At 64.1% G+C, this 57,671-nt stretch carries 49 protein-coding genes and 1 tRNA gene (2 of these 50 cut by a window edge); 23 read left to right on the top strand and 27 right to left on the bottom strand.

Annotation, left to right across the window (positions count from 1 at the left end; genetic code table 11):
- Together ACLGL5_RS09335 and ACLGL5_RS09330 are read left to right on the top strand one after the other, a co-directional pair.
- Window positions 1–230 carry the final stretch of a sugar transferase gene (locus ACLGL5_RS09335; protein WP_027047680.1) on the top strand. The gene continues 448 nt to the left of window position 1, outside the view, so only the last 230 of its 678 coding nucleotides appear in the window; its start codon lies beyond the left edge, outside the window; the stop codon is at window positions 228–230.
- Window positions 231–314: 84 nt separating this feature from the next.
- On the top strand, window positions 315–1,574 hold the full coding sequence (locus tag ACLGL5_RS09330; RefSeq protein WP_069090849.1) for a polysaccharide biosynthesis/export family protein: 1,260 nt from the start codon (window positions 315–317) through the stop codon (window positions 1,572–1,574).
- Between the two features lie 185 nt (window positions 1,575–1,759).
- On the opposite strand, the gene ACLGL5_RS09325 is transcribed toward ACLGL5_RS09330, so the two are convergent.
- Together ACLGL5_RS09325 and ACLGL5_RS09320 are read right to left on the bottom strand one after the other, a co-directional pair.
- On the bottom strand, window positions 1,760–2,359 hold the full coding sequence (locus tag ACLGL5_RS09325) for an NADPH-dependent F420 reductase (protein ID WP_069090848.1): 600 nt from the start codon (window positions 2,357–2,359) through the stop codon (window positions 1,760–1,762).
- A 155-nt stretch (window positions 2,360–2,514) separates the two neighbouring features.
- A complete protein-coding gene (locus ACLGL5_RS09320) occupies window positions 2,515–3,249 on the bottom strand; it encodes an SDR family NAD(P)-dependent oxidoreductase (RefSeq protein ID WP_069090847.1) in 735 nt (244 codons plus the stop codon).
- 282 nt (window positions 3,250–3,531) lie between these two features.
- Here ACLGL5_RS09320 and ACLGL5_RS09315 point away from each other — a divergent pair, with 282 nt between their 5' ends.
- Window positions 3,532–4,428 (top strand): LysR family transcriptional regulator, encoded by an 897-nt coding sequence (locus ACLGL5_RS09315; protein WP_069090846.1) that lies wholly within the window; start codon window positions 3,532–3,534, stop codon window positions 4,426–4,428.
- A 100-nt stretch (window positions 4,429–4,528) separates the two neighbouring features.
- On the opposite strand, the gene ACLGL5_RS09310 is transcribed toward ACLGL5_RS09315, so the two are convergent.
- The 5 genes from ACLGL5_RS09310 to ACLGL5_RS09290 form a co-directional block, all read right to left on the bottom strand.
- The gene (locus ACLGL5_RS09310) at window positions 4,529–5,842 is read right to left on the bottom strand and encodes an O-antigen ligase family protein (RefSeq protein WP_069090845.1); all 1,314 of its coding nucleotides are present in this window, start codon (window positions 5,840–5,842) and stop codon (window positions 4,529–4,531) included.
- 335 nt (window positions 5,843–6,177) lie between these two features.
- The gene (locus ACLGL5_RS09305) at window positions 6,178–7,005 is read right to left on the bottom strand and encodes an SDR family NAD(P)-dependent oxidoreductase (RefSeq protein ID WP_069090844.1); all 828 of its coding nucleotides are present in this window, start codon (window positions 7,003–7,005) and stop codon (window positions 6,178–6,180) included.
- 70 nt (window positions 7,006–7,075) lie between these two features.
- Complete coding sequence (locus ACLGL5_RS09300) at window positions 7,076–7,561, bottom strand: acetone carboxylase subunit gamma (protein WP_069090843.1); 486 nt, start codon at window positions 7,559–7,561, stop codon at window positions 7,076–7,078.
- Window positions 7,558–9,762 (bottom strand): hydantoinase B/oxoprolinase family protein, encoded by a 2,205-nt coding sequence (locus tag ACLGL5_RS09295; RefSeq protein ID WP_069090842.1) that lies wholly within the window; start codon window positions 9,760–9,762, stop codon window positions 7,558–7,560. Before ACLGL5_RS09295 ends, ACLGL5_RS09300 begins: the two co-directional genes overlap by 4 nt.
- A 14-nt stretch (window positions 9,763–9,776) precedes the next feature.
- Window positions 9,777–11,918 carry a hydantoinase/oxoprolinase family protein gene (locus ACLGL5_RS09290; protein ID WP_069090841.1) on the bottom strand — a complete coding sequence of 714 codons (2,142 nt, stop codon included), beginning with the start codon at window positions 11,916–11,918 and terminating at the stop codon, window positions 9,777–9,779.
- Between the two features lie 110 nt (window positions 11,919–12,028).
- Here ACLGL5_RS09290 and ACLGL5_RS09285 point away from each other — a divergent pair, with 110 nt between their 5' ends.
- From ACLGL5_RS09285 to ACLGL5_RS09260, 6 genes are all read left to right on the top strand, one after another.
- Entirely contained in the window at window positions 12,029–12,799 is a 771-nt protein-coding gene (locus tag ACLGL5_RS09285) for a helix-turn-helix transcriptional regulator (protein ID WP_069090840.1), read from the top strand.
- A 102-nt stretch (window positions 12,800–12,901) separates the two neighbouring features.
- On the top strand, window positions 12,902–13,651 hold the full coding sequence (locus tag ACLGL5_RS09280; RefSeq protein WP_038653761.1) for an SDR family NAD(P)-dependent oxidoreductase: 750 nt from the start codon (window positions 12,902–12,904) through the stop codon (window positions 13,649–13,651).
- A gap of 224 nt (window positions 13,652–13,875) precedes the next feature.
- Entirely contained in the window at window positions 13,876–15,225 is a 1,350-nt protein-coding gene (locus ACLGL5_RS09275; RefSeq protein ID WP_069090839.1) for a glucoamylase family protein, read from the top strand.
- Window positions 15,215–16,744, top strand: a complete 1,530-nt coding sequence (locus ACLGL5_RS09270; RefSeq protein ID WP_494372895.1) for a mercuric reductase — start codon at window positions 15,215–15,217, stop codon at window positions 16,742–16,744. Before ACLGL5_RS09275 ends, ACLGL5_RS09270 begins: the two co-directional genes overlap by 11 nt.
- A gap of 170 nt (window positions 16,745–16,914) precedes the next feature.
- Window positions 16,915–18,138 (top strand): glycosyltransferase family 4 protein, encoded by a 1,224-nt coding sequence (locus tag ACLGL5_RS09265; RefSeq protein ID WP_069090837.1) that lies wholly within the window; start codon window positions 16,915–16,917, stop codon window positions 18,136–18,138.
- Entirely contained in the window at window positions 18,135–19,709 is a 1,575-nt protein-coding gene (locus ACLGL5_RS09260) for a glycosyltransferase (RefSeq protein ID WP_069090836.1), read from the top strand. Before ACLGL5_RS09265 ends, ACLGL5_RS09260 begins: the two co-directional genes overlap by 4 nt.
- Here the strand turns inward: ACLGL5_RS09260 and ACLGL5_RS09255 are convergent.
- From ACLGL5_RS09255 to ACLGL5_RS09245, 3 genes are all read right to left on the bottom strand, one after another.
- Window positions 19,692–20,684, bottom strand: a complete 993-nt coding sequence (locus tag ACLGL5_RS09255) for a hypothetical protein (protein WP_083246916.1) — start codon at window positions 20,682–20,684, stop codon at window positions 19,692–19,694. The two genes, ACLGL5_RS09260 and ACLGL5_RS09255, sit on opposite strands and share 18 nt — an antisense overlap.
- 63 nt (window positions 20,685–20,747) lie before the next feature.
- Window positions 20,748–21,323: a DUF1349 domain-containing protein gene (locus ACLGL5_RS09250; protein ID WP_069090834.1), complete on the bottom strand. Its 576-nt coding sequence runs from the start codon at window positions 21,321–21,323 to the stop codon at window positions 20,748–20,750.
- Window positions 21,324–21,377: 54 nt separating this feature from the next.
- Window positions 21,378–22,817, bottom strand: a complete 1,440-nt coding sequence (locus ACLGL5_RS09245) for an aldehyde dehydrogenase family protein (RefSeq protein WP_019862814.1) — start codon at window positions 22,815–22,817, stop codon at window positions 21,378–21,380.
- A 239-nt stretch (window positions 22,818–23,056) separates the two neighbouring features.
- Here ACLGL5_RS09245 and ACLGL5_RS09240 point away from each other — a divergent pair, with 239 nt between their 5' ends.
- From ACLGL5_RS09240 to ACLGL5_RS09215, 6 genes are all read left to right on the top strand, one after another.
- Window positions 23,057–23,716: a TetR/AcrR family transcriptional regulator gene (locus ACLGL5_RS09240; RefSeq protein ID WP_064984434.1), complete on the top strand. Its 660-nt coding sequence runs from the start codon at window positions 23,057–23,059 to the stop codon at window positions 23,714–23,716.
- A gap of 167 nt (window positions 23,717–23,883) precedes the next feature.
- The gene (locus ACLGL5_RS09235) at window positions 23,884–26,295 is read left to right on the top strand and encodes a GcvT family protein (protein WP_069090833.1); all 2,412 of its coding nucleotides are present in this window, start codon (window positions 23,884–23,886) and stop codon (window positions 26,293–26,295) included.
- Between the two features lie 37 nt (window positions 26,296–26,332).
- Window positions 26,333–27,586: a sarcosine oxidase subunit beta family protein gene (locus ACLGL5_RS09230; RefSeq protein WP_069090832.1), complete on the top strand. Its 1,254-nt coding sequence runs from the start codon at window positions 26,333–26,335 to the stop codon at window positions 27,584–27,586.
- A gap of 10 nt (window positions 27,587–27,596) precedes the next feature.
- Window positions 27,597–27,863, top strand: a complete 267-nt coding sequence (locus ACLGL5_RS09225) for a sarcosine oxidase subunit delta (protein WP_069090831.1) — start codon at window positions 27,597–27,599, stop codon at window positions 27,861–27,863.
- The gene (locus ACLGL5_RS09220; protein WP_069090830.1) at window positions 27,860–30,745 is read left to right on the top strand and encodes a sarcosine oxidase subunit alpha family protein; all 2,886 of its coding nucleotides are present in this window, start codon (window positions 27,860–27,862) and stop codon (window positions 30,743–30,745) included. The genes ACLGL5_RS09225 and ACLGL5_RS09220 overlap by 4 nt, the downstream gene beginning before the upstream one ends.
- Window positions 30,738–31,280, top strand: a complete 543-nt coding sequence (locus tag ACLGL5_RS09215; RefSeq protein ID WP_069090829.1) for an aminomethyltransferase family protein — start codon at window positions 30,738–30,740, stop codon at window positions 31,278–31,280. The genes ACLGL5_RS09220 and ACLGL5_RS09215 overlap by 8 nt, the downstream gene beginning before the upstream one ends.
- Before the next feature lie 222 nt (window positions 31,281–31,502).
- Here ACLGL5_RS09215 and ACLGL5_RS09210 read toward each other — a convergent pair whose 3' ends face one another.
- The 11 genes from ACLGL5_RS09210 to ssuD all read right to left on the bottom strand — a co-directional run bounded on the left by ACLGL5_RS09210 (window position 31,503) and on the right by ssuD (window position 43,195).
- Window positions 31,503–31,988, bottom strand: a complete 486-nt coding sequence (locus ACLGL5_RS09210; RefSeq protein WP_038651664.1) for a hypothetical protein — start codon at window positions 31,986–31,988, stop codon at window positions 31,503–31,505.
- A 115-nt stretch (window positions 31,989–32,103) separates the two neighbouring features.
- Window positions 32,104–32,664, bottom strand: a complete 561-nt coding sequence (msuE, locus tag ACLGL5_RS09205) for an FMN reductase (protein ID WP_010913050.1) — start codon at window positions 32,662–32,664, stop codon at window positions 32,104–32,106.
- Between the two features lie 63 nt (window positions 32,665–32,727).
- Window positions 32,728–33,975, bottom strand: coding sequence for an SfnB family sulfur acquisition oxidoreductase (locus tag ACLGL5_RS09200; RefSeq protein ID WP_069090828.1), 1,248 nt, complete (start codon window positions 33,973–33,975; stop codon window positions 32,728–32,730).
- A gap of 23 nt (window positions 33,976–33,998) precedes the next feature.
- On the bottom strand, window positions 33,999–34,805 hold the full coding sequence (locus ACLGL5_RS09195) for an ABC transporter ATP-binding protein (RefSeq protein ID WP_069090827.1): 807 nt from the start codon (window positions 34,803–34,805) through the stop codon (window positions 33,999–34,001).
- A 79-nt stretch (window positions 34,806–34,884) separates the two neighbouring features.
- Window positions 34,885–36,222, bottom strand: coding sequence for an ABC transporter substrate-binding protein (locus ACLGL5_RS09190; RefSeq protein ID WP_064984421.1), 1,338 nt, complete (start codon window positions 36,220–36,222; stop codon window positions 34,885–34,887).
- 85 nt (window positions 36,223–36,307) lie between these two features.
- Window positions 36,308–37,348 carry a branched-chain amino acid ABC transporter permease gene (locus ACLGL5_RS09185; RefSeq protein WP_069090826.1) on the bottom strand — a complete coding sequence of 347 codons (1,041 nt, stop codon included), beginning with the start codon at window positions 37,346–37,348 and terminating at the stop codon, window positions 36,308–36,310.
- Between the two features lie 2 nt (window positions 37,349–37,350).
- Window positions 37,351–38,250: a branched-chain amino acid ABC transporter permease gene (locus ACLGL5_RS09180; protein WP_064984417.1), complete on the bottom strand. Its 900-nt coding sequence runs from the start codon at window positions 38,248–38,250 to the stop codon at window positions 37,351–37,353.
- Window positions 38,247–39,173 (bottom strand): ABC transporter ATP-binding protein, encoded by a 927-nt coding sequence (locus ACLGL5_RS09175; RefSeq protein ID WP_069090825.1) that lies wholly within the window; start codon window positions 39,171–39,173, stop codon window positions 38,247–38,249. The genes ACLGL5_RS09180 and ACLGL5_RS09175 overlap by 4 nt, the downstream gene beginning before the upstream one ends.
- Before the next feature lie 123 nt (window positions 39,174–39,296).
- Window positions 39,297–40,400 carry a dimethylsulfone monooxygenase SfnG gene (gene sfnG / locus ACLGL5_RS09170; RefSeq protein WP_019862796.1) on the bottom strand — a complete coding sequence of 368 codons (1,104 nt, stop codon included), beginning with the start codon at window positions 40,398–40,400 and terminating at the stop codon, window positions 39,297–39,299.
- Window positions 40,401–40,565: 165 nt separating this feature from the next.
- On the bottom strand, window positions 40,566–42,026 hold the full coding sequence (locus ACLGL5_RS09165; protein ID WP_069090824.1) for an FAD/NAD(P)-binding protein: 1,461 nt from the start codon (window positions 42,024–42,026) through the stop codon (window positions 40,566–40,568).
- Window positions 42,023–43,195, bottom strand: a complete 1,173-nt coding sequence (gene ssuD, locus ACLGL5_RS09160; RefSeq protein ID WP_069090823.1) for an FMNH2-dependent alkanesulfonate monooxygenase — start codon at window positions 43,193–43,195, stop codon at window positions 42,023–42,025. The genes ACLGL5_RS09165 and ssuD overlap by 4 nt, the downstream gene beginning before the upstream one ends.
- Before the next feature lie 724 nt (window positions 43,196–43,919).
- Here ssuD and ACLGL5_RS09155 point away from each other — a divergent pair.
- On the top strand, window positions 43,920–44,171 hold the full coding sequence (locus ACLGL5_RS09155) for an exopolysaccharide production repressor protein (protein ID WP_027047672.1): 252 nt from the start codon (window positions 43,920–43,922) through the stop codon (window positions 44,169–44,171).
- Window positions 44,172–44,564: 393 nt separating this feature from the next.
- Here ACLGL5_RS09155 and ACLGL5_RS09150 read toward each other — a convergent pair.
- Window positions 44,565–44,640: transfer RNA gene (locus ACLGL5_RS09150), tRNA-Ala, on the bottom strand.
- A 172-nt stretch (window positions 44,641–44,812) separates the two neighbouring features.
- The gene (locus ACLGL5_RS09145) at window positions 44,813–45,199 is read right to left on the bottom strand and encodes a TIGR02300 family protein (RefSeq protein ID WP_027047671.1); all 387 of its coding nucleotides are present in this window, start codon (window positions 45,197–45,199) and stop codon (window positions 44,813–44,815) included.
- 206 nt (window positions 45,200–45,405) lie between these two features.
- On the opposite strand from ACLGL5_RS09145, the gene aroA reads away from it, so the two are divergent.
- The 4 genes from aroA (at window position 45,406) to ACLGL5_RS09125 (ending at window position 51,401) form a co-directional block, all read left to right on the top strand.
- Window positions 45,406–46,764: a 3-phosphoshikimate 1-carboxyvinyltransferase gene (gene aroA / locus ACLGL5_RS09140; protein WP_069090822.1), complete on the top strand. Its 1,359-nt coding sequence runs from the start codon at window positions 45,406–45,408 to the stop codon at window positions 46,762–46,764.
- A gap of 79 nt (window positions 46,765–46,843) precedes the next feature.
- The gene (gene cmk / locus ACLGL5_RS09135) at window positions 46,844–47,494 is read left to right on the top strand and encodes a (d)CMP kinase (RefSeq protein WP_019862791.1); all 651 of its coding nucleotides are present in this window, start codon (window positions 46,844–46,846) and stop codon (window positions 47,492–47,494) included.
- A gap of 209 nt (window positions 47,495–47,703) precedes the next feature.
- Window positions 47,704–49,401: a 30S ribosomal protein S1 gene (gene rpsA, locus ACLGL5_RS09130; protein WP_010913037.1), complete on the top strand. Its 1,698-nt coding sequence runs from the start codon at window positions 47,704–47,706 to the stop codon at window positions 49,399–49,401.
- Window positions 49,402–49,535: 134 nt separating this feature from the next.
- Window positions 49,536–51,401, top strand: a complete 1,866-nt coding sequence (locus ACLGL5_RS09125; protein WP_069090821.1) for a hypothetical protein — start codon at window positions 49,536–49,538, stop codon at window positions 51,399–51,401.
- On the opposite strand, the gene ACLGL5_RS09120 is transcribed toward ACLGL5_RS09125, so the two are convergent.
- From ACLGL5_RS09120 to ACLGL5_RS09105, 4 genes are all read right to left on the bottom strand, one after another.
- On the bottom strand, window positions 51,386–52,093 hold the full coding sequence (locus ACLGL5_RS09120) for an SDR family NAD(P)-dependent oxidoreductase (RefSeq protein WP_069090820.1): 708 nt from the start codon (window positions 52,091–52,093) through the stop codon (window positions 51,386–51,388). The two genes, ACLGL5_RS09125 and ACLGL5_RS09120, sit on opposite strands and share 16 nt — an antisense overlap.
- A 238-nt stretch (window positions 52,094–52,331) precedes the next feature.
- Window positions 52,332–53,912 (bottom strand): 5-guanidino-2-oxopentanoate decarboxylase, encoded by a 1,581-nt coding sequence (locus ACLGL5_RS09115; RefSeq protein WP_069090819.1) that lies wholly within the window; start codon window positions 53,910–53,912, stop codon window positions 52,332–52,334.
- 92 nt (window positions 53,913–54,004) lie between these two features.
- A complete protein-coding gene (locus ACLGL5_RS09110; protein ID WP_064984407.1) occupies window positions 54,005–54,655 on the bottom strand; it encodes a TetR family transcriptional regulator C-terminal domain-containing protein in 651 nt (216 codons plus the stop codon).
- Window positions 54,652–55,524, bottom strand: coding sequence for a dimethylarginine dimethylaminohydrolase family protein (locus tag ACLGL5_RS09105; RefSeq protein WP_019862785.1), 873 nt, complete (start codon window positions 55,522–55,524; stop codon window positions 54,652–54,654). Before ACLGL5_RS09105 ends, ACLGL5_RS09110 begins: the two co-directional genes overlap by 4 nt.
- Window positions 55,525–55,738: 214 nt before the next feature.
- On the opposite strand from ACLGL5_RS09105, the gene ACLGL5_RS09100 reads away from it, so the two are divergent.
- From ACLGL5_RS09100 to ACLGL5_RS09090, 3 genes are all read left to right on the top strand, one after another.
- Window positions 55,739–56,554, top strand: coding sequence for an ABC transporter ATP-binding protein (locus ACLGL5_RS09100; protein ID WP_019862784.1), 816 nt, complete (start codon window positions 55,739–55,741; stop codon window positions 56,552–56,554).
- Window positions 56,555–56,607: 53 nt separating this feature from the next.
- A complete protein-coding gene (locus ACLGL5_RS09095) occupies window positions 56,608–57,405 on the top strand; it encodes a transporter substrate-binding domain-containing protein (protein ID WP_010913030.1) in 798 nt (265 codons plus the stop codon).
- Window positions 57,406–57,611: 206 nt separating this feature from the next.
- Window positions 57,612–57,671 carry the 5' portion of an ABC transporter permease gene (locus ACLGL5_RS09090; protein WP_019862781.1) on the top strand. 606 nt of this gene lie beyond the right edge of the window, so 60 of the gene's 666 nt are visible here — the first part of the coding sequence; the start codon lies at window positions 57,612–57,614; its stop codon lies beyond the right edge, outside the window.

The following is a 57,671-nucleotide window of genomic DNA, read 5'->3' as shown; positions in this document are numbered from 1 at the left end:
GCCCGGTGGTGCGCGACGAGTTGGAAATCTACGGCAGCGCCGCCGTCTACTATCTGAAGTCGCGGCCCGGCCTGACCGGCTTGTGGCAGGTCAGCGGCCGCAACGACGTCTCCTACGACAGCCGCGTCGCCTTTGACCGCCACTATGTCGAGAACTGGTCGCTGTTCGGCGACGTGCGCATCATCATCAAGACCGTGCCGGCCGTCTGGATGTCACGCGGCTCTTACTGACCGGTCGCCGGCACCAGGCATCCGGCGGCAAGCTCATCGGGCGATGGGGCTAAAACGGATCGGAACGTTCAGTTGAAAAAAGATATGTTCGAAGCCTTTGGCAGCGGCCGCTTTTCCGGCCGCTCTCGGCTTATGGCCACCTGCCTTGCGATGTCGCTGGCTTCTCTTCCCCAGGTCGCCATCTCAGGTGAATACCAGCTCGGCTCGCAGGACAAGCTCAACATCCGCATCGCTGAATGGCAGACCGTCGAAGGCACGTTCCGCGACTGGACGGCGGTGAACGGCGAATACACGGTCGGCCCGGCTGGCACGCTGTCGGTGCCTTTCGTCGGCGAATTGCCGGCGGCCGGCAAGACTACGGCGGAAGTCGCGGCGGCAATCGCCGAGGCGCTGCAGCACAAGCTCGCTCTGTCGGACAAGCCCGAGGCCTCGGTCGAGATGGCGCAGTTCCGGCCCTTCTATATTTCGGGCGAAGTGCAGAATCCCGGCCAGTTTCCCTTTGTACCCGAACTGACGGTGCTGAAAGCGATCAGTGTCGCCGGCGGCATCAGGCGCAGCGCCGATTACGGCCCCCAGTTCGGCAAGGACCTGGTCACCGCCAAGGGCAATTTCGATATCTCCGACGACCAGCGCGTCCGGCTGCTCGTCAGGCGCGCCCGCATCGATGCCGATCTGGCCGGCAAGGCAAGTTTCGAAGCGCCGAAAGAGGTCGAGGGCGATCCGCGGCTGCCGACCATCGTCGCCGACGAAATGACGATTCTCACGGCGGACCAGAAGGCGCTGAAGTTGAAGCTCGAGGCGCTCGATGATCTCAAGAGTGTCCTTCAGGCCGAAATCGAATCGCTGCAAAAGAAGATCGTCAACCAGCAGAAGCAGGTCGACTTGGCGCAGCAGCAGCTCACCAGCATCGGTCCGTTGGCGCAGAAGGGCCTGGTCGCCAATGCCAGGCTCCTGGACTCGCAGCAGTCCGTCACCGACCTGCAGGGCAAGATCCTCGACTACGAGACGGCCATCCTCACCGCCAAGCAGTCGATCAGCAAGGCGACGCAGGACGCCATCGACGCCCAGAACACGTTGAGCTCGAGCCTCGCCGCCGACCGGCAGCAGACCGAAGCCGACCTGAACGAGGCCGCGCTAAAGGTGAACATGCAGAAAGGCCTGATCGCCCAGGCCAGCGACCCCGCAACGACTGCCGCCATCACCACCGACCAGCAGCCTACGCTGCTCTATTCGCTGGTGCGCAATGTCGACGGCAAGACCAGCGAAATCGCGGCGAAGGAAGAGACACCGGTGCTGCCCGGCGACGTGATCAAGGTCAAGCTGGCGCCACTCGCCAGCCAGTAGGTCACGCGTCCCTCTGAGCGGTTCATCGTTTCACGGAACGCAGAGCCGCTCCGCGATTTGTTGCGTGGCGATGCCAAGCGGAAACCGGAAGCCCTCGCTTCCGGACCTCGGATTATGACTTGGCCCGCGTTGACTGTCATGGACGGTCCGGGCAGCAGCGCCTCTGACAGTGGTCAGTAAATCCGTTACTGCTCCTTCTTGAACAGGTCCTGGAAGATGAGCTGGCCCCAAGTGCGGCCGCGTGCGTGCACCAGCGCGCCACCCTCGTTGAGTTTTCCCAGCTTGACGGCTGCGAATCCGAGTTGTTTGGCCAAATCCGCCACGAGAGCGGTCGCGTCCTCGTCGTCGCTCGACAGAAAAACCACCCGGTGGCCGCCCTCGACGACCGGATCGGCAGCCAGGGTGGCCGCAGCCAGGTGATTGAAGCCTTTCACGAACCTGGCGCCGGCAAACGCCTTCGCGACGAAGGCGGAGGACGGGAGGCCGTCCAGCTCTTCCGGGACGGGAAACGCGTTCATCGCGTCGATGACCGTCTTGCCTTCCCAGCTCGGCAGGGTCTTGGCGACGTCGCGGTGCTCCGCAAACGGGACCGCCAGGATGATCGTGTCGGCCTCGAGCGCATCCCGCAGCGATTTGGCGACGACCGTGGGGCCAATCGCCCTTGCCTGCGGCGCCAACGCCTCGGGCGGCCGGCGGCTCGCGACGGTCACCTCGATGTTCTTACGGGCGAAGGCGTGGGCGAGAGCCTGGCCTATCTTACCGAATCCTATAATTGCGTAGCTCATAGTGCTTCTCCGATCCGTGTTGATATTGATTGCCCGGCCTTCAACGGCGCCGGGTTATCCACTTCGCTGCGTGGCGACTGCTCGCGTAGACGTCCCGCCGTGAACGACTTCGACGCTTCCGGACGGTCAGCCACGTCCGACGATCCGGCGCGAATTCAGATGGCCGAGAAGCCGCCGTCGACAGACAACTCCACCCCATTCACGAAGCTCGAATCGTCTGAAGCAAGAAACACCGCGACAGCCGCGATTTCCTCAGGACGCCCCATCTTTCCCCGCGGAATCAGGGATTCGAACATCTGCTTCGCCTCCTCGGTGAGAACCTGGTCCTGCATCGGTGTGGCGATCGGCCCCGGGCTCAGCACGTTCACGCGGATATTCCTGTCCTTCAGTTCGTTGAGCCAAGTGCGTGCGAATGAACGCAACGCCGCCTTGCTCGCCGCATACACGCCGTAACCAGGAAAACCTTTCACCGAAGCAACTGACCCGGTCATGAGGATCGATCCGCCATCGTTGAACAGCGGCAACGCTTTCTGGACCGTAAACAGCGTGCCGCGCGCATTCAGGTTGAAGGCCGCATCGAAATGCTGCTCGGTAATCTCGCCCAGTGGGACGGCTTCGCCCGTGCCGGCGCTCGCGTACAGGACGTCGATCTTGCCCTTTTCCCGCCTGACCGCGTCGAACAGACGGTCGAGGTCGTCGAGATTGGCCGCGTCGCCGCGCACGCCGGTCACGTTCCGTCCGACCAGCTTGATGGCCTCGTCCAGCGCCTCCTGACTCCGGCCGGTGATGAAAACATAGGCGCCTTCTTCAACGAACCGCTTGGCGCTCGCCAGCGCCATGCCGCTCGATCCTCCCGTGACGACCGCAACCTTCCCGTCTAGCTTTCCCATGACTTTTCCTTTCGTGGTGTCGGGACAGCATCTGCCTCCGAGAACCTCGAAATGGGGCCGCCCTCGTCAGTTGTTGAGTACGGAAGCGCGCACATCGGTGGTGCGAAATCGATCCGGCTGGACAACCGACGCCAGCCGCGACGATCGGTGTCCGCCGTTCGGAACCGGCCTGCTTGTAGGCATGGGCTGTGATGGCCGCCCCGCGCCACCCACATACGAGTTGCCGTACGATGTGTTAGACACCGGCTTTGAAAGGCGCACCTAGCGGTGCCGGATTGCACCATGATCGACTGGGATGACGTTCGCTACTTTCTTGCCGTCGCGCGCGGAGGCTCGGTGCGGGCTGCCGCCGGGCGCCTCGGGGTGAATCACTCGACCGTGCTGCGACGCATCGCCCAGCTCGAGGAACGCCTCGGGGCGCACATGTTCGAAAAGCTGCCCTCGGGCTACCGCCTGACGGCTGCGGGCGAGGAGGTCCTCGAGCTCGCAAACCAGATGGAAGCGTCGTCGCACCAGCTGGAGACGCGCGTCTTCGGGCGCGACCAGAGCGTGCGCGGGCTTCTGCGGGTAACGCTGGCACCGCCCCTCGCGACACACCTGCTCATGCCGGACTTCGCCGATTTCGCGCGTCTGCATCGCGACATCGAGATGGAAGTCTTGTCATCCGGCGAGCTGGCAAATCTGACCAACCGAGAGGCCGACGTCGCGATCCGCGTCGTCTACGACCGCAAAACCCTGCCGCTCAATCTTCACGGCCTGAAGGGACCGGAGCTGTTTGGAGGCGTTTATATGTCCCGCGATCGACTGGCCGCGTGGCGTGCGGGCGGGCCTGATCCCATCCGGTGGATCGTCATAAGCAGCCATGGAATCCCGGATTGGGCCAGCGAGGGTGAGGTTCACACCACAGGGGTTCCGTTCAGGATCACGGACGGCGAGGCGCAGATCGTCGCTGTACGGCAAGGGCTTGGGATGACGACACTGCCGTGCTTCGTCGGAGATGCCGACCCCCTGCTGGCGAGGGTGCCGGGCACCGACCTGCATATGTATGGAACGGTTTGGCTTCTCACACAGGGCGAGACGCGCAAGACGAAGCGCGTGCGGCTCTTCACCGAGTTCGTATCCCGCAGGCTCGCCGCGCATGCGCCGCTTCTGGCGGGACTGTCCGTATCGCGCGACTGACGCGCGGCAGGTCGACGGCGACGCTTGCAGTGGACAAGTGCCTGCAAGCGAACATCCCTAGCGTCCGACATGAGGTCGAACCCGGTCGCGGGACCGTAGTTCACATCTGATCGGCGGCGGCCGGACGGCCGACATGCCGGGGCCAGGCCGGCTCGCCCCTTGCCGCATCCGCCGGCTCGAAGGCCGGCGACCAGCGGGTGCGGGTGACCGGCAGCCGCGCCAGCTTGAAGTAGCTGAAATACATCAGGAAGGAGCCCATAATGTAGGGGTTGAGGACCTCGACCTCGACGAAGGAGCGGATGAGCAGCAACACCATCACGCCGAACAGCACCACCGATTCGGCCTGCCATGCCTTGAAAATCACCGTCGAGACATGGCCGTAGAGCGTGCGCAGCATGATCAGCGAGATCATCACCGCTCCGGTGAAGCCGAGTTCGACAAGCGCCTCGACATAGGTGTTGTGGAAATGGAAGCCGGTGCGGGTGGTGATGTAGAATTCGTTCCACAGCCGCTCGGCCTCGGCAAAGCCCTGCACCCAATAGGCGGCATAGCCGACGCCGAGGATCGGCGAGCGCTGCGCGGCGTTCCAGCCCTGCTCCCACAGATAGGTCCGCCCGGTGAGCGTCGAATCCTTGCCGAAGAGGCCAAGCACGAAGTCCATGAGCCCGAGATTGAGGGCGACAAAGGCCACCACGACGATCAGGCCAGCGCCGACCACGAAGATCACCCGGCGATAGCGCCGTGACAAAAGCTTGGTCATGGCAAGAAGCGCGATCAGCGCCAGAACCGCCGGTATCGAGGCCATCGACGTGGCGGAATGCGAAATGACCAGCAGGTAGGCCGACAGCAGCACGACAGGCACGGTCAGCATGAAACTCAGCCGGCCACGCCGCAGGAAAGCAAGGAACACCACGGAGAAATAGATGCCGAGCGAGCCGACGAAGCCGATCTGGTTCTTGGACGCAAATGCGCCAACGAAATTGTAGGTGCCGTCAAGGACGTCCTCGGAATAGGCCCCGACCTTGAGCGAATAGAGCATGACGAAGAAGATCCCGATCAGGGCGCCGAGCGTCAGGGTCCGCACGCTGACGGTGCGCGCCGCGACATAGGCACAGGCGATGTGGGACAGGTACTGGACCGCCGTTCTGGCGGTGACGCCGGGCGCCTGCGACCAGAAGATGGAAAAACATATATAGGCCGCGAACAGCAGCGGCAGCCAGGCGCTGGAGAACTGCCGCAGGAAGCGCCGATAGTCGACCAGGATGAGCGGAAGCCAGACGGCATAGTAGGCCAGGATCAGCACCTGGCCGAAAATGACGGAATAGGAGAACGCCCAGATCGAGACGGCAACGGCAAGAGCGCCATAGACCGAGTTCTTCTCGGGATCGACCAGCAGGGACTTTGGAATTTTCATCTCAGAGTCCCGTCGGCGCGGCCCAAGACCAGCAAACCCGGCAGGCCGCAAGCCGGCCGGCATATCCGCAAAGAGGGGCGTGCAATAAACGGCATCTCCATTGTGCAGTGCAATATAACCTATCGCACCGCATGCTCAATGGCAAATCCGGTCACCTTGTCTTACATCAGAGCCGTTCACCGTTTCGCGGAAACGGCGAACCACTCTAACTCTTTGTTTTGACGCAATTCCTGTGGGAAGACCGTTCACACTTTTCCTGGAATTGCTCCAGCGAACGCAGAGAGAGCAGCCGGTGGCCCGCCCCGCGACAGCCGCCTGGATCAGCGACGAGGACGCTACCAGAGTGCTCCACCGGTGACCTGGATGTTTTCCATGGTGATGCCCTTGGCCAAGTCCGAGCACAGGAACACGGCCAGTGCGGCGATTTCCTGCGGCTGCAGCATGCGCTGCTGCGGGTTGCCCCTGGCGATCTCGGCCATCGCTTCTTCCGCCGTGCGCCCCTTGCCCTCGCGCTCGACGACCTGGGCCACGTTGCGGCGCATCAGTTCGGTCTCGACCCAGGTCGGGCTGATCATGACGCAGGTGACGCCATGCGCCGCCCCCTCCAGCGCCACGCAACGGGTCAAGCCAAGCAGGCCGGCCTTGGAGGCGCAGTAGGCGGGATTGTCCTTCCAGCCGACGGAAGCCGCGGTCGAGCCGATGTTGACGATGCGGCCCCAGCCGCGCTCGATCATGCCGGGAAGCACGGCACGGGTGGCGCGGAAGGCGCCGGTCAGGTTGGTGTCGACGATCTTGTCCCACAGCGCGTCGGAATGTCCGCAGACCGGTTGCTCGGCGGTCGTGCCGGCCGCGTTGACCAGGATGTCGGCAGGACCGATGGCGGCCTCGGCTTGCGCCACGAAACGGTTGGTGACCTCGCTGTCGCGGACATCGAGGTGAGCAGCATGCACCCTGGTGCCATGGGCCGACAGGGCCGAGCGCACGCGCTCGATTTCGTCGACGCCGGGATAGTAGGCGGCGTCGGATCTGTCGGCGCCCGCAGACGCGATGTAGGAGCCGACGGCGACATTGGCACCGGCTTCAACCAAGGCCGTGGCAATGGCGAAGCCCATCCCGGAAAAGCCGCCGGTGACGATTGCACCGCGCCCAGCAAGGTTTGTCATCGCGTGCTTCTCCAATGGTTGCGGCAGGCAATCAGGTTCCGGAGTATTTGTCGACGCGGTCCGCCTTTCTCTAGAGCGGCTTGCCCAGCCATTCGCGATAGAAGCCTTCGAGATCGGGCTGAAAATCGTGCACGATGGGATAGCCGGGGGCAGCCGCTTCCACCTCGTGCATGGTGCCGCATTCCGGGCAGATGAATTCGCGGATCTCCATCCATTGCGGATCGGGGATATCGCTGTTGGGATAGATTTCGCGCAGCGTCTCCTCGGTGTTGCGCACGATGATCGAAGCCTTGAGCTTCCAGTTCTTGCGATAGTCGCCGAAGGAGTGACCGCATTCGCAGCGTGTCACACGCTCGTCGCCGCTCTGGCAGATGAAGAGGTGATCCGAGACCGGCAGCAGGATCGGCTCCTTCCAGCCGACACGGTCCTGCAGCACCGCGACGTATTTGAAGAAGCGGTCGTCATCCTTGTAGGCGCTCATGACGCGGCGCGTCTGCGGCCAGGGCAGCGTGCCCGCGACCAGATCGGCGATGACTTCCTTGCTGTACGAGGTCATGGCTTTGCTCCCGGCATGAAGATCGATTTGGCGTCGACGTTCCAGAAATCGCTGAATTCCCTGGTGAAGCGCGACGATAGCTTGATCGCGCTGGCGTACATCTTCTTCACCTCGGGCGCGAAGTCGGCCTTCTCGACACGGCAGCGTTCGGTAGCGATCCACTCCGAGACCGGCTTTGCCTGCGCAAGCCGCCTGGCGCGCATTTCGGCGCGGTGGCGCTTGGTGGCCTCGAGGTTGGCGACGGGATAGCCGTCCTCGTCCTCGTCGAGCATGATGCCGAAGATGCCTGTAGCCGCTTCCTTGGTGAGATAGCCGTTCTCGACATCCGTCGCCGTCTTGAGCGGGTCGCGCTCCAGCACGTCGCCATAACCACCGCCGCCATTATAGGAATGGGTGAAGACGTCGCCGGTCTTGTGCGGGGCGGTGATGTAAGGGCCTTCCATCGTCACGTGCTTGCCCTGCAGCCGCAGTTCGAGTTCCGAGCGATGCGGGTTGGTGCCGGTGTGATGCGCCAGCGGCGCCCGCTTTTCGGCGAGTTCGAAGATGTTGCTATCGCGCACCGCGCGGTGCTTCTGGCAGGTTGGCGCCGGGTAGCCGCCGCACATGCCGCCATTGTCGAACACGCGGGAGGAATGTTCAGATGTAACCAGCCTGAGATGGTCGGTCTTGCTGACCAGCCAGGTAGAGATGAAGGAGCAGCCGCCGCGATATTTGCCGGCGCCGCCGGAATTGGGAACGATCGAGCGGCCGATATAGACCATCGGCATGTTCTGTTCCCAGATCTCGATATTGCCCATGTCGGATTCGGGGTTCCAGCCGACATAGGCGGTGTCCAGCCCATCCTTGATGGCCAGCGCGCCGGAACCGGCGGCGGCGCATTCGAAATGCGCCATGCCGAACAGCTTGCCGTACTGGCTGGTGCCGCCCATCTCGATCATCGGGCTGTTGACCTGGCCGACGAAAGCTTCCTCGACAAAGCCGCGCCCGATGAAGGAGCGCGACAACAGTCGCTGGAACACGCCGTAGGCCGGTAGCAGCAAGGCCCATGAGGTGGCGGTCGCCACCATCTCATTGTCCGGGTTGGTCCAGGTGCCGTGCGGCAGCTTCAGCTCGGTCGCCATCCAGGCGCCGTCATTGACCAGGCCCTCGAAATTCATGTGCTGGGTGAGCGTCACGAACATGCCGCCATCCATGCCGGCCGGCGTGCAGTTCATCGAATGGTAGCCCCAGGGCTGCGTGCCCTCGAAGTCCATGATGATCTTGCCGTCGGTGGTGATCTCCATTTCGATCGGCATGTTGTAGAGCCAGTCGGGATCGCCGAGCGGCTGATAGCCAGGCTTGCCCGCGGTGACATGGCCGTAGAATGTATGACCGCGATAGATGCCGGGAACCGTGAGCTGGCGCGTGCGGGCGAGCTGGGCACGGCGGCCTTCCTCGATGAATTCCTTCGACACCTGCATCCAATAATCCAGGCCGATCTCGTCGATCAGCGCCTTGACGCTTTCGCGCATGTCGATGCAGGAGGCGACCTTGGCCTTCTCGTCGAGCACCCAATAGATCGGCATGCGCAAATTGCGCTCGCAGCGGATGACATAGTCGCGACGGATCTCGTCGTTCTCGCCGACCTTTTCGGCGCAGACGAAAAGGCCCTCGGTGAAGCGTTCCTGCGCCAGCGCCACATCGCCGCCGGGGGTGATGCCGCCGGCCTCGAGTTCGTGGCAGACCGCGCCCGCCCAGCCGACCAGCTTGCCGGAGTGGAAGATCGGCACCACGTCCATCACATCGGGCACCTGAACGGTGCCGATGAAGGCGTCGTTGTTGGCGAAGATGTCGCCGTCGCGGATGCAAGGGTTTTCCTCGTAGCCGTTGCGGATCATCCATTTGATGAAGCGGCTCATCGTGTGCACATGCACCATGATTCCGTTGGAGAGCGCGATCGCATCGCCTTCCGGCGTGTAGATGGCGACGACCATCTCGCCGACTTCGCGCACGCCCGGCGAAGCCGAGATGCGGCGGGCCATTTCGCGTGCCGAGACGCAATAGGCGCGCAGCTTGGTGTGCAGCGTCTCGAATTTCAGCGGATCCTGGTTGCGCAGCTGCAATTCGGTGATGCCGTCATAGCAGCCGGTCTCTTCCATGAGCCGTTCGGATTCGATCAGCCGTTCGCGGATGCGCAGGGCGGAGGCGGGTTTGTCCAGCATGGCGTTCGCCCTTCTCAAGCGTGGGTGTAGTGCAGCAGCGTCCACTCATCGACATGGACACGGTCCTGCGGATGAACGACGAGCGTGGTGGCGGGATGTTCGATGATGGCCGGGCCGATCAGCTCATGACCGGGCTGCAGAAAGTCCATCTCGTAGAGATTGGCCTTGTGCCAGCGGCCGCCAATATAGGCCTCGCGCACGCCCTTACGGGCGGACGACGGATCAGACTTGCCAAGCGGACGCTTGAGCAGCACCGGCTTGACCTTGTCGGCGGTGGCTATCAGCCCAAGTTCGGTGATGGAGAAGCCGGCTTCGCCATAGCGCGAGACGCGATGGTTGACCTTGGCGTAGACCGCCTCGAACTCGTCGATGACCCTGCGCATGTCGTCGGCCGATTGGAGGGCCGGCAGCGGCGCCATCACCTCCACGTCCTCGAGCTGGCCGGTGTAGCGCATCATCAGGAACGGCACGGTCTTGATCTTTTCGCGCGCATGGCCGTCCACGATCATCTCATCGACCGCCGCCTTGGTCAGGTCGTCCCAGACGGCGGTGACCTTCTTGCCGAAGGCGAGCAGTTCGTCGTCGCTGGCCCGTGCACCGATGTCATGCTGCGTCGACACGGAGTGGCGGCGCATGAAATCGGCGGTGGTGCAGCCGAAGGCCGAGAAGGCGGCGGCGAACTGGAAGGTGATGATGTCCTTGAAGCCGATGCCCCTGGAGCAGCCGGCGAGATGCAGCGGACCCGAGCCGCCATAAGAGAGCAGCGTGAACTCGGAGGGGTGGATGCCCTGGCCGGAGATGACGCGGCGCAGCGCGTTGTTGGCGTCGGCCTCCAGCATGTCGATCATGCCTTCGGCGGCTTCCTCGACACCGACGCCAAGCAGGCGCGAGCATTTTTCCTCGAAGGCTATCCTCGCCTTCTCGACCTGCAGCACGACCTTGCCGCCAAGGAAATAGTGCGGATTGAGACGGCCGAGGATGGCGTCGCAATCGGCGATGGTCGGTTCGGTACCGCCCTTGTCGAAGCAGATGGGACCGGGATCGGAGCCGGCACTTTCCGGCCCGAGCGAGACTTTCTTGGTCAGCGGATCGACTTTTAGGATCATGCCGGCGCCGGCGCCGATCGTGTCGAGATGCAGCGTCGGCACGTTGAGCTTGAAGCGGTCCATCAATGGCTCGTTCTCGATCCGCGTCTGGCCGCGGGTGATGACGCCCATGTCGAAGGAGGTGCCGCCCATGTCCGAGCAGATCAGCGAGTCGTTGCCGATCAGCTTGCCGACATAGGCCGCGCCCAGAATCCCGCCGATCGGGCCGGAGATCATCGTCTCATGCAGGCGCGGATGGTTGATCGATGTCAGGCCGCCGAAGGAGAGCAGCGTCTGCACGCCATATTTGAAGCCGTATTTCTTGGAGACGTCCTCGATGCCCTTGAGCTGCTTGCGGCCGCGCGAGGTGGCATAGGCCTCGATCAGCACCGAGTTCAGCCGCGACTGCTCACGGATGACCGGGCGCACCTCGTGGCTGGTGTAGACGAGGATGTCGGCCCCGGCCTTGGCGATCTCCTGGCGGCAGATCTCGGCAATGCGCTTCTCGTGCACGGGATTGACATGCGAGAAGATGGTCATGATGCAGATCGCCTCGACCTTGTCGGCGATCAGCTTCCTGGCGGCGGTCGTGACCTCATGTTCGTAGAGCGGCAGGATGATGTCACCGAACTGGTCGATGCGCTCGGTGACGCCATGGGTGCGGCGGCGCGGCACCAGCGGATCGGGATGCTGGTGTGTCACCGCATGCAGCCGGTCGGCATAGGAATAGTCCGCCCAGGCCTGCAGGCCGCGGCCCATCAGGATCATGTCCTCCAGGCCTTTGGTGGTGATGAGGCCCAGCCGGCGCCCCGTGCGCGACAACAGCGTGTTGAGCATGCCGGTGCCGGAATAGAGCACGACGTTGACGCCGGAGAACAGCTGCTCCAGCGAGATGCCCCAGGCATCGGCCGCGTCCTCGGCCGAGGCGAGGAAACCCTCGGCCTCGTTCTTCGGCGTGGTCGCCGACTTGCCGATCTTGAAGTGGCCGTCCTGATCGACAAGGATCGTGTCGGTCATGGTGCCGCCGGCGTCGATGCCGATGACGATGGGGTTGGTGGTGATCTGGTCCACGGGTCGCCTTCCCTCTTCGAGAATGACCGCAGGCTAGATTCGATCGTGCGGATCGCGCCATATGCCTAAAGACACAATGACTGCGCGGCGCGGTTCGCCGAGAAAAGGGCATGCGCATGGGCAACATCTGGGCGCCGCTGGCCAAGGCGATCGCCGCCACCGGCACCGACCGGCATGTCGACTGCCTGATCGACCTGATCGGCGCCGACATTGCGCACGACCTGGTGACGGTCACCCGTTACTCGGCGACAAGGACACCCGAATTCGTCAAGCACCGGCGCTTCTCGGACGAGATGGTGCGGCGCTATCTCGACAATTACTACGTCTTCGACCCGTTCTATGCCTCGTGGCGACGCGAGCGTCGTCTCGGCATCCTGCCACTCAAGGGATTGGCCGACGAAGAAGCCAGGCGCGGCCAGTACATAGCCGGCTTCCTGGCGCAGTCAGAAATCTGCGACGAGGTCGGCATCATGCTGGCCGATGGCGGCGACTGGTGCCTGGGCATCTTCCTCGACCGCTCGACCAGTTCGTTCAAGGATAGCGAGATCGCCCTCTTGGACGAGCGGCTGCCGGTGTTCGAGGCGCTGCATGCGCTCGACATCAAGGCGCGGGGCAGCAACTTTTCGCGCACCTCGGCCCCGACCGGCCCCGGCGCTTCGCCGCAACAGAAGCCGACCATCCCGACAAGCCTGTGGCCGGAACTGTCGCTGCGCGAGCGGGAGCTGGTGCAACTGGTCCTCGCCGGCCATCCGACAGCCAACATCGCCGAGCGTCTCGGCATCACCGTCGGCACCGTCAAGAACCATCGCCGGCGCATCTACGAGAAGCTCGACATCACCACTGAGCGGGAGCTGTTTTTGCAGTTCTTTCAGCACCGATAGCGCTCCTGCTGGCCCACCAATATCCCGTCCGGCAAGCCCGATCCCGCCTTGAACTTGGTTGCGGTTGACTTCACATTCGCCATCGATTGGGAGGAAGACCATATGCCGAACTTCGCGGGACGCTTCGCTGGCCGGTCAGCCGTCATCACCGGCGGAGCCTCGGGCATCGGCCTGGCAGTCGCGCAAAGGATCGTCGAGGAAGGTGGACGCGTCTGCGTCTGGGACCGTGATCCGGCCCAGATCGAACAGGCGAAAACTCTCATCCCTGGCCTGCATGGTGTTGCCATTGACGTCGCCGATGCCGCCGGCGTCGAAGGCGCCGCCGCACGGACGATCGAAGCGCTTGGCGGCGTCGACATCCTGGTGACCAGCGCGGCCATCACCGGACCGAACATGACGACCTGGGCCTATTCGACCGAGGACTGGCAGAAGGTCATCGACATCAACATCAACGGCGTCTTCTACTGCAACAGGGCGCTGGTGCCGCATATGCTCGAGCGCAATTATGGCCGCATCGTCAACATCGCCTCGATCGCCGGCAAGGAAGGCAATCCCAACGCTTCCGCCTACAGCACGTCCAAAGCCGCCGTGATCGGACTGACCAAGTCGCTCGGCAAGGAACTGGCCAAGACCAAGGTAACGGTGAATTGCGTGACGCCGGCGGCCGTTCGAACAGCGATCTTCAAGCAGATGAGCCAGGAGCACATCGACTTCATGCTGTCCAAGATTCCGATGAGGCGCTTTGGCGAGGTCGAGGAAGTGGCGGCGCTGATCTGCTGGATCGCCTCGGAAGAATGCTCGTTCACGACCGCCGCCGTCTTCGACGTCTCCGGCGGCCGCGCCACTTATTGACCCGGGCCGTAACATCCCAACATTGGCCGGTGCGACTACAATTCCGCGTGACGAGGCAACGATCGGAACTGGACAGGCGTATATAGTCGGCGACGGGCGGCGACAGAACAGGGTTTGCGGGGAGGCCATGACACGACGAGACAGTTTGGCGATGACCCACGGCCGCCGTGCCGGCGCCGTGCTATCGACAGGGGTCGCGGCCATAAGGCTGGAGATTGCATCGCTTGCCTGAAGCAGATCCTGCAGCACTGTCCGATGACGACCTCCTGGACCGCTATCAGCGCGCGGCCTTCGGCTATTTCCTGGAGAATGTGAACCCCGACAACGGGCTGGTCGCCGATACATCGCGGCCGAACTCGCCGGCCAGCATCGCCGTCGTCGGTTTCGCCCTCTCCTGCTATCCGATCGGTGTCGAGCGCGGCTGGATGACACGTGCGGCGGCGGTGGAGCTGACGCTTGCGGCGCTGCGTTTCTTCTCGGCCAGTCCCCAAAACGGTGGTGACAACGTCACCGGCCATAAGGGTTTCTACTACCACTTCCTCGACATGCGCACAGGCTTGCGCGTCTGGCGCTGCGAGCTGTCGATGGTGGACACCGCCTTGCTGATGGCCGGCATATTGGTGGCCGGCGCATATTTCTCCGGCGGGGACGCGAAGGAGGCCGAAATCCGGCGGCTTGCCGAAGCGCTCTACCGGCGCGTCGACTGGCGCTGGGCGCAAGGCAGCAGCCCGACCTTGCGGCAAGGCTGGAAGCCGAAGAGCGGTTTTCTCCACTATGGCTGGGAAGGCTATAACGAGGCGACCATCCTCTATGTGCTGTCGATGGCCTCGCCGAACAGCCCGACTTCCGACGACAGTTACGAAGCCTGGACGGCGACCTACCAATGGGAAAACATCTACGGCCATGACGTGCTCTATGGCGGCCCGCTGTTCATGCACCAATTCTCGCATGCCTGGATCGATTTCGCCGGCATCCGCGACGCCTTCATGCGCGAGAAGAATTCGGACTATTTCGAAAACAGCCGCCGCTCGACCTATCTCCACCGCGATTATGCCCGTCACAACCCCTATGGCTTCGACGGCTATGGCGAGAACCTTTGGGGCCTCTCGGCGGGAGACGGGCCGGGCGGCTTCCGCGCCAGCGTGGAGCGACGGAGGCACCGGTTTTCGGGCTATGCCGCGCGCGGCGCACCGTTCGGGCCGGATGACGGGACGATCGCGCCATGGTCCTATCCGGCGTCGCTGCCTTTCGCGCCTGACATCTGCCTGGCAGCCATGCGTCATCTCGGCGAGCGCTATCCGCAAGTGATCGACAATTTCCGCCTGCCGAGCGGCTTCAATCCGACCTTGGCCAACCGGCGAAAATTCGGCCGCGACGGCTGGGTGTCGGAAGGCCATTACGGGCTGGACCAGGGCATCGTGGTGATGATGATCGAGAACCACCGCTCGCGCCTGATCTGGGAGCTGATGCGCTCCAATCCGCACATCCGCCGCGGCCTGGACAAAGCAGGTTTCACCGGCGGCTGGCTGACACAGCCGGCAGGCTCCGCATCGGGAGCCTACGATGGCGCGTGAGCAGACAAAGGCGGCCACCTTCCCGGTCGACCGCAACGACGTCGAACTGGTCCGAGACGCGCATCCGCCGCACTGGAAGAACCCTACGCCCGACGGCCCCTACAATCTCGTCGTCATCGGCGCCGGACCAGCCGGGCTGACCGCCGCGCGTGACGCCGCAAGCCTTGGCGCAAAGGTCGCGCTGATTGAGCGCGGGCTGATCGGCGGCGCCTGCGTCAATGTCGGCGGCATCCCGTCGAAGTCGATCATCCGCACGGCCAGGCTCTATGCCGACATGCGCGACGCCGAGAATTTCGGCGGTGACACGCCTGCGCGTCTTCCCGTCGACTTCGAGCGGGTCATGATGCGGATGCGGCAGATCCGGCAGCGGCTCAGCCGCGCCGATTTAGCCGCGGCCATCACAGCCGAAGGCATCGAGCTCTATTTCGGCGAAGCGCAGTTTGGCGGACCGGACACGGTTGAAGTCGCCGGCAAGACGCTGCATTTCAAGAAGGCCCTGGTCGCGACGGGCGCGCATCCGAGCGGGCCGGCGATCCCCGGACTTGCCGAGGCCGGCTATCTCGACAATGAGAGCATGTTCAACCTCACGCAACGTCCTGAGCGGCTCCTGGTCATCGGCGGCGGTCCGCTTGGCTGCGAGACGGCGCAGGCCTTCTGTCTGCTCGGTGCGAAAGTCATCCTGGCGCAGAACGATCCGATGTTCCTGCCCGGCGAGGAACGCGACGCCGCGCAGATCCTTTCGGACGCGCTGGCACGGGAGGGGGTGGAGGTGCGCCTGAACACCGAGGTGGTGGCGGTGCGCAAGGAAGGCGGCAAGAAGCTCGCCGACCTTTTGCGGGACGGCGACACGACAACGATCTCCGTTGACGAGATCATCACCGGCGTCGGCCGTTCGCCCAATGTCAGGGGTCTCGGCCTGGAAGAGGCCGGCGTCGTGTATGACGCCAACGGCATCAAGGTGGACGATCACCTGAGGACCACCAATCCGCACATCTACGCGGCAGGCGACGTTTGCCTGGAATACAAGTTCACCCATACCGCAGAGGCAACGGCACGCATTGTCGTGCGCAATGCCCTGTTTCGCGGGCGCGAAAGGCTCAGTGACCTCGTCGTTCCCTGGTGCACCTATACCGATCCGGAGATCGCCCATGTCGGGCTCTATCCGATCGAGGCGCGGCAGAAAGGCATTCCGGTCAAGACCTATACGGTGCTGATGCATGACGTCGCCCGCGCCGTGATGGACGGCGAGGAAGAAGGGTTCGTCAAGATCCATGTCAGGGAGGGATCCGACCGCATCCTGGGGGCGACGGTCGTCGCCGCCCATGCCGGCGAGATGATCAATGCGGTGACGCTTGCCATAAGGTCGGGCATGGGATTGCACGCCCTGGCCGACGTCATCCATCCGTTCCCGACGCAGGCACAAGGCATCAAGATGGCGGGCGATGCCTACAGGCGAACCCGGTTCACCTCCTTGCGCAGGCGTCTGGCGGCGCGCTGGCTGGCCTGGTCGAGGCGATGAACCCGGCCCCGCGCAGAGGACTCGGGGCGCGGCAGTATTCAAAATATACAGTGCTTGACGAAAGCCTTGTTCAGCTAAACAAGGTGGCGCTGATGCCTGTAATCACGGAATTGTTCTGAATGCCATCCGAATTGGACCCCTTGCCTGGCACAAAGCCCCAGGCGTCAGCATTGAACGGCACAGGCGCGCAACCAGCTGTCGGCCAGCCCGAGCGGGCGACCCAGAAACGTACGGTGGTCGTGTCGCACGACCCGGGCTTTCCGCCAGCTTCAGGTGCGGATCTGAGAAACTATCGCAACGCCGAAGCGGCCGCCAGGTTCGGACCGGTCTGCCTGGTTTCAGTGAAGCCGAACAAGGTAAGGAATGCACCTGATCCATTGATCCGGGTCGAGGCCCTGTCGATCGAAGGCGAACCTCGTACAGCCTCGATCGGTTGGTGGCGCTCAAGGGCGGAGAATCGCATATCGCGTTCCGCGCTGACGCGGCTTGAGGCACTCGTCCGTGAATTCCGCCCTGACACCATCATTGTCGAGGGCGTTGGCCTGTTCAAGCTGCTGCGGCCCCTGCGGCCGCTGGCGGAGCAACTCATTCTCGACATGCACAATGTCGAGTCCGACCTGGCCGGACAGATCAGGCGTCTCAGTGCCAAGCGAAGCGCGGCAGCATTCAACGTCCGGCTCCTCGAGAGAAAAGCACTGTCCCTTGTCGACAGGGTATGGGTCTGCTCGAACCTCGATCGCCAGAAGCTGATGACGCTTTCCCGGCACAGGATCCCGATCGACGTTGTTCCGAACGGAATTCCGCAGGCCGGGGATGGTCTCGCGCGCCTGCCCGCCGAGCCGTCGACCGACAACGGCTTTCCGGTGATCGTGTTCATCGGCCATCTCGCCTACCCGCCAAACATCGATGCCGCCCAGCGGTTGGCCAGTGTCATATTGCCCCGTATGCGACACGCCCTGCCGGATGCCAAGCTCGTCCTGGCGGGACGCACCCCGCGACCGGAAGTGCAGGCATTGGCTGGATTGCCTGGTGTGGAGCTCATCGAAGATCCCGCGGATGTCGCGCCGCTGTTGTCCAGCGCGCATCTCACCATCGTCCCACTGACGGCGGGCGGCGGCACACGCATCAAGATCCTGGAGGCAATGGCCGCGGGCGTGCCGGTGATCGCCACGCCGATCGCGGCCGAAGGCCTGGACCTGGTCGAAAATGACGAGGTGCTGCTGTCTCAATCCGACGAAACGCTTGCCGAGATGGCCATCGGACTCTGTCTCGACCCCGAACGCAGGGCGCGGCAACGCCTTCGGGCGCATCAGGCGGTATGGGCAAGGTTCGGCCCGCAAGCGATCCGCGATGCCGTTCGTGACGGGCTTGGATCAAACGGCGCCACCGGATGATTCCGGCAATCCTGCACCAGACCTGGAAGAGCGACGCCATTCCAGCGCGCTTCCAGGCCTATGCAGACAGCTGGAAGCGGCACAATCCGCACTGGACGGTGATGTTCTGGAGCGACCGGATGCTGCTCGAATTCGTGGCCGAGCACTACCCTGATTTCCTGTCGACGTTCTGCGGCTACACGAGGGGCGTGCAGCGCTCGGATGCGGCCCGCTACATGCTGCTGCATCATTTTGGCGGGGTCTATGCCGACATCGACTGCGAATGCGTCGCAGCCTTCGATCCGATCATGGGCGAGACCCGTGTCGTGCTGTGCAAGGAGCCGGCGTCGCATGCGGCCGTCCAGGCGGACTTCCGGGGCCTGCCCTATCTTCTGTTCAACGGAACAATCGCTAGCCCGCGCCGGCATCCGTTCTGGATGCATGTCCTGTCCATGATGCCCGGGCTCGCAGACGCCGAGGACGTGCTCGACGCGACCGGTCCTTGCCTTTTGACCTCCGCCCAGCGCGGTTACAGCGATCAGGAAGCCTTTGCCATTCACCCTTCCGGCCTGTTCTCGCCGGTGACGTCTGCCGGGAGCATGGAGCGTGAGGCCGGCGACGATACTGCAGCACTTTCGATCCATCACTGGGCCGGCACATGGTGGATCCCGGAGCCGCCACCGAAATGGACGACCAGGCTGCGCAACCAAGCCTATCGGCTTCGGTACCAGCTGACGCGCGGAGCGTATCTGGATGAGGCCGAGGCCAAAGCCGGCGTCGACAAGGCGGTTCTGGCGGCGCCGCCGCCTTCGGGCCAGAACATCGCTGTTCTGGTGCCGCTTCGCGACGCCGCCGACCTCATCCAACCCTTTCTCGATGCGCTGGACGGGCTCGACTACCCCAAGGACAGGATCAAGCTGGTCTTCTGCGAAGGCGACAGCCTGGATGGCAGCTGGGAACGGCTGCAGGCCGCGACGACGGGACTGGCCGGCAAATATCGTGATATTGTGCTGCTGCAGCGACAGGTCGGCACCAGGCTCGACAGGGCAAAACGGGCCAGGCCGAGCATGCAACGCGTGCGGCGCGGCGCGATTGCCAAGGTGCGAAATTACCTCATCGATCACGGGCTGAAGGAAGACGACGACTGGGCGCTGTGGATCGATATCGACATCTGGCGCTTTCCCGGCGATGTGCTGGGCCGGCTGATCGCCACGCGGCATCGCATCGCTGTGCCCAACTGCGTGAAGATCGCCGGCGGCGACAGCTTCGACCTCAAAAGTTTCGTTATCCGACGGCGGACCAGGGATTATCGCTACTACCGCGAGATCCGCGGCGGTCTGCACCAGCCTCCCAAGCAGACCCCATATCGCTATCATCTGAGCGATGTCAGGCATCTCGACATCATCGGCCTCGATGCGGTCGGCGGAACCATGCTTCTGGTCGATGCCGCTCTGCATCGCGGCGGCCTTCGCTTCCCCGAAATTCCCTACCGCGACCTGATCGAGACCGAAGCCTTTGGGGTGCTCGCCAACGATCTCGGCATCCGGCCGGTCGGCCTGCCGAAGCTGGAGATCCTACACGTCCCCTGGTGAGGCGGCAGCCTGCCGAAGTTCCTGCCTGAGGGGCTCCAGATAGGCCTGCGGCCGCAGGCGTCGCCACAAATATTCCCGGTCCGTCAGATGCGCGACTTTGCCGATCCAGCGCTGTGGCGCTTCCGGATCCCTGACCTCGTGCCACTCCTCGACAATGATGACCGGCAAGCCTTCGTAGAGAGGGTCGAGCGGCGAGGTCTTGGTCACGACGATGCAGCCGAGATAAAGCAGCTCCCATGTGCGGTGACAGTCGAGGCCGTTTCCCGTGGTCGAAAGCACGAGCGGATACTGCGAATACAGCTGCCAGATGCCGCGCTGCGAAACGCGTCTTTTCAGGAAGTCGATATGCGGGCATCCGTCCAGCACATCAAGCAATTCCCGACGCTCGCTCGAGCCGCTGCTGACGCTGAAATCACAGAATATCCTGGGCTGGCGACGATCCGCACTGCCTTGCCGGCCGCGCAAGGTTTGCAGTTGCCGCACCAGTCCGGCAGGCGTCGCAAGGGAGCGTGGCGTGTGGAGGTCCAGTCCGATCGGGAACGGCTTGATCCGGGGGTGAACGCCATCGCAGTTCTGGCTGTACCAGCACACCAGATGGGGGTTGGCGAGAAGCCGCTCGACGGTGTCCTTCGCCAGGTCCGACGGCACCGAGGCATCGCCGTCGGTTGTCAGCAGGATGAAGGGAGCCTTGACGGTCGGCAAGACGACCCGGGTGAACGTATCGAGGTCGCAGTTTCGCCGCTCCCTGGCCAATGTGCTCAGCCGCACCCAGACGATGCCGTGCGCGCCAGTGTAGTGATCGCGGAAAAAGGCCTCGTCCTGCGTCGATTCGGTCGGCGCGTTGCGATACCAATCGGGTCCGGCGAAGTCGCAGAAGTAAGCGATGCCTTGCGACCACAGCACGGAAGGAACGCCGAGAAATCTCAGCGCCCAGGAACGCAGCGCCTTTTTGAGTTTTGCCCGCCAACGTGACATGCCCATCGGCAAGGCTTAGCCCAGACACCGTCGCGGCTGCAATGTCCCGGTCCCGGCCGGACGTCAGCCGTGGAGTTCCCGTGAAATCGGCGGGCCGACCGAAAATCCCGAGAATGTGACCTCGAAACCCTCGCGCTGCGGCGAACAGCACATCATGCCGACATCGACCGTTTTCGAGATCGGAAAATAGGCGAGCCGCACCGGCTTCCAGTGACCGTCCGAAGCGTCGAGATACTGGACGCGGATCGCCTCGCCGTGGCGGGTCAGGCGGATGCTGACGCCGTTCGGGCCTGCGTGAATGGCAACCAGCGACCAGTCCGATGTGTCGTTGGTGACGACGACGGAGAAATAGGCAAGGCCGTCGGTGTATTCGATGCCGGCCTTGATCCAATGCGTTTCGCTGAGCCGGACCATCAGTCCGGCCTGGTCATAGAGCACCTTGTAGTCGCCCTTGACGGTGACTTCGGCGGTGAAATCGCCCTCGACCGGCCGATGCAGGAAATGGCCGTTGTCACGCCAGAAACCGTAGAAGGTCTCGCGCCAGAAATCGGTCTTCTTGCCGGTGTGCACGCGCACCGCATCGCCGTCGACGGCGTGATGCGGCGGCGGGTTGAGCCAGGTCAGGTCCTGCAACGTCATTGCCTCATGCCGATTCCCCGGTGAAGGTCGCCGGCCCGACAGGCCGGCGCCCGATCAGCCTGCGAATGTATAGGCGGTCTTCACCGTGGTGTAGAACTCCATGGCATAGCGGCCCTGTTCGCGCGGGCCGTAGCTCGAGCCCTTGCGGCCACCGAAGGGAACATGGAAATCGACGCCCGCCGTCGGCAGGTTGACCATCACCATGCCGGCCTCCGAATTGCGCTTGAAGTGCGTGGCATGCTTCAGGCTCGTGGTGCAGATGCCCGAGGTGAGCCCGAAAGGCGTGTCGTTGGCGACGGAAAGCGCCTCGTCATAATCCTTGACGCGGATGACGCTGGCGACTGGGCCAAAAATCTCCTCGCGCGAAGAGCGCATGGCATTGGTGGCTTCGGTCAGCAGGGCCGGGCTGAGATAGAAGCCGGGTGTCTTGCGGTCGAGCCGTTCGCCGCCGAAGGCGAGCGTAGCGCCTTCCCTGACTCCGATGGCGATATAATCCTCGTCCTGTTTCAGCTGGGTCGCGTCGACGACCGGGCCGATCTGGGTCTGCGCATCGAGCGCATCGCCGATCACCAGTCTGCCCATCCGCTCCTTCAGCGCATCGACGAAACGGTCATGGATCCCTTCGGTCACGATCAGCCTGGACGAGGCGGTGCAGCGCTGGCCGGTCGAGAAGAAGGCGCCGTTGAGCGCGCAATCGACCGCGACCGCAAGATCGGCGTCGTCAAGCACGACCAGCGGGTTCTTACCGCCCATTTCGAGCTGGAACTTGCGCATATGCTCGACACTTGCCGCGGCGACGCGTTTTCCCGTGCCAACCGAACCGGTGAAGGTGATGGCGTTGACATCGGGGCTGTCGAGCATCGCCTGGCCGACCACCGAGCCCTTGCCCATCACGAGGTTGAGCACGCCCTTGGGCAGGCCGGCGCGATGCAGGATATCGACGATGGACCAGGCGCTCTCCGGAACCAGCTCGGCCGGCTTGAAGACGATGGTGTTGCCATGCGCCAGCGCCGGCGCGATCTTCCAGGCCGGGATGGCGATGGGGAAATTCCACGGCGTGATGATGCCGACCACGCCGACAGCCTCGCGGGTGATCTCGACGCCCACGCCCGGCCGCACGCTCGGCACCATCTCGCCGGTCAGGCGCAATGTTTCGCCGGCAAAGAAATCGAATATCTGGGCGGCGCGGATGGTCTCGCCAATGCCTTCGGCCAGCGTCTTGCCTTCCTCACGCGCCAGATTGCGGCCGATCTCGTCCTTGCGCGCCATGATCTCGTCGGACGCCTTTTTCAGCACCGCATGGCGTGCCAATGGACCGGAGCGGGACCATGAAGGAAACGCCGCCTTGGCCGCCGCGATGGCCTGCTTGGCCTGTTCGACCCCAGCCGAGGCATATTCGCCGACGACATCTCCGGTGTCCGAAGGGTTGATGTTGCGGGAGCCGGCATCGCCGACCCATTCGCCATCGATGAGGTTCTTTCGAAACTGTGCCATATCTGGTCTTTCCTGCTGGTTGGCCGCACGGCGGCATCTGGTGAATTGGTATTTGCCAGACAAATGCCTTGCGGGAAAGCACGCACTGGTCGAACAGCCGCGACAAAAATCCCCGGGCCAGCCGTCGCAGCCAGCCCGGCTGGTATCCGCGGAGCGTTATTCCCGACCAGGCGAATTGCCCTGTACACCTATGTCCATAGCCTTGATTTGGCTGATGCGGCGTGTCATGCGTCGTAGAGATGGCAGCACTCGAAACGACGATCCAGCGCGCCGGCGCCACCGGCAACATCAAGGCCACGCGCGAAGACTGGCTGAAACTGGCGCTTGAAACGCTGATCTCGGACGGCGTCGAACGCGTCCGCGTGCTGACGCTTGGCCAGCAGCTCGATGTCTCGCGCTCCAGCTTCTACTGGTATTTCAAGAGCCGGCAGGATCTGCTCGACCAGTTGCTGGACTATTGGCGGCAGACCAACACAAGGTTCATCGTCGAACGCGCCTCGCGGCCTTCCGCGACCGTCATCCGCGGCGTGATGAGCATTTTCGAATGCTGGGTGGATGAGAGGCTGTTCGATCCCCGGCTGGACTTCGCGATCAGGGCCTGGGCCCGGCGTTCACCCGCCATCAGGCGCGCCCTCGACGAGGCCGACGAGGAACGCGTCAATGCCATACGCGACATGTTCAAACGTCACGGCTATGAGGAAGAGGACGCATTCGTGCGCGCTCGCGTCCTCTATTTCATGCAGATCGGCTATTACTCGCTTGAGCTCAACGAACCGATGAGCACCCGTCTCACGCACGTCGCCTCCTATCTGCGCAGCTTCACCGGCCAGGAGCCTCCGGCAGAAGATGTCGAGGATTTTGCGCGCTACGTCGAAAAGACGCTTTCCGGCAAACGATAGACACATTCGCCGGCCGCCCTGACCCGACAGTTTTCTAGACGCGGTCCGTAGGCCACCCCCATAGCCAGCCAGCACGCTTGCCTGCTGCGAGCCAACTTGGCAACGTACTAGACACATGTGTACAATGCCGGTAGGCTGCGCCGCCATAACCGGTGGAGTGCGGCAAGATGAAATCCCAATACAGGGCGATCGTAGTCGGCGGCGGCGTGGTTGGGGCTTCGGTGCTCTACCATCTGGCGAAGTTCGGCTGGAGCGATGTCGCGCTAATCGAACGCGAGGTGCTGACCGCCGGGTCCAGCTGGCACGCGGCCGGCGGCTTCCACGCGCTGAACGCCGACCCCAACATCGCCGCGCTGCAGGCCTATACGATCGACCTGTTGTCGGAGGTCGAGACGGAATCGGGCCAGAACATCGGCATGCACATGACCGGCGGCATCTCGGTCGCGTCGGCGCCGGAACGTTGGGAATGGCTGAAGGCCTCCTACCGCATCTTCCAGACCATGGGCATTGACGATGTCCATCTGGTCGGCGTCGACGAGATCAGGCAGCGCTGCCCGATCCTCAACACCGACGGCATGCTGGGCGGCCTTTACGCGGCGCGCGAGGGCCATATCGACCCCTCGGGCGTCGTCCATGCCTATGCCAAGGCGGCAAGGAAGCGCGGCGCCGAGATCATCGAGCACAACCGCGTGCTGGCGCTGAACCGCCGCGCCGACGGCAGCTGGGATGTGGTCACCGAGAAAGGCACTGTCATTGCCGAGCACGTCGTCAATGCCGGCGGATTGTGGGCCAAGCAGGTCGGTCGGATGGCCGGCATCGACCTGCCGGTGTCGCCGATGGAGCATCACTACTTCGTCACCGAGGCGCTGCCTGAGATCCAGGCGCTCGACCGGGAATTGCCGCTGATCGTCGACCTCGAAGGCTTCACCTATATGCGCCAGGAGCAGAAGGGCCTGCTGCTCGGCATCTACGAAATCAAGCACAAGCACTGGAACATGGACGGCGCGCCGTGGGACTACGGCATCGAGCTGATCCAGGAGGACACCGATCGCATCGCCAACGAGCTGGCGCTCGGCTTCAGCCGCTACCCCTGCCTTGAGACCGCCGGCATCAAGCGCTGGGTGAACGGCGCCTTCACCTTCTCGCCGGACGGCAATCCGTTGGTCGGCCCGGTGCGCGGCGTCCCCAACTACTGGGTGGCCTGCGGCGTCATGGCCGGGTTCCTGCAAGGCGGCGGCGTCGGCAAGTCGCTCGCCGAATGGATGATCCATGGCGAGCCGGAAGCCGACGTCTACGGCATGGACATCGCCCGCTACGGCGATTTCGCCTCCAACCGCTCATACATCAAGCAGACGACCGGGCAGTTCTATTCACGCCGCTTCGTCATGAGCTATCCCAACGAGCAATTGCCGGCGGGACGGCCGTTGAAGACGGCGGGTGCGCATGACGCCATGGACGCCGCGGGTGCGCGCTGGGGCAATTCCTGGGGCATGGAAGTGCCGCTGTATTTTGCCCCGCAAGGCTTCGTCGAGGCACCGACGCTGAGGCGCTCCAACGCTTTCGACATCGTCGGCCAGGAATGCCGCAAGGTGCGCGAAGGCGTCGGCCTGCTCGATATCACCGCCTTCTCGCGCTACGAAGTCTCCGGACCGCAAGCGGAGGTGTGGCTCGACCGGCTGCTTGCCTGCGCGCTGCCCAAGCCCGGCCGCGCGAAGCTCGCGCCGATGCTGGGCGAAAACGGCAAGCTCAAGGGCGATCTCACGGCCTTCAACTGGGGCGACGGCTCCTGGTGGATCATGGGGTCCTATTATCTTCGCCAATGGCACATGCGCTGGTTCGAACAGCATCTCGCTGACGGCGTCACCGTGCGCGACATTTCGGACGCGGTCGTCGGCTTCTCATTGGCCGGCCCCAATGCGCGGCGTCTGCTCGAGCGGCTGACGCACCAGGATGTCTCGCATGAAGCCTTCGGCTTCCTCGCCTGCAAGACGCTCGATGTTGGCCTGGTGCGGGCCAAGGTCGGGCGGCTCTCGGTCATCGGCGAGCTCGGCTACGAGATCCATTGCCAGGCCAACGAGCACGCCGGGCTGCGCCGCGCGCTGCTGGCGGCAGGCAGCGACCTTGGCGTCACGGAATACGGCTTCGGCGCCGTCAACTCGCTGCGGCTCGAAAAGAGTTTTGGCATCTGGTCGCGCGAGTTCACCCAGGATTATACGCCTGATGAAACCGGCATGGACCGCTGGATCGCCTTCGACAAGGGTGACTTCATCGGCCGTGAAGCAGCGCTGAAAGAGCGGAAGACCGGATCCAGGCGCACGCTGGTGACGCTCGAAATCGACGCTGCGGATGCCGACGCCAGCGGCTACGAACCGGTCTGGAGCAGAGGCAAGCTTGCCGGTTTCGTTACATCGGGCGGCTATGGCCATACGGTCGGCAAGAGCCTTGCCATGGCGCTTGTCGATCACGATGCGGCCGGTATCGATACGGAGTTGACAACCCATATCGTCGGCGTCGAAACAGGTGCGCGCGTCATCGCTTCGTCGCCCTACGATCCACAGGGCAAAGCGATGCGGGCATGACCGGACGAACCGCTGCCATCCCTGCGGAAGACATGCCATGACCAGACGCTATTCCGCTTTGTCGCTGTTCAAGGAGGGCCTTGCCGGCCAGACCGGCTGGAAGCAGGCCTGGCGCTCGCCCGAGCCGAAGCCGACCTATGACGCGATCATCATCGGCGGCGGCGGCCACGGGCTGGCGACAGCCTACTACCTGGCCAAGAATCACGGCATCACCCAGGTCGCAGTGCTGGAAAAGGGCTGGATCGGCGGCGGCAATACCGGCCGCAACACCACCGTGGTGCGCTCCAACTACTATTATCCCGAAAGCGTCGAACTCTACGGGCTGGCGCACCGGCTCTATGAAGGCCTGTCGAAGGATTTGAACTACAACGTCATGCTGTCGCAGCGCGGCATGGTCAATCTCTGCCACTCGACGGCCGAGATGGAGATCGGCGCACGCACCGTCAACGCCATGCAGCTCAACGGCATCGATGCGGAGCTGTTTTCATCAGAAGATGTGCGGCGCGTGGCGCCGATCTACAATTTCTCCCCGGATGCGCGTTTCCCCGTGTTCGGCGGTATCTGGCAAGGCAGGGCCGGCACCGCGCGCCACGACGCGGTCGCCTGGGGCTATGCGCGGGCGGCGAGCCGGCTCGGCGTCGACATCATCCAGAATTGCGAGATCACCGATTTCATCGTCGAAGGCGGCCGATGCCGCGGCGTCCAGACGACGCGCGGCGCGATCCGCGCCGAGCGCATCGGCATGGCGGTGGCCGGCCATTCCTCGGTGCTGGCGACCAAGGCCGGCTTCAGGCTGCCGATCAATTCCTATGCGCTGCAGGCCTGCGTCTCCGAGCCGGTGAAGCCGATCCTCGACACGGTGGTGCTGTCGCCCGGCTGCGGCGTCTATGTCAGCCAGTCGGACAAGGGCGAGATCGTCATCGGCGGCGGGCTCGACCGCGTCCCCTCCTATGCGCAGCGCGGCAATCTGCCGACGCTGGAAACCGTCATCGCCGGCCTGCTGGAGATGTTCCCGATCTTCGGCCAGTTGAAGCTGATGCGGCAGTGGGCCGGCATCGTCGACGTGGTGCCGGACTCCTCGCCGATCATCGGTGAATCACCATTACCCAACCTGTTCCTCAATTGCGGCTGGGGAACGGGTGGCTTCAAGGCCATTCCCGCCGGCGGGACGCTGCTGGCGAACCTGCTGGCGATCGGCAAGCACAACGACATCAGCCGTCCCTTTGATCTCGATCGCTTCGCCAGCGGACGGCTGATCGACGAAGCGGCCGGCTCCGGCATCGCGCATTAGAGGTTTCTTGATGCAGCTCTTTCCTTGCCCGTTCTGCGGCCCGCGCGACGAGACCGAATTCCACTATGGCGGCGATGCCGGCAACGCCAGGCCGGATGGCGCCGAGGTGCCCATCGAGCGCTGGGCCGGATATCTCTATCTGCGCAGCAACCCGAAGGGCACGGCGCGCGAAATCTGGGTTCACATGAGCTGCGGCGAGTTCTTCGTCATGGAGCGTGACACCGTCACGCACAAGGTGCTGTCGTCGACCGCGCTTGGCGGGGAGCACGCGGCGTGAGCGCCTCGCGTCTCGCCACCGGCGGCAGCGCCATCGACCGCTCGCGGCCGATCCGCTTCAGCTTCGACGGCGCAAGCGTGGACGGTTTTGCCGGCGACACCATCGCTTCGGCACTGCTCGCCAATGATATCGCGGTCGTCGGCCGTAGCTTCAAATACCACCGGCCGCGCGGCATCTGGGGCGCCGGCGTCGAGGAGCCGAACGCGCTGGTCGATATTGGCGGCCCACAGGCGTCGCCGAACACGCGGGCCACGACCGAGCCGGCACGCGACGGGCTGGTGGCGAAAAGCGTCAACGCGACGCCCAATGCGCTGGCCGACCGCAACGCCTTCCTCGATCGCTTCTCGCGCTTCATTCCGGCGGCGTTCTACTACAAGACCTTCATGTGGCCGGACTGGCACATGTTCGAGCCGCGCATCCGCGCCATGGCCGGACTGGGCAAGGTCGACACCGACTGGACCTCGCCGGGCACGGCGGATCAGGTCAACCATCATTGCGACGTGCTGGTGGTCGGCGCTGGACCGGCCGGACTGGCGACAGCCAGGATGGCCGCCGGCGCGGGCCTCTCCGCCACGCTGGTCGACGACCAGCGCAAACCGGGCGGATCGCTCGGCCATCGCGCCGGCGAGATCGACGGCAAGCCCGTGGCCATGTGGATCGAGGAGACGGTTGCGGAACTTACCGCCGGCGGTCACCTGATCCTGCCATCGACCACCGCCTTCGGCATCTACGACCACGATCTGGTCGGGCTGAACCAGCGTCATTTCGATGGCCGGCGCGACACGCTGTGGCGGGTCCGGCCGCGTCATATCGTGCTGGCGACCGGCGCCATCGAGCGGCCACTGCCCTTCGCCAACAACGACCTGCCGGGCGTCCTGTCGGCGGATGCGGCGCTCGCCTATCTCAGACGCCATGCGGTTCTCGTCGGCCGGCGCGTTGTCGTCGCCACCAACAATGACAGTGCTTATGAGGTCGCGGCAGCGTTGGCCGAGGCTGGCGCCGACGTCACGCTTGTCGACATCAGACGTGACGGCTTCCCCGAAACCCCGGCCAAGGCGCGGCTGGTCAAAGGGCGGGCGCTTGCCGCCGCCAAGGGCAGGCTGCGCGTCGAGGGCGTGACGCTGGATGACGGCACCAGGCTCGACGCCGACTGCGTGCTGGTCTCGGGCGGCTGGACGCCGACAATCCATCTGTTCGGCCAGGCCAAAGGCAAGCTCGCCTGGAGCGACGCCCGCGCCGCGTTCCTGCCGGGTGATCCCGTCGATGGCATTTCAGTCGCCGGTGCGGCAGCAGGTTCGGTCTCGTTGTCGGCGGTGTTCGCCAGTTCGGAGAAGACCGTTGCCTCGCTCAGCAAAACGAAAGCAGCAGTGCCAGGCAGCACGGGGCCGGAAGCGACTGGCGGCATAGCGGCGGCCTGGCCGGTGCCCGGCTCGAAAGGACGCATCTGGATCGACTACCAGAACGACGTGACGGTGAAGGACGTCGAGCTGGCGGCGCGCGAGAACTTCGTCTCGGTCGAGCACCTGAAGCGCTATACCACGCTCGGCATGGCAACCGACCAGGGCAAGACCTCCAACCTGCCCGGGCTGGCGCTGATGGCCGGGATTACCGGACGCACCGTGCCGGAAGTCGGAACCACAACCTACCGTCCGCCCTTCACGCCGGTGCCGCTGGCAAGCTTTGCCGGCGCGCGCGCCGGTGAATTGATGGCGCCGGTGCGTCGGCTGCCGCTGGAGAGCGTGCATCGCGCCAGCGGCGCGGTCTTCCAGGAATATGGCGGCTGGCTGCGTCCGGCCCACTATGGCGGCCGCGACGCCGATGCGGATCGCGCCATCCAGGACGAAGCGTTGCGCGCCCGCCGGTCGGTCGCGCTGTTCGACGGTTCGACGCTGGGCAAGATCGAGGTGATCGGTCCGAAGGCCGCCGAATTCGTCGATTTCCTCTACTACAACACCATGTCGACGCTGAAGCCTGGCCGCTGCCGCTATGGCTTCATGCTGTCGGAGACTGGCGTGGTCTTCGACGACGGCGTGCTGGTGCGGCTGGACGAGCATCGCTTCGTCGTGTCGTGCTCGTCCTCGCATGTCGCGGCGGTGCATGCCCGGCTGGAGGAATGGCGCCAGGACCGTTTTGGCCGCGAGGCCGTCTACATCCACAACGCCACATCGGACATGGCGACGCTGACCGTCTCCGGACCGAGCGCCCGCAAGCTGCTCGAAACGGTCGATCTCGGCCTCTCCCTCGATGATGCCGATCTGCCGCATATGGCGATCGGTCAGGGCAGCTATGGCGGCGACGCGGTGCGCATCGCGCGGGTCAGCTTCACCGGCGACAGGAGCTATGAAATTTCGATCCGCGCCGATCGCGCCGAGCCGCTCTGGGCGCATCTGCGCCAAGCAGGGCAGGCACTCGATGCCGTCGTCATCGGTCTCGAAGCGCTGATGATCCTGCGCGCTGAGAAAGGCTTCATCGTCATCGGCAAGGACACGGACGGCACCACGCTGCCACATGATCTCGGCAGCGAAGGACCTCGCGCCAAACGCCAGACCGAATATGTCGGCCGCCGCTCGCTGTTCATCGACGACGCCTCGCGGGGCGATCGCCTGCAGCTTGTCGGGCTGACGGTACCGTTCGGTGAAGCGCCGCTGCCAACCGGCTCGCATGGTATCAAGCGGGAGAGCGGCAGGCTGCGCAGCCAGGGCTTCGTCACCTCGAGTTACCAGAGCCCGACACTTGGCCGGCCCATCGCGCTCGGGCTGATCGAGCGCGGCGCGGCGCGCCATGGCGAGACGATCGAAATCCAGTATCTCGGCAAGGTCAGGACGGCGACGATTGCCGCGCCTTGCGCCTTCGACCCGGCAGGAGACCGGCTCCATGCGTGATCTCGCGGAAAAATGGTCCGTCCCACCGGACTGGCGGAACGCCACGATCGAAGTGCCGGGGGTCAAAATAGGCGCCGTTACCGGGCTGCACCAACGCCTGGTCAGCGGCGACCTCGCGGCATGGGCCGAGGCTTCCGGCTTCGATTGGCCGGCCGTCAGGGCATTCGGCCTGGCGGAAGGCATACGCTATTCGGTGCGCTTGGCGCGGGACCGCCTGCTTGCCGTGTCCACCACACCCATCGGCATTGCCACCGGGTGGTTCTCCGAGGGGTTCGCTGTGACGGAGATCAGCGCCGGATTGCAGGTGTTCGAGGTCGAAGGCCCGGCGCTTGATGCCTTCATCGCACGCGGGACGACGCTTGACCCCGCTGGGCAGCCAAGCGCCAGTGCAACGCTTTCCTTCGCCGGCATCAGCGCCATCGTGTACCGCCATCAGCGCGGCCTGCGCATCCATATCGATCGTGGCCTCGCCGCCTATCTCTGGACATGGATGGAAACAGCCGCCGCCAAAATCGCCGCCGGATCCCAGAACTAGCCGGCCACGACAATGCCGTACATCCCTGGCTGACTGCCACCCCAGGTCGGAGAGGTGCGCAGAGAGCCGTTCTGCCGGAGAAGGCAGTCCCCGGAATGGACGGCACGAGGAACGGCGGCCGCGCGGATTGTAAATTTGCGCAAATTGCGGCGTGCGGGATGCACGACGACAAGCGATGCAGCGTCCCGCCACCTCGGCACAGGGAACGACTATTTCCGCCTTCTAGAGGGTGAACGACCAGAACAAGCAGGCGAGCGTCGCGGCGGCGAAGACCACGAAGAACAGGCTGCGCAACAGCACGTTGCGGCGCAGTTCGTTCATGACGAAGTGGCAACCGACGACAGCCACGGCAAACAGGAACCGCCAGTTCAGCAATGCGAGCATTGCGCTGCCCTGACCGAAAGCCCATCGGGCGAGAAGGCCGCCGACGATTGTGGCGAACAGCACGATCACCGCCCAGAAGATCGCGTCGGCGCAATGGGTGAGGACGATGCTGGCCGCCCTGATCGGCAGGATCATCATCAACAGCGCGCTGAAGAAAAAGACGGCGGCGAGCGGAATGAAGGTTCCGGCATCAGCGATGCCGTCGAGGCGTCTGACGCCGATTGCGCCATAGGGATAGCCATGCCTGGCCACCGCAAGGCTCAGCGCCATGAGCAAGGCGGTCAGCACGGCGACGAGTGCGAAGGTCGTAAGGGCTTTGCTCATGGTGTTCCTGTCCCGGACGAATCAGACAGGAACTTTGTAGCGGGCGGTCGTAAATTGCACGTAAGTGAGGAAGCCGCTCGTGCGGATTTCAATCGGTGAAAGCCACTGTCGGCTGCTATTCGGCGGCGATCCTGCCTGCCGAGCGGTTGGCGAGTACGAAGCCGACCTCGTCCACCGCTTGCGCCGCGCGCTTCAGGATCGCCTCGGAGCGCAGCACTCCGTCGGTGAAATCCTTGTCGGTGGCATAGACGGCAGTCGGCAAGGCAAAGGCCTCGAAGAAGCCGAACAGCGGCCGCAGTTGATGCTCGACGATCAACGCATGGCGCTCGCCGCCGCCGGTCGCGGTCAGCACGATGGGCTTGCCCCGCAACGCGGCCGGATCGATCAGGTCGAAGAAGTGCTTGAACAAGCCGGTATAGCTGCCCTTGTAGGTCGGCGAACCGACCACCAGCACATCGGCCGCGAGGATCTGCGCCAGGATCGGCTGCGCCTGGCTGTCGAGGTCGCGCGCCCACCGTGCCGTGCCGAGCGAAGGGCCGACATCCTCGATGTCGTAGGTGACAGCCGACAGGCCATGGCGCGCGGCGATGTCCCTGGTGACCAGTTCGACGAAGGCGCGCGTCTTTGACGGCCGGGTGATGTTGCCGGAAAAACCGACGACTGTGGGGTTTGACATGGCAGTGGGCCTCTTGGATGTCGAAGTTTGAAGTGGCGGGCCACCCGGCCCGCCGAGGGGAAATCAGCTCCAGGCGTGCAGCGGCGGATTTTCGCCGTTTAGGAAATATTTGCCGAGGATCGAGTACTTCCAGCGTACCGGATCGTGCAGCGTGTGGGTGCGGGCATTGCGCCAATGCCTGTCGAGATTGTGCTCGGCCAGCGTCGAACGCGTGCCGGCCAGTTCGAACAGCTTGTTGGTGGCGGCGATGGCGATTTCGGTCGACAGTATCTTCGCCTCGGCAGTGACGATCTGCGCATGCGCCACCGTATCAGCGGTCGGCTCGGCCACCGCGCGGTCGATCGCCAGGCCGGCCTTTTCGAGCAGCGCCTGCGCGGCGTGCAGGCGCAGCGTCAGGTCGCCGACCGCCTGGATGGTGTAGGGATCGTCCCAGGCATTGTCGACGCCGCTGTCGATCCAGGCGCGGCTCTTCGTCCTGACGAAGTGAACCGTCTCGTCGATCGCCGCCTGGGCAATGCCGGTGTCGACCGCCACCTGGATGATCTGGAAGATGGCGCCGTCGGCGGTCGGTTTGTCGTAGCCCTTGTAGCCGGGCACCAGAAAAGTCTTCGGCACCTTGACATTGTCGATGATGACGGTGCCCGACAAGGTCGTGCGCTGGCCGAAGCTCGACCAGTCGTCGATGACCGTCAGGCCCGGCGCTCCGCGGTCGGCAATGGCATACCAGGCGCGGCCCTCGTCATCGAGCGCCACGATCGGCACCAGATGGGCAAGCAAAGCGCCGGAGGAATAGAATTTGCGGCCGTTGACGACGACATGGTCGCCGGCATCGGTGAAACGGGTCTCGAAATCGGCGGCGCGCTTGGAGCCGAACTCGGAAAAGGCGTTGCCGAACCGCGTGCCTTTCAGCGCCTCGGCAAACAGCAGCTTCTGCTGGTCCGCGTCGGAAACGGTGCGGATGGCGGCGACGACGCCGAGATGGTTCTGCGCGATCTGGCCGATCGAGGAATCCGCAGCCGAGATGATCTCGATCACCTTGGCCAACGTCGTGTAGGACACCTCCGGCCCGCCGAACGCCTTGGGTACGTTGATCGACCACAGGCCGCTCTGCGAGAAGGCGTCGAGTTCGGCGACCGGCCAGATCCGCTCGCGGTCGCGCTTCGAGGAGCCCTTGACGAATTCGGCGGCAAGCGCGTGGGCCACCGCAATCGCTTCGGCGTCATCCCGGATGATGTGGGCCGGCGCCGACGGCCTTGCAACGGGCGGCACGGCGGCGGAGGCGTGATCTGTTTTGACGGTCGAGACGGTCATTTCACTGCTCCTTGAGATTTTGTTCAAGCGACGGCATGGAGATGGGCTGGTTTGGCAGCCGGCGGGGGCTGTTGGCCGGTGGTCGATTGACCGAGATAGAAGGCGCGCACGTCCTCGCGCTGGCGAAGATTGGCAGCCGCGCCGGTGAGAACGGAGACGCCGTTTTCGAGCACCGTGGCGTGGTCGGCATAGCGCAGCGCGACAGCGGAATTCTGCTCGGCGACCAGGATCGACAGGCCGGTTTCGCGGTTGAGTTTTCTGAGTGTCTGGAAGATGTCCTGGACGATGAGCGGGGCCAGCCCCATCGACGGCTCGTCGAGAACCAGCAGACGCGGCCGCGACATCAGCGCCCGGCCGATCGCCGCCATCTGCTGCTCGCCGCCGGAGGTCAGGCCGGACAGGGTCCGACGCTTCTCCTTGAGACGGGGAAAATAGCCGTAGATCCGCTCGAGATCCGCGTTGATCTCGGCACGGCGGCCGCTGCGGCCGATGCCGCCGGCGACCAGGTTTTCCTCGACGGTGAGGCTCTTGAAGCAGTGGCGGCCTTCCAGCACCGACACCAGCCCGGCGCGCACCAGATCGCCGGGCTTGCGGCGAGAGACATCGGCGCCGTCATAGCGGATGCTACCGGCATTGACCTGGCCGCGTTCCGCCGGCAGCAGGTTGGAGACGGTCTTCAGCGTCGTGGTCTTGCCGGCGCCGTTGGCGCCGAGCAGCGCCAGGATTTCGCCGCGCCGGATCTCGAAGCTGACGCCGTGCAGCGCCGTGATGGCCTGGTTATAGGTGGCATGGATCGTGTCCACCGCAAGGATGACGTCATTGTCCGGCATGGGCTCTTCTTCCGCGGTTCGAGAACCGTAAGGAGCGGTGCGCCACGGAAAGCTGTCCGTGGCGCCCGGCATTGGCTGATCAGTTGGTGGTCACGGCGTTGGCATCATCGGCGGTGCGCAGCTTGATGCCCTTCTCGGCGGCATAGGCTTCGGCGGATTTCTCGATGATTGGCCGCAGCAGCGCCCAGTCCGGCGCGATCCAGTCGGAGACGACGTTCCACTTCTTGCCGTCCCACTGCTGGAAGGTCACGTAGCCTTCGCCCTCGTGATTGTCCCAGCTGACATTGATGGAGTGGAACAGGTCCTTGGCGCCGAGCGCCTCGACCTTGGCCGGATCGAGCTTGAGATGTTCGAAGCCCCAGCGGACTTCATCGCCGGTCAGCGTGCGGTGGCCGAATTTCTCTTGCGCGACACGGATCGCCTCGACATTGAGGATGCCGTTGACGATGCCGAGATTGTGGTAGACCGAGCCGATGCGCGACTTGTCTTCAAGGTTGCCCTTGCTGGCGCCGTAGACAGTCTTCACGATCTCCTGCACCACCGGATAGGTGTTGCCGGAGGCCTGGGTGGTGATGGCGGTGTAGCCCTTGGCGGCGTCGCCGGCCGGGATGACGTCCTCTTCCGAATTCGACCAGACATTGCCGACAATATGGTCGACGGGGAAGCCGACCTTGACCGCCGTCTTCAGCGCCACCGGGTTCATCACGCCCCAGCCGCGCAGGACGACGAAGTCCGGCTTGGCGCGGCGGATGGTCAGCCATTGCGACTGCTGCTCATTGCCGGGATGCGGCACCTCGATCTGCTGCACGGTGAAGCCGTATTTCTGCGCCAGCAATTCATAGATCGGGATGGTCTCCTTGCCGTAGGGCGAGCCGTGATAGAGCACGACGATCTTCTTGCCCTTGAGCTTGTCGATGCCGCCTTCCTTGGCGGCGATGTAGTTCACGATGCCTGATGTCTCGCTGTAGGGATTGAGCAGCAGCGGGAAGACGTAAGGGAAAACGCGGCCGTCGGTGGAGTCGGTGCGGCCATGGTTGACGGTGATCAACGGCACCTTGTCGGCGGTGATACGGTCGATCATGGCATAGGCGATGCCGACCGAAAGCGGATTCCATGCGGCCGCACCCGCATGGCTCTTCTGCCGCTCATAGCATTCGACGCCACGCTCGACCTCGTACTGGGTCTCGCATTCGTCCCAGGTCAGCTTGACGCCGTTGACGCCGCCGTCGCGGATGTTGATGAGATTGAGATAGTCGATGAAGCCGCCGAAAAAGCCGGTGCCGCCGGCCGCGTAGGGACCGACGCGATAGCTCTGCAGCGGAAAGTATTGTTCGTCGGCGTGGGCGGCCGGCAAGGCCACCGACACGATCATCGCCGCGGACAGCGCCGCCGCCTTGATTGTGCTGAGGAAGGTCATGGTCGAGATACTCCCGGTATGGGCCGTCTTGGTTCGGCCTCTGGTTCATTTTCCGATTCAGTTCGATGCGGTTGCCCCGCAGGGCTCATGTCGACTGCCAGGCGAACAGGAGCCGTCTTCGGATCCTGTCCCACAGGGCCACCAGCCCGTCGGGTTCCAGGATCAGAAACAGGATGATGAGGGCGCCGAGCACGATGCGCTGGCTCATGTCGAGGACGCCCGAGTCGAAGACATCGCCGAGCAGGAAGCCGCCGAGGCGCGACAGGCCAAGCGGGAAGACGACGATCAGGGCGGCGCCGAAGAAAGCGCCACGGATCGAAGCGAGGCCGCCGATGATGATGATGAACAGGATCTGGAACGAGCGGTCGAGATCGAAGCCGTCCGGCTCGACGGTCCTGAGATAGGCGAAGGCCCAGATGACGCCGGCAACGCCGATAATGAAGGAGGAGATGGCGAAGGCCAGCAGCTTGGTCTTCAGCACCGGAATGCCGATGATGCGGGCGGCGGTCTCGTTGTCGCGGATGGCAATGAAGTTGCGACCGGTCTGCGACGACACGAGCCGATAGGCGAGGAAGGTGAGGATGCTGACGATGGTCAGCGCAAAGAGATAGCGGCCGACGGCGCCATCCAGCGCAAGACCGCCGATAGACAGCCTCGGCGCGTCGATGACACCGGACGCCGAGTTGTTGGAGAACCAGCTGAACTTGGTCAGCGCCCATTGCACGAAGAACTGAGCGGCGAGCGTCGAGACGGCGAGATAGAACCCTTTCAGCCGTAGGCTCGGCAGGCCGAAGACGATGCCGATCGCGGCGGCGACGATGCCGGCGAGCACGATGCTGCCGATCAGCGGCAGGCCTTCAACACGCAGGTTGAAATTGTAGGCGGCGAAGGCGCCCGCCGCCATGAAGGCGGCGCTGCCCAGCGAGACCTGGCCGGCATAGCCGGTGAGGATGTTCAGCCCGACGCCGGCAAGACCGAGCGCCAGGAACGGCAGCAGGATGGCCTCGAACAGATAGCTCGAACCGATCAACGGCACGACGCCATAGGCAAAGGCAAGCAGCAGCACGGGCGCGATCCATTTCAGCAGCACCGGTGCGGAGGTGAGATCGCTTGTGATCGCGGCCATGCTCAGACCCTTTCCACGAGCTTCTGGCCGAACAGGCCGGAGGGGCGAATGAGCAGGAAGACCAGCGCCACGACATAGGCGAACCAGCTCTCGATGCCGCCGCCGAAATAGTCGCCGATATAGACCTCGGCGAGTTTCTCGCTGGCGCCGATCAAGAGGCCGCCGACGATGGCGCCGAGAATGGAATCGAAGCCGCCAAGCACCAGCACCGGCAGCGCCTTGAGCACCACCAGCGACAGGGAGAATTGCACGCCGAGGCGGGCGCCCCAGAGCAGACCCGCGACCAGCGCGACCAGGCCGGCGGCGGCCCAGACGGTCGCCCAGATCAGCGGCAGCCTGAGGCCGACAGCCAGGGCGGCGAACTGGTCGTCGGCAACGGCGCGGAAGGAGAGCCCGATGCGGGTGTAGCGGAAGAACAGCGACAGCAGCAGAACCATGCCGGCGGCGACCACCGCCGCGAAGATGTCGAACTGGCTGATCAGCACGCCGCCGACTTCCAGCGGCACATCCTCGATGCCGAGGTCGAGGCCGTGGACCTGCGTGCCCCAGATCAGCTGGGCAGCGCCCTCGATGATGTAGGACAGGCCGAGCGTCGCCATGAACAGCGTGATCGGCGGCTTGTTGGTGAGTGGCCTGAGCACCGTGCGCTCGATGGCGATGCCGATCGCCACCATGATGGCGAAGGTGGCCACCAGCGCCAAGGCGAAGGGAACACCGCGCTCGACCAGGCTGACGAAAGTGAGTGCCGCGAACAGGAGCAGAGCGCCTTGCGCGAAATTGAGCACGCCCGATGTCTTGTAGATCAGCACGAAGCCGATCGCGACCAGCGAGTACATGACGCCGGAGAGCAGGCCGCCGACGAGCACTTCGATGAAAAACTGGTAGTCGAAATCGGCGATCATATGCCTGCCCCGTCCTCATTGTCGGAGGCGACGCCGAGATAGGCATCGATGACGCGCTGGTCGTTCCTGACCTCGTCAGGCGTGGCGTCGGCGATCTTGCGGCCGTAGTCGAGAACGGCGATGCGGTCGGACAAGCCCATGACGACGCCGACATCATGCTCGATCAGCACGACAGTGGTGGCGAAGCGGTCGCGCGCGGCGCGCACGAAACTTGCCATCTCGCTTTTCTCGCCGGCGGTCATGCCGGCCATCGGTTCGTCGAGCAGAAGCAGGCGCGGTTCAGCGACCAGCGCGCGGGCCAGTTCGACCCGCTTCTGCAGACCGTAAGGCAGCGTGCCGGCGAGACGATCGCGGACTGCGGTGAGATCGAGGAATTCGAGGATCTGGCCGGCGCGGCTCAAGGAGTCGCGCTGCTCGCCACGCGAGCGGCCGATGCCGAGCACCTGCCCGGCGAAATTGGAGCGGACCTTGTAGGCGAGGCCGGAGGCGACATTGTCGAGGACGCTGAGGCCCTTGAACAGGGCAAGGTTCTGAAACGTCCTGGCGACCCCGAGATGCGCCAGACGCTGCGTCGGCACCTGACCATAGCGGATGCCATCGAGCAGGACATGGCCGCGATCCGGCCGGTAGACGCCGCTGATGACATTGATCAGCGAACTCTTGCCGGCACCGTTCGGGCCGATGATGGCGCGGATCTCTCCGGGGCGCACCGACAGGTCGATATCGGCCAGCGCGACGACGCCGCCGAACGACAGGCCGATGCCCTGCAGTGAAAGCAACGGAGCGGCGGCATCCGCGATCGACCCTGCCGGCACGATGCCAACGGCGGACGGCTGGGGCGTTGACGGCAGGCCGCGCGCAAAGACTTCCGGCGCATAGACCGAGGCGTCCATCATTCCAACGGCATAGTTGGCCAAGGGCATTCCAATCGTCCTCGATTGCTTCGGCAGACGCACGAATCCTCATCGCCACCCGATCGATCGAGCGCGCTTGGGAACCTTCATTGGTGTGCAGGCCGGACTGATCGGCCTGCGTTTTGAAAAGGGCTATTCCGCTGCCAGCGATGCAGCCTGCTCGGCATTTTCCAGCTCGCGAACGAGCGGGATGACATGCTTGCCGAAATACTCGACCTCTTCCTGGAAGTGCAGGAAGCCGAGCAGGATGAGATCGGCGCCGGCGCGCTTGAGATCGACGATGCGCTCGGCGACCTGCCTTGGCGTGCCGATCAGGTTCGAACGGAAGCCGTCATTGTACTGGACCAGATCGTCGAAGGAGGATTTTGCCCAGTTGCCCTCGCCTTCCGGCGAGGCCTTGCCGGCATTCTTGACCTCGTGGCCGAAGGCGTTGACCGCTTCGGGGTTGGCCTTGGCGATGATTTCGGCGAGCACCGCCTTGGCCTCGTCCTCCGTCTCGCGGACGATGGCGAAGGCGTTGACGCCAACCTTGACCGAATGGTTGTTGGCCTTCGCCTTGGCCCTGATGTCATCCACCTGCTTGGAGATTTCGGCCGGCGTGTTGCCGTTGGTGAAGTACCAGTCCGAGACACGCGAGGCCATGTCGCGCGCGGCACGCGACGAGCCACCCTGGAAGATTTCCGGCAAAGGCTGTGGCGGCTTCGGCTTCAGTGAATATTCGTTGAAGCGGTAGAAATCGCCGCGGAAGGTGAAGCTGTCCTGCGTCCATATTCCACGCAAGGCGCGGATGAATTCCTCGGAGCGGCGGTAGCGCTCGTCATGGTCGAGCCAGTGCTCGCCGATGGCGTGGAACTCGCCGCGGAACCAGCCGGAGACGAGGTTGATGGCGACGCGGCCATTGGTCAGGTAGCTGATGGTGGCGAGCTGCTTTGCGGCCAGCGCCGGATTCCACGGCCCGGGCAGGATCGCCGCGATGACCTTCAGCGTCGTGGTGGCCGCCAGCAGATCATGGCTGAAGGCAACCGATTCATGCTGTTCGTCGGCGCCGTAGCCGGCGGTGAAACGGATCTGGCTCAGCGCATAGTCGAAGCCGGCCTTCTCCGCGATCTGCGCCAGCTTGCGGTTATATTCGGCCGAATGGTTGGTGCGCTGCTCGATGTTGGAAATCACCAGGCCGCCCGAAACATTCGGCACCCAGTAGGCGAACTTGACCGCGTCGGTTGCTGCGTGTGCCATGAACTGTCTCCCCTTCAGGCCGTGTCGTTGATCGGTCCGGCGTGGCCGGATCTCACCGATATTTATTATGTCTACTGATTATATATACAAAGTAGGATTTTCCGTTTTTGGCGGCCGCTTGGGACGGAAATACCAATTTTGCCCGGCCAGGCCGGCTTCAGCTTGTCAGCGCACGGTCGCAACGTCGCTGGCATTGGCGCCAACCGCCTCGACGGACGGAAACCCGTCGACCAGCCTTGCGATCTCGGTCGCGACCATCTGGGCATGGCGGGCGACCTCCGGCAGGCCCATGAGTTCGCCGAAGGTGCCCCGCGCCAGCGGACCGGCGACAAAGAGCCCGGCGACCGCCTCGCCATCCCGGCCGATGGCGCGGCTGTCGAGATTTGTCTCAATGCCGAGTCCGTAGGCGTCGACCCTGATCAACCCGGCCTCGGCCAGGGAGCGCAGCGCCGGATTGAGCTGAAGCGCCCGCCCATGGGCAGGCCCCGTCGTGTTGATGACGGCATCGAAGCGTGCGGTCTCGATCCGAGTCTGGCCGCGCCGCTGAAAGCTGACCGCGAGGTTCTCGCCCTCGTCGTTCGACGCGACAAGCCTGGCGGCGATGGTGTCGAACGTGCCGGCGGCCTTGCGGCGGTCGAGCACGGAAGCAATTTGCGGGGCGATCCTGAAGCGATGCACGTCCCAGAACACGCGCAGCCGGCGGACGAGCCTTGCACGTTCTGATGGAGCAAGCGCGGCCCACAGAACCGGCCCCTGCAGGCGCAACTGGTCGAAGACGGACTGCCAGTTGACATTGGCCTCGCGCGCCGCCGCCAGCGTCACGCGGATTTTGCCAAGCAGACCGAGCGCCGATGTGGCCGGCGCCGATGCGAAATCGCCGAAGGGTTCGCCCCTGACATCAGGATGGCCGCGCGAGCGAAGTCCGCGGCGCGACAGCGCCAGGGCGCGGCCGCGATGGCCGCGGCGGTCGAGCTCCGCGATCATGTCGGCCGAGGTCAGCCCGGAGCCGACGATCAACACGGAAGCGTCCGGCTCGATCCTGGCAAGTGCCGACGCTGCGTAGGGATCGGCGACAAAACCCGGCGCTTCGGCCAGGGAAGCAAGCGCTGCCGGGATTGCGGGAGCAGGATGCGTGGCGGCGAGGACGACGATGTCGGCGATGACAGGTCCGGCGGACGTCTGCACAGCCCAGCCCGCGCCATTGGCTTCGCGTGTCACGCCTGTGGCGAGACCGCCGACATGACGGACCGCGCCTGAAGCCAGATAGGGCGCGAGGTGCTCGGCGACATAGCGGCCGAACACACGCCGGCGCGGATAGGCGTCGCCATTCTTCCAGATCGCGTCCGCATCACGCTCGAGTTCGCCGGAGCCGGCCAGCCAGCGGGCAAAATGCTGCGGGTCGTCGGGAGCGATGCTCATTCTGACGGCCGGCACATTGACCCGGTGCGACGGCTCTTCGCTGGAATAGGCCAGGCCGCCGCCGAGCGTGGGGCGTGGCTCGATCACCGAGATCGACAGGCGCTCCGGCCGATGCGCCCGCGCCAGATGCCAGGCCAACGCCGCGCCGGAAAAGCCGCCGCCGATGATGGCGACGCGCAGTCGGCTGACCGGAGGCAGCGCGTTCACGAGGCGCTGGCGAGCGACTTCGGCCGATGGTCGCCGGCGATGGTCTCGCCGAACGGGCCGGTGTTGACGGATGCGCCGGCGGCTTTGACCGGATGATCGGTTGGCAATTTCGGCAGCACCAGTTCGCCAAAACGATAGGCTTCTTCCAGATGCGGGTAGCCGGACAGAATGAAGGTGTCGATGCCGAGGCGCCGGTACTCATCGATGCGCTCGGCGATGGTGTCGGGGTCGCCGACCAGGGCTGTCCCCGCGCCGCCGCGCACCAGGCCGACACCGGCCCACAGATTGGGGGCGATCTCGAGCTTGGCGCGATCGCCGCCATGCAGCGCGCTCATCCGCGCCTGGCCGACCGAATCCATGCGGGCAAAGACCTTCTGGGCCGAAGCAATGGTCGCGTCATCGAGGCGGCTGATCAGCCGGTCGGCGGCGGCCCAGGCCTCCTCGGTGGTTTCGCGTGCGATGACATGCAGGCGAATGCCGAAGGAGAGTTTTCGGCCTGCCTTTTCGGCCAGGTCACGCACGGCGTCCAGCTTGCGCTCGACATCGGCGGGCGGTTCGCCCCAGGTCAGATATTTGTCGATCTCCTGCGCCGCCACTGTCGACCCGGCATCGGACGAGCCGCCAAAATAGAGCGGCGGATAGGGCGTCTGCACGGGCGGGAACAGCAGCCTGCCATCCTCGATGTGGAAATGCTTGCCCTTGTGCTCGACCGTCTCACCGCTCAGCACGCGCTTGTAGATCCGCAGGAATTCCTGCGTCACCTCGTAGCGCTCGGCATGCGACAGGAAAATGCCATCACCCTTGTTCTCAAGCGGATCGCCGCCGGTGACGACATTGATCAGCAGGCGGCCATTGGAGATGCGGTCGAGCGTCGCCGTCATACGCGCGGCGAGCGTCGGCGACTGCAAGCCGGGCCGCACGGCGACCAGGAAACGCAGCCGCTCGGTCAGCGGCACCAGCGCCGAGGCGACCACCCAGGAATCCTCGCACGACCGGCCGGTCGGCAGCAGCGCGCCGTAATAGCCCAGCGTGTCGGCGGCCTTCGCCACTTGCGTCAGGTAGGGCAGATCGACCGATCGGCCGCCCTCAGCGGTGCCGAGATAGCGGCTGTCGCCATGTGTCGGTAGAAACCAGAGGACCTTGATGCGGTCCGGAACGTCGCCGGTCATGGCCTGCCTCCCGCGAGCCGGTGGCGATGGCGGACTCTTCCTGGCGGGGTTGAGAGCGAGCGCAAAGAGGCGGGCATGGCGGAATCCTGTCCGGGAAACAGATCGTCCGCACTTTGCTTATTCTATAAACTCTGTAGAGTTAGTTTATTCCAAATCCGCGGTTAAAATTGGAAATTCCCTTCGATCGATCGAACCCGCGCCTGATCCTCGGCGGGCTCGCTGGCGTCAGGCCCTGGCGGATTGGAGAACCCTGCTTGGCGGCTTTCCGTTGCAGCGCATCGGGCGCCTGGAGGTGGCTCAAGCCGAGAAATGATGACTGGGAAAGTCACATGCATTCCGGACTTCGAAGGCATGCGGGCTAGGAGCAACCGAGAACTGCTGGAAGCCGACGTTCGATCGAGGTGAAGGCGCTATCGATTGCCCTCCGGACACGTGATCGGGCGTCCCGACAGTCGGAGGGGGCGGCGGCCGAAACTCGCGCTGGCGAGGTTCGCTCCGTCCCTTCCGACCCCTAGGTGCATATTAGCCACAGGTAATGTTAATCAGCTATCCGGTCTTGCAATCGTCGGCATAGGTGTCCCTTAATGGGTCACCGTGTCTGGCACCGTCATTGCACTGTCGGCAATGCCGGCGACATCTCTCACCCAGCAATCGGGGGGCAGATGGGGGGCCCCGCCGCTTCGCAAATGGAGCGGCGGGCTATCGACAACGGGGGGCGGCAATCATGTATTTTCCGCAATTTTTGGTGGGGATGTTCACCACGTCGGCCGTAGTGGCGATCTGGGCCGAAATGGAAACCGGATCTGTCGGCAAAGCGCTCGTTTGGACCGTCCTCACGCTGATGATGCTGCAGGTTGGATATTTCCTGCTGGCATTTGGGCTTTTCTATAAGCGCTCGACGGAAAGCACCGATACAGAACCGGACACTGCTCATCAGCCCGTCCGTCGAGACGGTAGCGTCTCATCGGGCCGATGATGACCGACAAGCCGGGCCGCAACCTACTGTGAGCATGACGCCGCCTACGGGCGAAGTGATGGAGTGGCCAGCGCCCCGTCAAGCCAAAGCTATTTGGCCGTCATCTGCTTGCGCCATCCCAAGGTCTGTCGAACGATCCCGACCATACACCGCGCTTGGTTGCCGCGCATTTGCACGACGAAGTGAAGCTTCCGTACCAAGAGCAGTCCTAAAGGCTTGCGGTGCTGGTGAAACTTGAGGCTCGGTCGCGGCTTTCCCGCTTTTTCCTGTCAGTCCGCCGCGCAAACTTGGTCTCCGGGTCGAAAAACGCTCCTGGCCGTGCCCCGGCAGGTTTCCGAATGGCAGCCCTGGACACGCAAACGGCAAATAACTTGAAAACATTGGGAGACTGTTTGGTGGAGCCAATCGGAATCGAACCGACGACCTCTTGAATGCCATTCAAGCGCTCTCCCAACTGAGCTATGGCCCCACTCCCGGCAGTCAGCCGGCGCCGTTTCCGGCGAAGAGATCAGCGCGGGTTGGAACACCGCGCCGTTAGTGCAGGCGGCTTCTAACCCCGCCTTTCTCAGATATCAAGCCTTGATGAGCGGCTTTTTGTTCACAGGCCGAGAAAGCCTGCAAACGCTTACGTTTCAGGCCTATCAGACCTCGTCGTCGTCGTCGCCGACGCCGATCATGTCGGCAACGTCGTCGTCTTCTTCCTCTTCGTCGGCAAGGAAAGTGTCATCCTCATCGTCGCCGAGGTCGACGTCCTCGTCATCGCCGAGATCGGGCAGGTCGTCGCCCTTGACGTCGTCGTCGGCCTCTTCGAGCGAGACGACTTCAACGCCCTCTTCGTCCTCGGCGTCCACTTCCTTCTCGGCCACTTCCTCTTCCTCCTCGAGGGCGGCGATCTTGCCTTCCTCGAAATAGGAACGCGGATAGGTCTTGCCGGTGTAGGGCGAGACAATCGGGTCCTTGTTCAGGTCGTAGAATTTTCGACCCGTCTCGGGGTCGATACGCTTTGTGCCAAGTTCGGTTTTTGCCACGGCAAGCCTCGTCAATAAAAGAGTGGTCCCCTTAACCACTGTTTGCGGCGCTGTCAAAGCCAAAAGCCGGCGTCACAAAACCAAGTCCTGAAAGGCCTCGCGGCAAGTGACGACCATGGGGATGACCATTTCGCCTCGCCGTGATACGAGACCGCCGCAACAAATGAAAAGCGCCGGCCCGCCGGCATTCCGTCCAGGGAAATTCCATGTCTCACGCCGCCGCTGCCAAGCCGGCCACCGCCCGCAAATCTCAAGCCCTTTCCGGCACCGCGCGCGTGCCGGGCGACAAGTCGATCTCGCACCGCTCCTTCATGTTCGGCGGCCTCGCCTCCGGCGAAACCCGCATCACCGGCCTGCTCGAGGGCGAGGACGTGATGCGCACAGGCGCGGCCATGAAGGCGATGGGCGCGCATATCGAAAAGCGCGGCGCCGAATGGGTGATCCGCGGCACCGGCAACGGCGCGCTGCTGCAGCCGGAAGGCCCGCTCGACTTCGGCAATGCCGGCACCGGCTCGCGGCTCACCATGGGTCTCGTCGGCACCTATGACATGGAAACCACCTTCATCGGCGACGCCTCGCTGTCGGGCCGGCCGATGGGCCGCGTGCTGGAACCGCTGCGCCAGATGGGCGTGCAGGTGCTGAAGGCGACGCCCGGCGACCGCATGCCGATCACGCTGCATGGCCCCAAGCACGCCGCCCCGATCACCTACCGGGTGCCGATGGCCTCTGCGCAGGTGAAGTCGGCGGTATTGCTCGCCGGCCTCAACACGCCTGGCATCACCACCGTCATCGAACCGGTGATGACGCGTGACCACACCGAAAAGATGCTCAAAGGCTTCGGCGCCAATCTGTCGGTCGAGACCGACGAGCGCGGCGTGCGCCATATCTTCATCGAGGGCCAGGGCAAGCTGACCGGCCAGACGATCGCCGTGCCCGGCGACCCGTCCTCTGCCGGCTTCCCGCTGGTCGCCGCGCTGATCGTGCCGGGCTCGGACATCGTGATCGAAAACGTGCTGATGAACCCGACCCGCACCGGTCTGCTGCTGACGCTGCAGGAAATGGGCGGCCAGATCGACATCTTGAACCCACGCAATGCCGGCGGCGAGGACGTCGCCGATCTGCGCGTGCGTTATTCCGAACTCAAGGGCGTCACCGTGCCGCCGGAGCGGGCACCGTCGATGATCGACGAGTACCCGGTGCTGGCTGTCGCCGCCAGCTTCGCCGAGGGCGAGACGCTGATGCAGGGGCTGGAAGAATTGCGCGTGAAGGAATCCGACCGGCTGTCGGCCGTCGCCAACGGGCTGAAGCTCAACGGCGTCGACTGCAACGAGGGCGAGGCGTCGCTTGCCGTGCGCGGCAGGCCGGGCGGCAAGGGCCTCGGCGGCCATCCCAACGGCCTGGATACGACGGTGCAGACACATCTCGACCACCGCATCGCCATGAGCTTTCTGGTCATGGGGCTGGCGACGGAAAAGCCTGTCACCATCGACGACCAGGCGATGATCGCGACGAGCTTTCCGGAGTTCATGGGACTGATGACGGGGCTCGGGGCGGAGATCGGGTGACGGTCATGGCAACCAACAGCCGCGGCACTTTGGCAGGCGGCGAAGGATCTCGGCGCCCAACCCTTTCGTTGGCCAGCCAATGACTCACGTCTTCACCATTGCCATAGACGGCCCTGCCGGTGCAGGCAAAGGCACACTCGCCCGGCGTCTCGCCGACCACTACCGGCTGAACCTGCTCGACACCGGCCTCACCTATCGGGCGGTCGCCTATGCATTGCTTCAGCATGCGCTGCCGCTCGACAATGTCTCGGCGGCCGAGACCGCGGCGCGCCAGGTCGATATGGCAAAGCTCGACCGGGCGGTGCTGTCGGCGCATGCCATCGGCGAGGCCGCCTCGAAAGTTGCGGTGTATCCGACGGTGCGGCGCATTCTCGTGGAAAAGCAGCGCGCCTTCGCCAGGACGCCGCCGGGCGCGGTGCTGGACGGGCGCGACATCGGCACGGTCGTGTGCCCTGATGCCGACATCAAACTCTATGTGACGGCGAGCGCGGAGGTACGCGCCAAGCGCCGGCTGGCAGAGATCGAAAGCATCGGCGGCACCGCCAATTTCGCCGAAATCCTCGCCGATATCATGCGCCGCGACGAGCGCGACATGGGCCGTGCCGACTCGCCCTTGAAGCCGGCCGCCGACGCGCACTTGCTAGATACCAGCGAAATGGCTATAGAAGCCGCGTTTCTCGCGGCCATGGCGATCGTTGACGACGTGCTGGCCAGGAGAAACAACGCCTGATCCGGGTTTTCTCCCGCGTTTCCGTTGCCGGAAGCGCAGAAAATACCCATATCGGGCACGAACCAGCCTGCCAGCATTCTTCATGCGCCGGAATTGCCGCTTAAAATGCGGCCCAGGGCTTTTTTAAGTCCGGAACGCCGGCAGGCCAACGCAACGCTAACCCACGGCGCCCGTCCCGCTCAGAGATGCGGGGCACTCCAGGAGAAACAATGTCAGCTGCAAATCCCACTCGCGACGATTTCGCGAGCCTGCTCGAAGAATCATTCACTACCGGCCATTCCGGCGAAGGTCAGGTCGTCAAGGGCACGATCACCGCGATCGAAAAGGACATGGCCATCATCGACGTCGGCCTCAAGGTCGAAGGCCGCGTGCCGCTGAAGGAATTCGGCGTCAAGGGCAAGGACACCACCCTCAAGGTCGGTGACACCGTCGAAGTCTATGTCGAGCGCATCGAGAACGCGCTTGGCGAAGCGATGCTTTCCCGCGAGAAGGCCCGCCGCGAAGAGAGCTGGGTCCGTCTCGAAGAGAAGTTCACCAAGGGTGAGCGCGTCGAAGGCGTCATCTTCAACCAGGTCAAGGGCGGCTTCACCGTCGACCTCGACGGCGCCGTGGCCTTCCTGCCGCGCAGCCAGGTCGATATCCGCCCGATCCGCGACGTCTCCCCGCTGATGCACAACCCGCAGCCCTTCGAGATCCTCAAGATGGATCGCCGCCGCGGCAACATCGTGGTGTCGCGCCGCACCGTGCTCGAGGAGAGCCGCGCCGAACAGCGTTCGGAAATCGTGCAGAACCTCGAAGAAGGCCAGGTTGTCGAAGGCGTCGTCAAGAACATCACCGACTACGGTGCGTTCGTCGACCTCGGCGGCATCGACGGCCTGCTGCATGTCACCGACATGGCCTGGCGCCGCGTCAATCATCCGACCGAAATCCTCAACATCGGTCAGACGGTCAAGGTGCAGATCATCCGCATCAACCAGGAAACCCACCGTATCTCGCTCGGCATGAAGCAGCTCGAGAGCGATCCGTGGTCCGAGATCGGCACCAAGTTCCCGATCGGCAAGAAGATCAAGGGCACCGTCACCAACATCACCGACTACGGCGCGTTCGTCGAGCTGGAGCCGGGCATCGAAGGCCTCATCCACGTTTCGGAAATGTCGTGGACCAAGAAGAACGTGCATCCCGGCAAGATCCTGTCGACGACCCAGGAAGTCGACGTGGTGGTGCTCGAGGTCGATCCGGCCAAGCGCCGCATCTCGCTCGGCCTCAAGCAGACGCTCGAGAATCCGTGGGAAGCCTTCGCGCGCAACCATCCGGTCGGCAGCCAGGTCGAGGGCGAGGTCAAGAACAAGACCGAGTTCGGCCTGTTCATCGGCCTGGAAGGCGACGTGGACGGCATGGTGCACCTCTCCGACCTCGACTGGACCCGTCCGGGCGAGCAGGTCATCGAAGAGTACAATCGCGGCGACATGGTCAAGGCGCAGGTGCTCGACGTCGACATCGAGAAGGAGCGCATCTCGCTCGGCATCAAGCAGCTGGCCCGCGACACGGTCGGCGAAGCGGCGACCTCGGGCGAACTGCGCAAGAACGCCGTGGTCACCTGTGAAGTCATCGGCGTCAAGGATGGCGGTCTGGAAGTGCGGCTGGTCGACAGCGGCATCGAGACCTTCATCAAGCGCTCCGATCTGAGCCGTGACCGCGACGAGCAGCGCCCAGAGCGCTTCACCGTCGGCCAGAAGGTCGATGCCCGCGTCATCGCCTTCGACAAGAAGACCCGCAAGCTGCAGGTCTCGATCAAGGCGCTGGAAATCGCCGAAGAGAAGGAGGCGGTCGCCCAGTACGGCTCGACCGACTCCGGCGCTTCGCTGGGCGATATCCTGGGTGCCGCGCTGAAGAAGCAGGGCAACTAAGGCGTCAGCCATCGACAGCACGCCTCGCGTGCGGCCTTACAAAAAAGACCCGCCGGAGCGATCCGGCGGGTCTTTTTCTTTACGAGAACATAAACTTCATCGCGTATTTGCCGGTGGTCCAACGGAATACTTCCATGAGCACTGGCGCCAATCGTGCCGCTGCGCAGCCTTCGGGGTTGCTGCGCCTTTACACCAGCTCGCCTGTCCTGTTCTGCTTTTGCGCGATGGCGATCCTGACGACCGCTCTGTGGTCTCTGGGCTTCCAGCTCAACAATGACGCGGACGATCTCCTCAAGCTGCACGAAATCCGTACTTTGCTTGAAACGGGCAATATCTTCGACCGCACGCTGCCCGGCATCGTCCAGCCAGAGCCCTATGTCTCACACTGGCCGTGGATCGTGGACTTGCCCTACGCCGCCTTCGCGCGCCTGTTGGCGCCGTTTGCCGGCTTCGAGCCGGCTCTGACACTGGCAAGCTTTGCCGTCCCGCTGCTGCTGTTGGCGCCCGCGCTCTATTTCTACAATCGGCTGGTGACAGCCATCGGCTTTGCCTACCCGGCCGTTGCATTGCCGTTGGCTTTGATCTTTGCCGCGCGCAGCTTTTTCGAATTCGCCCCGGGACGGATCGACTATCACAATCTGCAAATCCTGCTTCTGCTGGCGGCGCTGGTTTTGATGATGTCGCAGAACCGCCTTTCGGCCTTCGTCAACGGGCTGCTGACGGCCCTGGCAATCGCCGTCAGCGCCGAATTCGCGCCGTTCTACGCCCTGGTGATGGCGGTCTATGCCTTCGACTGGATCTTCGAGCGCGAGGGCGGCCAAAACAGGATCATCGGTTTCGGGCTGGCCTTGACCGCCGGTGCAATCGGCCTGTTCGCGGCGATCGTGCCGCCTTCTGCCTATGCCGCGGTCAGATGCGACACCTATTCGACGCCGCATGTCACGGCATTGGCCGCGGCCGGGCTCTCGTTCGCCATCGTGCCCTTGCTTGCCGGCCTGCGTGGAGGGTGGCCGATGCGAACAGCAATCCTACTGGTGTTCGCGGCGGCCAACGCGGCGGTGCTGGTGAGGTTGTTCCCGCAATGCCTGGCCAGCCCCTATGCCTCGATCGACGCCTATGTCCGCGACAACATGATCAACAGAATTCTCCAGGAATTGAGCCTGTTTCGGCGCCCTGATGTCGTCCTTTCGACGGGTTTTCTCAGCATGGCGCTGCTGTTTATCGGCGCGCTCGCGCCAGCCGTGATCTGCGCCAGGCAGGAAGGTCGAAGCCGGCCTGTCGTCATATTGGCGCTGTTCTCGCTGCTCTCGCTGGCGCTTGCGATCGGTTACATCCGCTACTACCGCTACCTGCCGATCTTCTCCGGCATCGGCCTCATCTTCGCCCTGGCGAGCCTCCTGCCGAGTGCGGGGCTGGGTCGCTATTTGAAATCTCCGGCGCCGGCGGCATCGCACAGATACGCATTGATCCTGCCCGGTCTGGTTTTGTCCGGAGCAATGGCGCTGTACCACCTGTCGGTAAAACCGGCGCAAGCGGCGGTTCCCGCCGCCGAACTCGCCGACGGCTGCTATTACAGCCCTTTTGAACCGGAACAGGGTTGGCCCTCTGGCGCCGTCGTTCTTTCTCCCCCGCTGATCGGCTCACGTTTCGTCGCCCTCGCCGAAGGTCCGAAGGTGGTGACGATCCCCAACCATCCATCGGCCAAGGGCATCGAGCGCAGCTATCGTTTCCTCGATCCGGCGACCGCCGACCCCCGCGCGATACTCGATGCGTCCAAGGCAACGCATGTCGCGATTTGCGCCTGGCGAGGCCCGCCATTGCCGGGACTGGAAGCCGCCTATCCATTCGCGGCGGGCCTGATTGAAGGCCGGCCGCCGGCATGGTTGCGGGAGTGCCCCACGAAAGCTTCATCGCCGCTGCGCATCTACAGCTATCGCAATGCCGATGGATCGGATGCCGCGTGCCCGACTTCGACGCTCGCCGCTCAGGCCCGGCCGTAGAGCGGCACCAGCGTTCCGCTCATCGCCTGGTTGGCCGGCGAGGCGAGATAGGCGATGGCTTCGGCCGCCGCTTCCAGGCTGACCCATTTGCTGAAATCGGCATCCGGCATGTCGGCGCGGTTTGCCGGCGTGTCGAGCGTCGACGGGGCCACGGCATTGACCAGGATGCCCTTGGCCTTGAGTTCTTCGGCCATCGCCACCGTCATGGCCGCGACCGCCGCCTTGCTGGCGGTGTAGGCGACCATGCCGGCGCCGCGCCTGGCGTCGAGCCCGGCGCGCGCGGTGACATTGACGATGCGGCCTGATGTGCCCGACGCCAGCATCGAGCGGATCGCCGCGCGGCTGCACAGGAAGGTGGTGCGGGCGTTGGTGTCCATCATCTCGGCAAAGGATGCCGATTCGATCTTTTCCACCGGGGCCATGGTGAAGCCGCCGGCGAGATGGATCGATCCCCACAAGGCAGGAACCTGGGCATAGAAGGCTTCGACCTTGGCGGAGTCCGACAGGTCGACATTGTGCGCCAGCTTGACGTTGTCGTGGGCGGTGAAAGGAAATTGCTGGGGTGCCGCGGCGTGTGCGTTCGGCACGTGGCAGATGGCGCCCTGTTCCAGCAGCCGGCCAACCACCGCACCGCCGAGAGCGCCGGTCCCACCGGTCACAACGATATGCCTGCCTTGAAGTGTTTCCGTCATCCTGGACCGCTCCTGTCGTGTTTTTATAATTGTGTCGCTTGTTGTGCCGCCCCGACGCGAAGCGTCGCGCCTTTCGGGCGATCACTCAATTGATATCTCGACATGGCAGCCGTCGCGTCTTTGCATGCGTCACAACGCATATTCTGGCAATAGCGTCAGCCATGCGGCCGTTGCGGTACAACAGGCGAGCCGACGAATGGTCCGATGCAGACGAGAGATCAACGCTGGGCTGAAGCCTTCAATCGACGGTGATTTCGATGACGCAAGGCAATCCGGTTGCCCGGGCGCGCTTCAGGGCCTGCGGCAAGGCGCCGATATCGGCGAGCCGTTCTGCTGATATGCCATAGGCTTCGGCCAGCTTGCAGAAATCCGGCGGCGCCGGCGAGACCCCGACGGGCTCGACGCCGACATCGAGCATCGAGGTCTCGATCTCGCGATAGCCCCTGTTGTTCCAGACCACGAAGATGACCGGCGCCTTTGCATCGAGCGCCGCGCCAAGTTCGGGTAAGGTGAACTGGAAGCCGCCATCGCCGGTCAGGCAGACAACCGGCGCATCGGGCACGGCAAGTGCGGCGCCGATTGCCGCCGGCGGGCCGTAACCAAGCGCGCCGAAGCCGGTGGCGGCGTTGAACCAGCCGCCTGGCCGGTCGTGATCGTAGTAGAGGTTGGCGGCGTAGACCGGCTGCGTCGAATCGCCGACGACGATGGCGCCCGGCAAGGCGTCGCGGATCATCTCCACGGCATGCACCTGCGCCAGATAGGCCGGGCTCAGCTCGGCGGATGCCGCCTTGCGTGCGGCGGCGGCGCGCGCCTCGCCGCCGGACGCGGCAGGATGAGTTGGGCCGATCGCGGCGAGCAAGGCTTCAATCGCCTCGGCGCAGTCGGCCTGGATGCCGACCGTCACCGGGCGGCGTGCGAGCTGGTCGGCGCCGATGTCGATGCGAATCAGGTTGGATGGCAGCACAAAGCCGCCGTCGCCATAGCCGTCATAGTCGGTCGGGCCGAATTCGGTGCCGGCGGCAATCACCAGATCGGCCTCGGCCATCAGCGCCCGAACCGCCCTCAGGCTTGGGCTTGCCGGCACGCAGAGCGGGTGGCGGTGCAGCAGGCCGCGCGCATTGGTGGTCTCGACGACCGGCGCGCCCAGTGTCTCGGCCAGGCGCCGCAGCGCCATCTCGGCCCGCTTGGCGCCGCCTCCGGCCAGGATCAGCGGGCGGCGCGCGGCGGCGATGAGTTTGGCAGCACTGGCAATGGCCGCGCCATCCGGCGCCGGCGGCGCCGCGTTGCTCAACAATGCCGCGATGCCGTCGCCCGGTTCGACCATGACATCGGTCGGGATCTCGATGTGCACCGGACCTGGCCGCGAGGATGAAAACAGCGCGAAGGCCTGTGCCAGCGCGTCAGGCAATTCGCTTGCCTCGGTGACGCGCCGCGACAACAGCGCCACCTTTTCCATCATGCCGCGCTGGTCCGGGAGCTCATGCAGGAAGCCCAGCCCCTTGCCCAACGTCGGCATTGCGTTGACGCCTGATATGACCAACATCGGCACCGAATCGGCGCGCGCCTGGCCCATGGCGGTGATGGTGTTGGTCAGCCCCGGTCCGGTGATGACGAAGGCGACCCCTGGCCTGCCGCTGGCTCGGGCATAGCCGTCGGCCATGAAGCCGGCGCCCTGTTCATGGCGCGGCGTGACATGGCGGATCTTCGAGCGCGCCAGGCCACGGTAGAGCTCGACCGTGTGGACGCCGGGAATGCCGAAGACGGTATCGACGCCGTGCGCTTCGAGCAGCGTGATCAGGGCTTCGCCGAGTGTTGTCATTGATTGTCTTCCCTTAGAGCCGATCACTGTTCGGAAACAGTGATCGGCTCGGTCCTTTGTTTTCAACGCAATTCCGGACGGAAAACCGCATCTCACTTTTCCTGGAATTGCTTTAGCGGCGCGAGGCCCAGTTCGGCCTCGACAGTCTTGATGCCGATCGCCGCCAATTCGCCGGGCGAGAACATCTCGCCGGCCAGGCAGCCTTCTATCCAGAGCCCGTCAATGATTGCATTGATCGCGATGGCATGGTGGCGCAACTGGCTTGCGTCCGGCTCGCGCCGTTCGGCGGCGAGCACCTCGGCCACAACGGCTTCCACCTCGTTGCGAAAGCCAAGGTAGCCTTCGCGGTGGGCGCGAGCCAGGCTTGGATCCGCACCGGCACGGCCGATGAAGGTTGCCCAGAGCGAAAACACTCGCGCGTCGATGATCGGCACGTTGAGGTTGGCGGTAACGAAAGCCGCAAGGCGCTGGCGCGGCGAGGCATCTTCCATGGCCAACGCCGCTTTCGCCTGCTCGGTCATGCGGCCCATGAGGGCAGCATAGGCTTCCTGCAGCAATTCTTCCTTGCCGGGGAAATAGTGCCGGATCAGCCCGGCGGTGACGCCGGCGCGCAATGCGATGGTGCGCAAGGTGGCGCCCTGCAGACCACGTTCCGCCACGCTGTCCAGAGTTGCCTCGATCAAATCCTGCCGCCGCCGCTCCTCGCCCTCGCGACGGAACCTGCGGCGGGATGGCGCATTCATTGGCGCAGAATCGGCCGCGTCAGGCATGTCGGCCCGCCTTCACAGGCGATGCAGAGCGCATCGGCCTCGAAGATTTCGACCGTGCAGCCGGCGGCTTCCATCGCGGCCTTGGTCTTTGGAAAGCCTGCGACGGCAATGACCTGGAGCGGATTGGTCGGCAGCACGTTCAGGCTGAGGCCGTTGGAAGCCGCGAACTCTTCGGCATCGCCTTCGACCAGACGGATGCCGCGCGCCTTCAGCATCTGATAGAACGGGGCCGGCAAAAGCGGTGAATAGACCAAAGCAAGGTCATCGGCCAGCGGGCTGATCACCGACATCAGATGCAGGCAGGCCTCTTCGCCTTGCCACAACGGAAGGTCAAAGCCGTAGACCGATACGCCCAGCGGCGTCAGCAGGTTGGAGATCTGCTGGATGCCTTCCTGGTTGGAACGGACACCGCGCCCGATCACTAGCGTGCGCGCATCCAGCCAGACACAGTCACCGCCTTCGACCTGGCCTGGGGCCTCGACGCGGCCGAGGATCGGAATGCCCAGTCTCCTGTAGGTCTCCTCATGCAGCGAAGGCTCCCGGGCGCGCAACGGCTTGCCCATGGACAGAATCAGTGCGCCGCGGTTGGTCATCAGCGATGGGTCGTGCGTGAACACCGAGTCCGAAAGTCCGTCGGCCTTGTCCTCGATCCATTCGATTTCGGCGCCGGAGGCCGCCACCAGTTCAGCAAGGGCCGCGTGCTGCGATGCCGCTTTCGCTGGATTGAATCCCGGGCCATAGTGCCAGGCGGCTCTGTCGGCGTCGCGCATCGCGTTGGCCGCCGACCGCATCAGCACGCGTCGCAGCGGCGCTGCCATGGATTGTGATCCGAAAGCGCTCATCGAAGCCCTTTTTTTGCTGAAAAAAAACGAGAAAATTTCATGGAGGGCTATTTATACACTTGCGCAACAAGCTCGCAAGTGCCGTAATGGGCGGGATTGACGGGCTCGCGCCGTTGGGTCCATGCTGAAATCTGGAGCGGGGCAGTACAGCGTATATGTTGATTGGCCGGATAGACGTTCGACGAACTGCCGCCGACGATGCAGAGGCCAGCCGGTGAGCGCGGTGGAAGCTGCCGCAGTCTCATCCGGCAAGGCGCAGAGTGGCGCTGCCGAAGCAATCCATGTCGAAAACCTGCACAAGAAATTCGGCCAGCTGCATGTACTGAAGGGCGTGTCGCTGTCGGCGCGCGATGGCGAGGTGATCGCCATCATCGGCGGCTCGGGCTCGGGCAAATCGACGCTGCTGCGCTGCATCAACTGCCTGGAAAATCCGACCAGCGGCATCATCCGTGTCAATGGCGAGGAGATCAAGCTCAAGGCGGACAGCCATGGCCACACCGTTCCGGCCGACCGCAGGCAGATCGAGCGCATCCGCTCCAAGCTCGGCATGGTGTTCCAGAACTTCAACCTGTGGAGCCACATGACGCTGATCGAAAACGTCATCGAGGTTCCCGTGCATGTGCTCGGCGTCAAGCGCGACGAGGCGATCGCCCAGGCCGAAAAACTGCTGGCGCGCGTCGGGCTTGCCGAAAAGCGCGACGTCTATCCGGCCTATCTTTCAGGCGGCCAGCAGCAGCGCGCCGCAATTGCCCGCGCGCTCGCCATCAATCCGCGCGTCATGCTGTTCGACGAGCCGACCTCGGCGCTCGACCCCGAACTGGTCGGCGAGGTGCTGAAGGTTATCGGCGATCTGGCGCGCGAAGGCCGCACCATGGTGCTGGTCACCCATGAGATGAAGTTCGCCCGCGAGGTCGCGACCCATGTCGTCTATCTCTACAACGGGCTCGTCGAGGAAGAAGGGCCGCCGGAGCAGATCTTCGGCGCGCCGAAATCCGAAAGGCTCAAGCAGTTCATCCGCAACATCGGCTAGGACAGGCCGAGACGGAAGAAAACCGGGAACCAACAACAAACTGGGAGTTTGAAATGAAGACTGTTCTGAAGACATTCGCCGCGGCACTGCTGCTCGGCGTCGCTGCCATGGGCGTGGCCAAGGCCGATCCGGTCAAGATCGGCGTCGCCGCCGAGCCCTATCCGCCCTTCACCTCGCCGGATGCCTCGGGCAAATGGGTCGGCTGGGAGATCGACTTCATCGACGCCGTGTGCGCCGAGGAGAAACTCGACTGCGTCATCACGCCTGTCGCCTGGGACGGCATCATCCCGGCGCTGACCACCAAGAAGATCGACCTCATCGTCTCGTCGATGTCGATCACCGACGAGCGCAAGAAGACGATCGACTTCTCGGACAAGTACTACAACACGCCGACGGCGATCATCGGACCGAAGGACCAGAAGTTCGGCGCCACGCCTGACGACCTGAAGGGCAAGGTGGTCGGCGTCCAGGTGTCGACCGTGCACGCCGTCTACGCCAAGAAGCACTTCGGCTCCACGGCTTCCGAAATCAAGGAATACCAGACCCAGGACGAAGCCAACCAGGATCTCGCCGCCGGCCGCCTTGACGCAGTGCAGGCCGATTCCATCGCGCTTGGCGAATTCCTCAAGTCCGACCAGGGCAAGGCCTGCTGCGACCTGAAGGGCATGGTGGCTCCGGACGACGAGGTGCTCGGACCGGGCGTCGGCGCCGGCGTGCGCAAGGAAGACACCGACCTGAAGGAAAAGATCAACGCCGGCATCAAGGCGATCCGCTCCAACGGCAAGTATGACGAGATCTCGAAGAAATACTTCGATTTCGACATTTACGGCGGCTCGACGCAGTCGAACTGACGCCCCTCCGCATGAGCCGGAGGGCATGACGCCAAAGTCGTGCCCTCCGGCCTATCCTTCCCACGCATGCCTGCCGCCGGCCGCTGGCGTCGGCAGAGAGAGCCAGCAATCCGGGGGCAAAGCTGATCGACGCGCTTCTTCCGGCCTCGGCGGCCGGTATCATCGAACTCCTCTCGCCCGCGCCCGTCGGCTGGGGCGGCACACTTATGCTCGGGTTGTTGCATTCGCTCGAGATTGCCGTCGGCGCCACGATCGTCGGCCTGCTC

The organism is Mesorhizobium sp. U510, from assembly GCF_059180695.1.
The sequence above is the reverse complement of the archived record's forward strand: the minus strand, read 5'-3'. Positions and strand labels throughout refer to the sequence as shown.

Coding starts and splice junctions, on each gene's coding strand:
- ACLGL5_RS09330 (WP_069090849.1), top strand. CDS start 315: ATGTTCGAAGCCTTTGGCAGCGGCCGCTTTTCCGGCCGCTCTCGGCTT.
- ACLGL5_RS09325 (WP_069090848.1), bottom strand. CDS start 2,359: ATGAGCTACGCAATTATAGGATTCGGTAAGATAGGCCAGGCTCTCGCC.
- ACLGL5_RS09320 (WP_069090847.1), bottom strand. CDS start 3,249: ATGGGAAAGCTAGACGGGAAGGTTGCGGTCGTCACGGGAGGATCGAGC.
- ACLGL5_RS09315 (WP_069090846.1), top strand. CDS start 3,532: ATGATCGACTGGGATGACGTTCGCTACTTTCTTGCCGTCGCGCGCGGA.
- ACLGL5_RS09310 (WP_069090845.1), bottom strand. CDS start 5,842: ATGAAAATTCCAAAGTCCCTGCTGGTCGATCCCGAGAAGAACTCGGTC.
- ACLGL5_RS09305 (WP_069090844.1), bottom strand. CDS start 7,005: ATGACAAACCTTGCTGGGCGCGGTGCAATCGTCACCGGCGGCTTTTCC.
- ACLGL5_RS09300 (WP_069090843.1), bottom strand. CDS start 7,561: ATGACCTCGTACAGCAAGGAAGTCATCGCCGATCTGGTCGCGGGCACG.
- ACLGL5_RS09295 (WP_069090842.1), bottom strand. CDS start 9,762: ATGCTGGACAAACCCGCCTCCGCCCTGCGCATCCGCGAACGGCTGATC.
- ACLGL5_RS09285 (WP_069090840.1), top strand. CDS start 12,029: ATGCGCATGGGCAACATCTGGGCGCCGCTGGCCAAGGCGATCGCCGCC.
- ACLGL5_RS09280 (WP_038653761.1), top strand. CDS start 12,902: ATGCCGAACTTCGCGGGACGCTTCGCTGGCCGGTCAGCCGTCATCACC.
- ACLGL5_RS09270 (WP_494372895.1), top strand. CDS start 15,215: ATGGCGCGTGAGCAGACAAAGGCGGCCACCTTCCCGGTCGACCGCAAC.
- ACLGL5_RS09260 (WP_069090836.1), top strand. CDS start 18,135: ATGATTCCGGCAATCCTGCACCAGACCTGGAAGAGCGACGCCATTCCA.
- ACLGL5_RS09255 (WP_083246916.1), bottom strand. CDS start 20,684: ATGTCACGTTGGCGGGCAAAACTCAAAAAGGCGCTGCGTTCCTGGGCG.
- ACLGL5_RS09250 (WP_069090834.1), bottom strand. CDS start 21,323: ATGACGTTGCAGGACCTGACCTGGCTCAACCCGCCGCCGCATCACGCC.
- ACLGL5_RS09245 (WP_019862814.1), bottom strand. CDS start 22,817: ATGGCACAGTTTCGAAAGAACCTCATCGATGGCGAATGGGTCGGCGAT.
- ACLGL5_RS09240 (WP_064984434.1), top strand. CDS start 23,057: ATGGCAGCACTCGAAACGACGATCCAGCGCGCCGGCGCCACCGGCAAC.
- ACLGL5_RS09235 (WP_069090833.1), top strand. CDS start 23,884: ATGAAATCCCAATACAGGGCGATCGTAGTCGGCGGCGGCGTGGTTGGG.
- ACLGL5_RS09230 (WP_069090832.1), top strand. CDS start 26,333: ATGACCAGACGCTATTCCGCTTTGTCGCTGTTCAAGGAGGGCCTTGCC.
- ACLGL5_RS09225 (WP_069090831.1), top strand. CDS start 27,597: ATGCAGCTCTTTCCTTGCCCGTTCTGCGGCCCGCGCGACGAGACCGAA.
- ACLGL5_RS09215 (WP_069090829.1), top strand. CDS start 30,738: ATGCGTGATCTCGCGGAAAAATGGTCCGTCCCACCGGACTGGCGGAAC.
- ACLGL5_RS09210 (WP_038651664.1), bottom strand. CDS start 31,988: ATGAGCAAAGCCCTTACGACCTTCGCACTCGTCGCCGTGCTGACCGCC.
- msuE (WP_010913050.1), bottom strand. CDS start 32,664: ATGTCAAACCCCACAGTCGTCGGTTTTTCCGGCAACATCACCCGGCCG.
- ACLGL5_RS09200 (WP_069090828.1), bottom strand. CDS start 33,975: ATGACCGTCTCGACCGTCAAAACAGATCACGCCTCCGCCGCCGTGCCG.
- ACLGL5_RS09195 (WP_069090827.1), bottom strand. CDS start 34,805: ATGCCGGACAATGACGTCATCCTTGCGGTGGACACGATCCATGCCACC.
- ACLGL5_RS09190 (WP_064984421.1), bottom strand. CDS start 36,222: ATGACCTTCCTCAGCACAATCAAGGCGGCGGCGCTGTCCGCGGCGATG.
- ACLGL5_RS09185 (WP_069090826.1), bottom strand. CDS start 37,348: ATGGCCGCGATCACAAGCGATCTCACCTCCGCACCGGTGCTGCTGAAA.
- ACLGL5_RS09180 (WP_064984417.1), bottom strand. CDS start 38,250: ATGATCGCCGATTTCGACTACCAGTTTTTCATCGAAGTGCTCGTCGGC.
- ACLGL5_RS09175 (WP_069090825.1), bottom strand. CDS start 39,173: ATGCCCTTGGCCAACTATGCCGTTGGAATGATGGACGCCTCGGTCTAT.
- sfnG (WP_019862796.1), bottom strand. CDS start 40,400: ATGGCACACGCAGCAACCGACGCGGTCAAGTTCGCCTACTGGGTGCCG.
- ssuD (WP_069090823.1), bottom strand. CDS start 43,195: ATGACCGGCGACGTTCCGGACCGCATCAAGGTCCTCTGGTTTCTACCG.
- ACLGL5_RS09155 (WP_027047672.1), top strand. CDS start 43,920: ATGTATTTTCCGCAATTTTTGGTGGGGATGTTCACCACGTCGGCCGTA.
- aroA (WP_069090822.1), top strand. CDS start 45,406: ATGTCTCACGCCGCCGCTGCCAAGCCGGCCACCGCCCGCAAATCTCAA.
- cmk (WP_019862791.1), top strand. CDS start 46,844: ATGACTCACGTCTTCACCATTGCCATAGACGGCCCTGCCGGTGCAGGC.
- rpsA (WP_010913037.1), top strand. CDS start 47,704: ATGTCAGCTGCAAATCCCACTCGCGACGATTTCGCGAGCCTGCTCGAA.
- ACLGL5_RS09125 (WP_069090821.1), top strand. CDS start 49,536: ATGAGCACTGGCGCCAATCGTGCCGCTGCGCAGCCTTCGGGGTTGCTG.
- ACLGL5_RS09120 (WP_069090820.1), bottom strand. CDS start 52,093: ATGACGGAAACACTTCAAGGCAGGCATATCGTTGTGACCGGTGGGACC.
- ACLGL5_RS09115 (WP_069090819.1), bottom strand. CDS start 53,912: ATGACAACACTCGGCGAAGCCCTGATCACGCTGCTCGAAGCGCACGGC.
- ACLGL5_RS09110 (WP_064984407.1), bottom strand. CDS start 54,655: ATGAATGCGCCATCCCGCCGCAGGTTCCGTCGCGAGGGCGAGGAGCGG.
- ACLGL5_RS09105 (WP_019862785.1), bottom strand. CDS start 55,524: ATGAGCGCTTTCGGATCACAATCCATGGCAGCGCCGCTGCGACGCGTG.
- ACLGL5_RS09095 (WP_010913030.1), top strand. CDS start 56,608: ATGAAGACTGTTCTGAAGACATTCGCCGCGGCACTGCTGCTCGGCGTC.